At 67.3% G+C, this 56,935-nt stretch carries 49 protein-coding genes and 1 riboswitch (2 of these 50 only partly in view); of the genes, 24 read left to right on the plus strand and 25 right to left on the minus strand.

All coding sequences use genetic code 11. The annotated features are described in order from the left end of the window. Positions 1-176 carry the 3' end of a DMT family transporter gene (locus tag G7045_RS13860; RefSeq protein ID WP_240919238.1) on the plus strand. It extends 712 nt beyond the left edge of the window, so the window shows 176 of its 888 coding nt (coding positions 713-888); the start codon falls outside the window, past its left edge; it ends in the stop codon at positions 174-176. 67 nt (positions 177-243) lie between these two features. Further along, on the plus strand, positions 244-1,020 hold the full coding sequence (locus G7045_RS13865) for a M48 family metallopeptidase (protein ID WP_166160478.1): 777 nt from the start codon (positions 244-246) through the stop codon (positions 1,018-1,020). 213 nt (positions 1,021-1,233) lie between these two features. Here G7045_RS13865 and metH read toward each other — a convergent pair whose 3' ends face one another. Beyond that, positions 1,234-3,978, minus strand: coding sequence for a methionine synthase (metH, locus tag G7045_RS13870; protein WP_240919239.1), 2,745 nt, complete (start codon positions 3,976-3,978; stop codon positions 1,234-1,236). A 32-nt stretch (positions 3,979-4,010) separates the two neighbouring features. Then, positions 4,011-4,119: riboswitch (S-adenosyl-L-homocysteine riboswitch) on the minus strand. A gap of 127 nt (positions 4,120-4,246) precedes the next feature. Between metH and G7045_RS14775 the strand changes: the two genes are divergently transcribed. Together G7045_RS14775 and G7045_RS13880 are read left to right on the plus strand one after the other, a co-directional pair. Then, positions 4,247-4,597, plus strand: a complete 351-nt coding sequence (locus G7045_RS14775; RefSeq protein ID WP_166155515.1) for a hypothetical protein — start codon at positions 4,247-4,249, stop codon at positions 4,595-4,597. 136 nt (positions 4,598-4,733) lie between these two features. Continuing rightward, on the plus strand, positions 4,734-6,275 hold the full coding sequence (locus tag G7045_RS13880; protein WP_166160164.1) for a catalase: 1,542 nt from the start codon (positions 4,734-4,736) through the stop codon (positions 6,273-6,275). Between the two features lie 56 nt (positions 6,276-6,331). Here the strand turns inward: G7045_RS13880 and G7045_RS13885 are convergent, their stop codons facing one another. Further along, complete coding sequence (locus G7045_RS13885) at positions 6,332-7,609, minus strand: sigma-54-dependent Fis family transcriptional regulator (RefSeq protein WP_166160165.1); 1,278 nt, start codon at positions 7,607-7,609, stop codon at positions 6,332-6,334. A gap of 181 nt (positions 7,610-7,790) precedes the next feature. Here G7045_RS13885 and ccoG point away from each other — a divergent pair, with 181 nt between their 5' ends. Next, positions 7,791-9,203: a cytochrome c oxidase accessory protein CcoG gene (ccoG, locus tag G7045_RS13890; RefSeq protein ID WP_166160166.1), complete on the plus strand. Its 1,413-nt coding sequence runs from the start codon at positions 7,791-7,793 to the stop codon at positions 9,201-9,203. Positions 9,204-9,395: 192 nt separating this feature from the next. Here ccoG and G7045_RS13895 read toward each other — a convergent pair whose 3' ends face one another. Continuing rightward, positions 9,396-9,839 (minus strand): PACE efflux transporter, encoded by a 444-nt coding sequence (locus tag G7045_RS13895; RefSeq protein ID WP_166160167.1) that lies wholly within the window; start codon positions 9,837-9,839, stop codon positions 9,396-9,398. Positions 9,840-10,077: 238 nt separating this feature from the next. On the opposite strand from G7045_RS13895, the gene G7045_RS13900 reads away from it, so the two are divergent. From G7045_RS13900 to G7045_RS13925, 6 genes are all read left to right on the plus strand, one after another. Beyond that, positions 10,078-12,051, plus strand: coding sequence for a TonB-dependent siderophore receptor (locus tag G7045_RS13900; protein WP_166160168.1), 1,974 nt, complete (start codon positions 10,078-10,080; stop codon positions 12,049-12,051). Between the two features lie 107 nt (positions 12,052-12,158). Continuing rightward, positions 12,159-16,223, plus strand: coding sequence for a cobaltochelatase subunit CobN (cobN, locus tag G7045_RS13905; protein ID WP_166160169.1), 4,065 nt, complete (start codon positions 12,159-12,161; stop codon positions 16,221-16,223). Between the two features lie 34 nt (positions 16,224-16,257). Further along, complete coding sequence (locus G7045_RS13910) at positions 16,258-16,788, plus strand: MotA/TolQ/ExbB proton channel family protein (protein ID WP_166160170.1); 531 nt, start codon at positions 16,258-16,260, stop codon at positions 16,786-16,788. Beyond that, positions 16,785-17,156 (plus strand): DUF2149 domain-containing protein, encoded by a 372-nt coding sequence (locus tag G7045_RS13915; RefSeq protein WP_166160171.1) that lies wholly within the window; start codon positions 16,785-16,787, stop codon positions 17,154-17,156. The genes G7045_RS13910 and G7045_RS13915 overlap by 4 nt, the downstream gene beginning before the upstream one ends. Positions 17,157-17,213: 57 nt before the next feature. Continuing rightward, positions 17,214-18,944: a hemagglutinin gene (locus G7045_RS13920; protein WP_166160172.1), complete on the plus strand. Its 1,731-nt coding sequence runs from the start codon at positions 17,214-17,216 to the stop codon at positions 18,942-18,944. A 227-nt stretch (positions 18,945-19,171) separates the two neighbouring features. Beyond that, on the plus strand, positions 19,172-20,452 hold the full coding sequence (locus G7045_RS13925; protein WP_166160173.1) for a Glu/Leu/Phe/Val dehydrogenase: 1,281 nt from the start codon (positions 19,172-19,174) through the stop codon (positions 20,450-20,452). Between the two features lie 65 nt (positions 20,453-20,517). Here G7045_RS13925 and G7045_RS13930 read toward each other — a convergent pair whose 3' ends face one another. Then, complete coding sequence (locus G7045_RS13930; RefSeq protein ID WP_166160174.1) at positions 20,518-21,450, minus strand: hypothetical protein; 933 nt, start codon at positions 21,448-21,450, stop codon at positions 20,518-20,520. A gap of 90 nt (positions 21,451-21,540) precedes the next feature. Then, positions 21,541-22,575, minus strand: coding sequence for a homocysteine S-methyltransferase family protein (locus G7045_RS13935; protein WP_166160175.1), 1,035 nt, complete (start codon positions 22,573-22,575; stop codon positions 21,541-21,543). A gap of 147 nt (positions 22,576-22,722) precedes the next feature. Between G7045_RS13935 and recQ the strand changes: the two genes are divergently transcribed. Then, on the plus strand, positions 22,723-24,582 hold the full coding sequence (gene recQ / locus G7045_RS13940; RefSeq protein ID WP_166160176.1) for a DNA helicase RecQ: 1,860 nt from the start codon (positions 22,723-22,725) through the stop codon (positions 24,580-24,582). Here the strand turns inward: recQ and G7045_RS13945 are convergent, their stop codons facing one another. From G7045_RS13945 to G7045_RS13980, 8 genes are all read right to left on the minus strand, one after another. Next, positions 24,583-26,133, minus strand: a complete 1,551-nt coding sequence (locus G7045_RS13945) for an ATP-binding protein (RefSeq protein WP_166160177.1) — start codon at positions 26,131-26,133, stop codon at positions 24,583-24,585. Positions 26,134-26,142: 9 nt separating this feature from the next. Further along, entirely contained in the window at positions 26,143-27,693 is a 1,551-nt protein-coding gene (locus G7045_RS13950) for an ATP-binding protein (RefSeq protein ID WP_166160178.1), read from the minus strand. Beyond that, the gene (gene yjjJ, locus G7045_RS13955; protein ID WP_166160179.1) at positions 27,690-29,084 is read right to left on the minus strand and encodes a type II toxin-antitoxin system HipA family toxin YjjJ; all 1,395 of its coding nucleotides are present in this window, start codon (positions 29,082-29,084) and stop codon (positions 27,690-27,692) included. Before yjjJ ends, G7045_RS13950 begins: the two co-directional genes overlap by 4 nt. 81 nt (positions 29,085-29,165) lie before the next feature. Then, positions 29,166-29,906: a type 1 glutamine amidotransferase gene (locus G7045_RS13960; RefSeq protein WP_166160180.1), complete on the minus strand. Its 741-nt coding sequence runs from the start codon at positions 29,904-29,906 to the stop codon at positions 29,166-29,168. 114 nt (positions 29,907-30,020) lie between these two features. Next, the gene (locus G7045_RS13965) at positions 30,021-30,698 is read right to left on the minus strand and encodes an anaerobic ribonucleoside-triphosphate reductase activating protein (RefSeq protein ID WP_166160181.1); all 678 of its coding nucleotides are present in this window, start codon (positions 30,696-30,698) and stop codon (positions 30,021-30,023) included. Position 30,699: 1 nt separating this feature from the next. After that, positions 30,700-30,888: an anaerobic ribonucleoside-triphosphate reductase gene (nrdD, locus tag G7045_RS13970; protein ID WP_166160182.1), complete on the minus strand. Its 189-nt coding sequence runs from the start codon at positions 30,886-30,888 to the stop codon at positions 30,700-30,702. 60 nt (positions 30,889-30,948) lie between these two features. Next, complete coding sequence (locus G7045_RS13975) at positions 30,949-32,967, minus strand: ribonucleoside triphosphate reductase (protein WP_166160183.1); 2,019 nt, start codon at positions 32,965-32,967, stop codon at positions 30,949-30,951. Between the two features lie 184 nt (positions 32,968-33,151). Beyond that, on the minus strand, positions 33,152-33,586 hold the full coding sequence (locus tag G7045_RS13980; protein ID WP_166160184.1) for a hemerythrin domain-containing protein: 435 nt from the start codon (positions 33,584-33,586) through the stop codon (positions 33,152-33,154). A gap of 150 nt (positions 33,587-33,736) precedes the next feature. On the opposite strand from G7045_RS13980, the gene norR reads away from it, so the two are divergent. The 3 genes from norR to G7045_RS13995 all read left to right on the plus strand — a co-directional run bounded on the left by norR (position 33,737) and on the right by G7045_RS13995 (position 38,660). Continuing rightward, positions 33,737-35,305, plus strand: a complete 1,569-nt coding sequence (gene norR, locus G7045_RS13985) for a nitric oxide reductase transcriptional regulator NorR (protein ID WP_166160185.1) — start codon at positions 33,737-33,739, stop codon at positions 35,303-35,305. An 86-nt stretch (positions 35,306-35,391) separates the two neighbouring features. Then, positions 35,392-36,591: a threonine ammonia-lyase gene (locus tag G7045_RS13990; protein WP_166160186.1), complete on the plus strand. Its 1,200-nt coding sequence runs from the start codon at positions 35,392-35,394 to the stop codon at positions 36,589-36,591. 203 nt (positions 36,592-36,794) lie between these two features. Continuing rightward, positions 36,795-38,660, plus strand: coding sequence for a phosphoenolpyruvate carboxykinase (GTP) (locus G7045_RS13995; protein WP_166160187.1), 1,866 nt, complete (start codon positions 36,795-36,797; stop codon positions 38,658-38,660). 166 nt (positions 38,661-38,826) lie between these two features. Here G7045_RS13995 and G7045_RS14000 read toward each other — a convergent pair whose 3' ends face one another. Further along, the gene (locus G7045_RS14000; protein WP_166160188.1) at positions 38,827-39,045 is read right to left on the minus strand and encodes a hypothetical protein; all 219 of its coding nucleotides are present in this window, start codon (positions 39,043-39,045) and stop codon (positions 38,827-38,829) included. Positions 39,046-39,158: 113 nt separating this feature from the next. On the opposite strand from G7045_RS14000, the gene G7045_RS14005 reads away from it, so the two are divergent. Beyond that, positions 39,159-39,725 carry a cob(I)yrinic acid a,c-diamide adenosyltransferase gene (locus G7045_RS14005; RefSeq protein ID WP_166160189.1) on the plus strand — a complete coding sequence of 189 codons (567 nt, stop codon included), beginning with the start codon at positions 39,159-39,161 and terminating at the stop codon, positions 39,723-39,725. A gap of 82 nt (positions 39,726-39,807) precedes the next feature. On the opposite strand, the gene G7045_RS14010 is transcribed toward G7045_RS14005, so the two are convergent. Next, entirely contained in the window at positions 39,808-40,233 is a 426-nt protein-coding gene (locus tag G7045_RS14010) for a hotdog fold thioesterase (RefSeq protein WP_166160190.1), read from the minus strand. Positions 40,234-40,405: 172 nt separating this feature from the next. Between G7045_RS14010 and G7045_RS14015 the strand changes: the two genes are divergently transcribed. Further along, positions 40,406-41,527, plus strand: coding sequence for an ABC transporter substrate-binding protein (locus G7045_RS14015; RefSeq protein ID WP_166160191.1), 1,122 nt, complete (start codon positions 40,406-40,408; stop codon positions 41,525-41,527). Positions 41,528-41,540: 13 nt separating this feature from the next. Here the strand turns inward: G7045_RS14015 and G7045_RS14020 are convergent, their stop codons facing one another. The 3 genes from G7045_RS14020 to ubiM form a co-directional block, all read right to left on the minus strand. Beyond that, positions 41,541-43,055: an acetyl-CoA hydrolase/transferase family protein gene (locus tag G7045_RS14020; protein WP_166160192.1), complete on the minus strand. Its 1,515-nt coding sequence runs from the start codon at positions 43,053-43,055 to the stop codon at positions 41,541-41,543. Between the two features lie 135 nt (positions 43,056-43,190). Beyond that, positions 43,191-44,474, minus strand: a complete 1,284-nt coding sequence (locus G7045_RS14025) for a solute carrier family 23 protein (RefSeq protein WP_166160193.1) — start codon at positions 44,472-44,474, stop codon at positions 43,191-43,193. A gap of 132 nt (positions 44,475-44,606) precedes the next feature. Next, positions 44,607-45,890 carry a 5-demethoxyubiquinol-8 5-hydroxylase UbiM gene (gene ubiM, locus G7045_RS14030; protein ID WP_166160194.1) on the minus strand — a complete coding sequence of 428 codons (1,284 nt, stop codon included), beginning with the start codon at positions 45,888-45,890 and terminating at the stop codon, positions 44,607-44,609. Positions 45,891-45,992: 102 nt separating this feature from the next. On the opposite strand from ubiM, the gene pssA reads away from it, so the two are divergent. From pssA to minE, 4 genes are read left to right on the plus strand one after another with little or no spacing between them, the layout of a single operon-like run. Further along, entirely contained in the window at positions 45,993-46,619 is a 627-nt protein-coding gene (gene pssA / locus G7045_RS14035) for a CDP-diacylglycerol--serine O-phosphatidyltransferase (protein ID WP_166160195.1), read from the plus strand. Positions 46,620-46,658: 39 nt separating this feature from the next. Continuing rightward, positions 46,659-47,399, plus strand: coding sequence for a septum site-determining protein MinC (gene minC, locus G7045_RS14040; RefSeq protein ID WP_166160196.1), 741 nt, complete (start codon positions 46,659-46,661; stop codon positions 47,397-47,399). 41 nt (positions 47,400-47,440) lie between these two features. Beyond that, on the plus strand, positions 47,441-48,256 hold the full coding sequence (gene minD, locus G7045_RS14045; RefSeq protein ID WP_166160197.1) for a septum site-determining protein MinD: 816 nt from the start codon (positions 47,441-47,443) through the stop codon (positions 48,254-48,256). Between the two features lie 6 nt (positions 48,257-48,262). Then, on the plus strand, positions 48,263-48,547 hold the full coding sequence (gene minE / locus G7045_RS14050) for a cell division topological specificity factor MinE (protein ID WP_166160198.1): 285 nt from the start codon (positions 48,263-48,265) through the stop codon (positions 48,545-48,547). Here the strand turns inward: minE and G7045_RS14055 are convergent, their stop codons facing one another. Then, positions 48,548-49,030 (minus strand): flavin reductase family protein, encoded by a 483-nt coding sequence (locus G7045_RS14055; protein ID WP_240919324.1) that lies wholly within the window; start codon positions 49,028-49,030, stop codon positions 48,548-48,550. Between the two features lie 175 nt (positions 49,031-49,205). Between G7045_RS14055 and G7045_RS14060 the strand changes: the two genes are divergently transcribed. Together G7045_RS14060 and G7045_RS14065 are read left to right on the plus strand one after the other, a co-directional pair. Continuing rightward, positions 49,206-49,493 (plus strand): hypothetical protein, encoded by a 288-nt coding sequence (locus G7045_RS14060; RefSeq protein ID WP_166160200.1) that lies wholly within the window; start codon positions 49,206-49,208, stop codon positions 49,491-49,493. Positions 49,494-49,560: 67 nt separating this feature from the next. Beyond that, the gene (locus G7045_RS14065; RefSeq protein WP_166160201.1) at positions 49,561-50,472 is read left to right on the plus strand and encodes a M14 family zinc carboxypeptidase; all 912 of its coding nucleotides are present in this window, start codon (positions 49,561-49,563) and stop codon (positions 50,470-50,472) included. Positions 50,473-50,525: 53 nt separating this feature from the next. Here the strand turns inward: G7045_RS14065 and G7045_RS14070 are convergent, their stop codons facing one another. After that, a complete protein-coding gene (locus G7045_RS14070) occupies positions 50,526-51,866 on the minus strand; it encodes a D-amino acid dehydrogenase (RefSeq protein ID WP_166160202.1) in 1,341 nt (446 codons plus the stop codon). Between the two features lie 76 nt (positions 51,867-51,942). Here G7045_RS14070 and G7045_RS14075 point away from each other — a divergent pair, with 76 nt between their 5' ends. Then, on the plus strand, positions 51,943-52,857 hold the full coding sequence (locus tag G7045_RS14075; protein WP_166160203.1) for a LysR family transcriptional regulator ArgP: 915 nt from the start codon (positions 51,943-51,945) through the stop codon (positions 52,855-52,857). On the opposite strand, the gene G7045_RS14080 is transcribed toward G7045_RS14075, so the two are convergent. The 5 genes from G7045_RS14080 to G7045_RS14100 form a co-directional block, all read right to left on the minus strand. After that, positions 52,858-53,280 carry a universal stress protein gene (locus tag G7045_RS14080; protein ID WP_166160204.1) on the minus strand — a complete coding sequence of 141 codons (423 nt, stop codon included), beginning with the start codon at positions 53,278-53,280 and terminating at the stop codon, positions 52,858-52,860. A gap of 70 nt (positions 53,281-53,350) precedes the next feature. Next, positions 53,351-54,178, minus strand: a complete 828-nt coding sequence (locus G7045_RS14085; protein WP_166160205.1) for a metallophosphoesterase — start codon at positions 54,176-54,178, stop codon at positions 53,351-53,353. Next, positions 54,175-55,428, minus strand: coding sequence for an MFS transporter (locus G7045_RS14090; RefSeq protein ID WP_166160206.1), 1,254 nt, complete (start codon positions 55,426-55,428; stop codon positions 54,175-54,177). The genes G7045_RS14085 and G7045_RS14090 overlap by 4 nt, the downstream gene beginning before the upstream one ends. A gap of 103 nt (positions 55,429-55,531) precedes the next feature. Then, a complete protein-coding gene (locus tag G7045_RS14095; RefSeq protein ID WP_240919240.1) occupies positions 55,532-56,377 on the minus strand; it encodes an alpha/beta hydrolase in 846 nt (281 codons plus the stop codon). Between the two features lie 135 nt (positions 56,378-56,512). Beyond that, positions 56,513-56,935: the end of a hypothetical protein gene (locus G7045_RS14100; protein ID WP_166160208.1), read on the minus strand. Its footprint extends 534 nt past the window's final position; only the last 423 of its 957 coding nucleotides appear in the window; its start codon lies beyond the right edge, outside the window; the stop codon is at positions 56,513-56,515.

A 56,935-nucleotide genomic window follows, 5' to 3' on the forward strand; every position in this document is an offset into this window, starting at 1 on the left:
ATGTCTCGGGCGCCACCGGGGTCACGCTGGCGCTGTTTGAGCCGGTGACGGCCTTTGCCCTGGCGGTGCTGGTGGTGGGCGAGGCACCGCAGGCCCTGGCTTATGCCGGCCTGGGGGCGGTGTTGCTGGGCTTGCTGCTGGTGGTCTGGGCCGAGCTGCGCACGCAGCGGCGGTGATGGAAAAATAGCGTTTTGTCCCCAACTGGCTGCCATGAAAAAAACCCTGCCTTTGTCTTGTGTGCGAATGCTTGCCGCCGCCCTGGCGTTGGCTGCGGGCGCGGCCTGGGCGCAGGTGGATGTGGGCGCGGCGTCGAGCCTGCGCACCCTGGTGCCGGCCGAGACGCTGGAGCAGTCGGCGCAGCAGCAGTACGCGCAGCTGCTCGAACAGGCGCGGGCGCAGCGTGCCCTGGCGCCCGAGGGCAACCCACAGCTGCGCAAGCTGCGCGCCATTGCGCAGCGCCTGATTCCGTACGCGGCGCAGTGGAACCCGCGTGCGCGCCAGTGGCGCTGGGAGATCAACCTCATCGGCAGCAAGGAGGTCAACGCCTTTTGTATGCCGGGTGGAAAAATTGTTTTCTACACCGGCATCCTCAACCAGCTGCAACTGACCGACGATGAGATCGCCATGGTCATGGGCCACGAAATGGCGCACGCCCTGCGCGAGCACGCGCGCGAGCGGCTGGTCAAAACCCAGGCCACCAACATCGGCCTGCGCCTGGGCGCGCAGCTCTTGGGGCTGGGTGATGTCGGCACCCTGGCGGCCAACCTGGGCGGGCAGCTGCTGACGCTCAAGTTCAGCCGCAGCGACGAGAGCGAGTCCGATCTGGTCGGTCTGGAGCTGGCGGCGCGCGCCGGCTTCAACCCCCAGGCGAGCGTGACGCTGTGGCAAAAAATGAGCCAGGCCAGCGGCGGCGAGGGCTTCGGTTTTCTGTCCACCCATCCCACGGGGCCAGACCGCATCCACGAACTGCAGGCCAATCTGCCGAAGGTGCAAAAGCTCTACGAACAGGCGCGGCGGTAATGAGGGCAACGCTGAAAAAGTCCCTCACGCGCGCCGCATCGCAGGGACTTCTTTCGATTGCGCGATGCCCTTGCCTGCCCGAGCCGCTTAGATAAAAACCAGCGCAAACGCTTACCCAATAAGCGTAAATAGCTCATTTTTTTATAGCAAAACACCACTGCAGAGTGCCGCACGCGGCGGCACTGGCCTGGCGGGATTAAAACGGTCGCTGCCTCAACCCAGGTTGGGTGCCAGGCGCCGGCGCAGTTCTTCCACGTCCATGCCCCGGCGTGCGGCCATGTCTTGCACCTGGTCGTCGCCAATCTGGCCGACGACGAAGTAAGTCGCCTCGGGGTGCGCGAGGTAAAAACCGCTGACGCTCGACGCCGGGAACATGGCCATGCTCTCGGTCAGCTCCATGCCGATCTCGGGCGCAGCCAGGGTATCGAACAGGGCGATTTTGGCCGTGTGGTCGGGGCAGGCCGGGTAGCCGGGGGCGGGGCGGATGCCCTGGTATTTTTCGGCAATCAGCTCCGCGTTGCTGAGCGATTCGCCCGCGCCGTAGCCCCACAAGTCCTGGCGCACGCGCTGGTGCAGGCATTCGGCGAAGGCTTCGGCCAGGCGGTCGGCCAGGCCCTTGAACATGATGGCGCTGTAGTCGTCGAGCGCATCGAGGAATTCCTTTTCCTTCTTCTCGCTGCCGATGCCGGCGGTGACGGCGAACAGGCCGGCGTAGTCGGCAATGCCCGACTCCTTGGGCGCCACAAAATCCGCCAGGCAGCGGCTCGGGCGCATCCGGCCCTCGGCGTCCAGCTGTTTTTCAGTCTGCTGGCGCAGGCCGTACCAGGTCATGAGCACCTGGCTGCGGCTCTCGTCGGTGTAGAACTCGATGTCGTCGCCCACGCGGTTGGCGGGGAAGAGGCCCATGACGCCGTTGGCCGTGAGCCAGCGGCCCTCGACGATTTTTTTCAGCATCGCCTGGCCGTCGGCAAACACCTTGCGCGCTTCCTCGCCCACGATCTCGTCCTGCAGGATGGCCGGGTAAGCGCCTGCCAAGTCCCAGGTCTGGAAGAACGGCCCCCAGTCCAGGAAGGGCACCAGCTCGGCCAGGTCAAAGTTCTTGAACACGCGCCGGCCCAGGGCGCGCGGCACGACCGGGGCGTAGGTGAGTTGCGTGGCGTTGGCGCGGGCTTGCGCCAAAGGCCACAGCGGCACTTTTTTCTTCTTCGCGTGCAGCTCGCGCACGTGGTCGTAATCGGCCTGCACTTCCGCCAGGTAGGCGTCCTTGCCCTCGCCCAGCAGGCTTTGCGCCACGCTCACGCTGCGCGACGCATCGGGCACATAGACCACGGGGCCGTCGTAGTTGGGCGCGATCTTGACGGCGGTGTGCACGCGCGAGCAGGTGGCGCCGCCAATCAAGAGCGGAATTTTTTTGATGCGGAAATGGTCGTCCTTGTGCATCTCGGCGGCGACGTACTGCATCTCTTCCAGGCTGGGGGTGATGAGGCCAGAGAGGCCGACGATGTCGGCGCCCTCGGCCTTGGCGCGCGCCAAAATTTCGTGACAGGGCACCATCACGCCCATGTTGATGACCTCGAAGTTGTTGCACTGCAAAACCACGGTGACGATGTTCTTGCCGATGTCGTGCACGTCGCCCTTGACGGTGGCGATGACGATCTTGCCCTTGCTGCTCACGTCCAGGCCCGCCGCCTCCTGCTGGCGCTTTTCTTCCTCGATGTAGGGGATGAGGTGGGCCACGGCCTGCTTCATCACGCGCGCGCTTTTCACCACCTGCGGCAAAAACATCTTGCCGGCGCCGAACAGGTCGCCCACGATGTTCATGCCGTCCATCAGCGGGCCTTCGATGACGTGCAGCGGCCGCCCGCCCTTGGCAACGCAAATGTCCTGGTAGGCCTCCTCGGTGTCCTCGACGATGAAGTCGGTGATGCCGTGCACCAGCGCGTGCGACAGGCGCTCGCCCACGGTTTTGGGGTGCTCGGGCGTGCCGCGCCATTCGAGCTTTTTGCTGTCGTCCTTGGCCGCGCCCTTGGCGGCTTCGGCGATCTCCAGCAGGCGGTCGGCGGCGTCGGGGCGGCGGTTCAGCACCACGTCTTCCACGCGCTGGCGCAGCTCGGGCTCCAGGTCGTCATAGACGCCGACCATGCCGGCGTTGACGATGCCCATGTCCATGCCCGCTTGAATCGCGTGGTACAGGAACACGGTGTGGATGGCCTCGCGCACCGGCTCGTTGCCCCGGAAGGAAAAACTCACGTTGGAGACGCCGCCCGAGACCTTGGCCCCCGGCAGGTGCTGCTTGATCCAGCGCGTGGCCTCGATGAAATCGACGGCGTAGTTGGCGTGCTCCTCGATGCCGGTGGCGACGGCGAAGATGTTGGGGTCGAAGATGATGTCCTCGGGCGCAAAGCCGACTTCATCGACCAGGACGCGGTAGGCGCGCTCGCAAATCTCGATCTTGCGCTGGTAGGTGTCGGCCTGGCCGGTTTCGTCAAACGCCATGACCACGGCGGCGGCGCCGTAGCGCTGGATGAGCTTGGCCTCGTGCTTGAACTTGTCCACCCCCTCCTTCATGGAGATGGAGTTGACGATGCCCTTGCCCTGCAGGCAGCGCAGGCCGGCCTCGATCACCTCCCACTTGGAGCTGTCCACCATCACCGGCACGCGGGCGATGTCGGGCTCCGACGCAATCAGGTTCAAAAACCGCACCATGGCCGCCTTGCTGTCGAGCATGGCCTCGTCCATGTTCACGTCGATGACCTGGGCGCCGTTTTCCACCTGTTGGCGGGCGACCGACAGCGCATCCTCGTACTGTTCGTTGAGAATCATGCGCGCGAACGCCTTGGAGCCGGTGACGTTGGTGCGCTCGCCGACGTTGACGAACAGGCTGCCCTCGCCAATGAACACCGGCTCCAGGCCGGAGAGCTTCATGGGGGGGAGGGTGGGTGCGGAAACGGCAGACATGGGCTCACCTGTGAAAAACCGAGGGCAGAAAAGACAGGTGAGCGCCGTTGCATCGCGTCGGCAGGGCGCTTCCCGCCGCCACCCCAAGCCTGACAGCGCGTGCCGGACGGCACCCGCGCTGCTGCAGCGCTCCTTGGGGCGAAGCCTGCGATTTTACGGCCAGGGCCGTGCCTGTGCTTCCGGCTGTGTGCCCAGCCGCTGCACCAGGAAGTCGATCATCGCCCGCACCTTGGCCGGCGTGTGCCGCGCCGCCGGCCAGACGACGTGGATGCCGCCCAGATCGCGCGCCGGCTGCTCCAGCGCCAGCGCCTGCAAAGCACCGCGCGGCGCGGCCGCAGGCCATCGTGCTCATCACGGCGCACTGGTTGGCGCCGCCGCCCAGCCCGGCCTGCTGGCCGACTGGGCCGTGGCGAGCGGCCCCGCCGGGCGCCTGTCGCACCCGCCGCGCGCCGAGGAGCATCTGCTGCCGCTGCATGTGGTGGCCGGCGAGGGCCGGTTCACGGTGCGCCTGGAAGGCATACCCGAGGCCGACATGGACAAGTTCGAGCAGAGGTCGTGGCCGAGCACGCGCAGCGCATGGCGCGCGGGGCGCTGCACCACTGGGGCCTGCAGACGCTGACCGTGCACCGGTCTTGATATGGTTTTTGTATATCGCCGGCATTGGCTCAATTGATTTTTCTTTTGCGGCTGGTTTTCCTACCATGGGCGCAGCCGTGAACGGCCTCTTCTTTTCACCCCCGCACCAGGAGCGCCCCATGACCGACCCCCGCAAGCAATGCCCTTTCGCCCACGCTGCCACCCACCTGACCACCGACTTCGGCGCCCCCGTGCCGACGAACCGCGACAGCCTCACGGCCGGAGCGCGCGGCCCGCTGCTGGCGCAGGACGTGTGGCTCAACGAGAAGCTGGCCAACTTCGTGCGTGAGGTGATCCCCGAGCGGCGTATGCACGCCAAGGGTTCCGGCGCGTTCGGCACCTTCACCGTGACGCAGGACATCACCCGCTACACCCGCGCTGCTCTCTTCAGCCAGGTGGGCAAGCAGACCGAGATGTTCGCGCGCTTCACCACCGTGGCCGGCGAGCGCGGCGCGGCCGACGCCGAGCGCGACATTCGCGGCTTTGCCCTCAAGTTCTACACCGAGGAGGGCAACTGGGACATGGTGGGCAACAACACGCCGGTGTTCTTCATCCGCGATCCGCGCCAGTTCCCCGACCTGAACAAGGCCGTCAAGCGCGACCCGCGCACGAATCTGCGCAGCAGCACGCACAACTGGGACTACTGGACGCTCATCCCGGAGGCGCTGCACCAGATCACCATCGTCATGAGCGAGCGCGGCATCCCGGCGAGCTACCGCCACATGCACGGCTTTGGCTCGCACACCTACAGCTTCTGGAACGCGGCGGGCGAGCGCTTCTGGGTCAAATTCCACTTCAAGACGCAGCAGGGCATCCGGAACCTGAGCGACACCGAGGCCGAGGCCCTGATCGGCCGTGACCGCGAGAGCCACCAGCGCGACCTGTACGAGGCCATTGCGCGCGGCGACTTCCCGAAGTGGACGATGTACGTGCAGGTCATGCCCGAGCAGGATGCCGAGAAGGTGCCCTACCACCCCTTCGACCTGACCAAGGTCTGGCCGCACGCCGACTACCCGCTGATCGAGGTCGGCGAGTTCGCGCTCAACAAGAACCCCGAGAACTTCTTTGCCGATGTGGAGCAGAGCGCCTTTGCGCCCAGCAACCTGGTGCCCGGCATCGGCGTGTCGCCCGACAAGATGCTGCAGGCGCGCCTGTTCAACTACGCCGACGCACAGCGCTACCGCCTGGGCACGAACCACCAGCAGATCCCCGTCAACGCCGCGCGCTGCCCAGTGCACAGCAACCACCGCGACGGCCAGGGCCGGGTGGACGGCAACTACGGCAGCGCGCCGCACTACGAGCCCAACAGCTTTGGCCAGTGGCAGGCGCAGCCGCAGTTTGCCGAGCCGCCGCTGCGCCTGTCGGGCAACGCCCAGCATTGGCGCTTTGACGAGGACGACAGCAACTACTTCGAGCAGCCGCGCAAGCTCTTCCAGCGGATGAACGCGGCGCAAAAGCAGGCCCTGTTCGGCAACACCGCCCGCGCCATGGGCGACGCGCCCGAGTTCGTCAAGCACCGCCACATCCGCAACTGCCACGCCGCCGACCCGGCCTACGGCGCCGGCGTGGCCCAGGCGCTGGGGCTGGACCTGCACAAGGCGCTGGCCTCGCAGCACGACGACCCGATGTGGGGCAACCCGCTGGTGGCGCTTCCGGCATAAAAAAGGCCGCTAACGCTTACCAGACAAGCGCTAACAGCTATTAAATTAATAGCAAATTACCCCCCACCCCGCAAGCGCCGGTAGAGCGTGCGTTCGCTGATGCCCAGGGCCTGCGCCTGGGCGCGGCGCGTGCTGCCGGGGGATGGGGCTGGCGCCAGCGGCAGGGCGCTGGGCGCGCCGTCGAGCGCCAGCGCCTGGGCCACGGTGGCGGTGCTGATGTCGCTGCCGTCGCTCAGCAGCGCGGCGCGTTCGAGCACGTTGCGCAGCTCGCGCACGTTGCCGGGGAAGGGCTGCTGCGCCAGCAGCTGCAGCGCCTCGGGCGCCAGGCGCAGTGTCCGCCCGGGGGCCAGGCGCTGCAGCAGGGCGGCGGCCAGCAGGGCGATGTCCTCGCGCCGCTCGCGCAGCGCCGGCAGGCGGATGGGGAAGGTGCTCAGGCGGTAGTACAGGTCCTGGCGAAAGCGCCCGGCGCGCACCAGGGCCTGCAGGTCGTGGTGCGTGGCCGCCACCAGGCGGATGTCGGCGCGGCGCAGCTCGGTCTGACCGACGCGGCGGTAGGTGCCCGATTCGAGCAGGCGCAGCAGCTTGACCTGCATCGACAGCGGGATGTCGCCCACCTCGTCGAGGAACAGCGTGCCGCCTTGTGCCGCCTCCACCAGCCCGGCGCGGGCGGCGTGCGCGCCGGTGAAGGCGCCGCGCTCGTGGCCAAAAAGTTCGCTCTCGAACAGCGTCTCGGGCAGGCTGGCGCAATCGACGACCACCAGGGCGCGGGCGGCGCGGCTGCTGGCGTCGTGGATGGCGCGCGCCGCCAGCTCCTTGCCGGTGCCCGATTCGCCCAGCAGCAGCACGCTGGCCGCGCTCGGGCCGACGCGGGCGATCAGCCCCAGGAGCGCCTGGAAGGCGGGCGCACGCCCGATCATGCCGGGTGCGCCGTCGCCCGCGCTGCCGTGGTGCGCCAGCGGCAGGGGCTCCATTTTTTCCAGGAAAAAGGCGGGTGCACCGTCGGCCGCTTCGGCCCCGGCCAGCGGCAGCAGTTCGATCTGCACGTACTCCTCGCCGTGGCGGCTGTGGTGCAGGTGCAGCACTTTTTCGCGCGCGCGGCTGTGCAGGGCCTGCGCCAGCGGGCAGACCTCGCCGGCCTGGTCGCAGGGCACGCTCGAATGGTGCGAGACCTCGTGGCAGCGCCGCCCGAGCACGCCCTGGCCCTGGCCGTACTGGCGCCGGTAGGCGGCGTTGGCCGCCAGGATGCGGTAGCTGCGGTCGAACAGGATGTGCGGCTCGGGCAGCGCCTCCAGGTAGGCGCTCCAGCTGGGCAGGTCGGTCGAGGGTGCGGTCATGCCCCATGCTGCCACGAAATGGCAGCCTCTGCCGTCACACTGCCAGCAATGGCCGACCGTGCCATTGCGGCATCGGGCCGTAAGCCCTTGTTTTTGCACGACCATGGCTGGGGAGCGTGCCCCCTGCGGGGCTGGCACGGCTCTTGATATACGACAAGCATCCACATCCTGACTTGCTGCCATGCCGCTTGAGACTCCGCCGAAAACCAGCCCGCCGAAAAACTTCATTCCCCTGTACCAGGCGAAAACCAAGGTCTACCCGCGCGCCATCGACGGCGTCTTCAACCGCTGGCGCTGGCTGCTGGTGCTGTGCACGCAGCTGGTGTTTTATGGCCTGCCCTGGCTGCAGTGGGGCGAGCGCCAGATGGTGCTGTTCGACCTCGGGGCGCGGCGCTTTTACCTCTTTGGCCTGGTGCTGTACCCGCAGGACTTCATCTACCTGACGGGGCTGCTCATCATCTCGGCGCTGTCGCTGTTCCTGTTCACGGCGGTGGCCGGGCGGCTGTGGTGCGGCTTCTCGTGCCCGCAGACGGTTTACACCGAGATTTTCATGTGGCTGGAAAACCGCATCGAGGGCGACCGCAGCGCGCGGATGCGCCTGGACAAGGCACCCTGGACGTCCTGGGAAAAGCTCTGGAAGAAGGGCGCCAAGCAGCTCGCCTGGATCAGCGTGGCGCTGTGGACGGGGTTTACCTTCGTCGGCTTCTTCGTCCCCATCCGCGAGCTCGGCGGCGAGCTCATGGCGCTGAGTGGCACCTGGCAGCTGTTCTGGGTCGGCTTCTACGGCTTTGCCACCTACGGCTTTGCCGGCTATATGCGCGAGCAGGTGTGCAAGTACATGTGCCCCTACGCCCGCTTTCAGAGCGCGATGTTCGACAAGGACACGCTCATCGTCACCTACGACAGCGCGCGCGGCGAGCCGCGCGGCGTGCGCAGCAAAAAGGTCGATCCCAAGGCCGCCGGCCTGGGCGACTGCATCGACTGCTCGCTGTGCGTGCAGGTCTGCCCCACCGGCATCGACATCCGCCACGGCCTGCAGTACGAATGCATTGGCTGCGGCCTGTGCGTCGATGCCTGCAACTCGGTCATGGACAAGGTTGGCTACGCCCGCGGCCTGATCCGCTACACCACGCAAAACGGCATGGCGCAGGGCTGGAGCCGCCTGCAGATGCTGCGCCGCGTGCTGCGCCCCCGGGTGCTGCTCTACAGCGCCGTGCTCTGGGGCCTGTGCGGCGCCATGCTCTGGAGCCTGAGCCAGCGCGTGCCGCTGAAGGTGGATGTGGTGCGCGACCGCGCCACGCTCTCGCGCCTGGTCGCTGGCGGCCAGCTGGAGAACGTGTACCGCCTGCAGATCATGAACGCCACCGAGCAGCCGCAGCGCTACCGCATCAGCGCCAGTGGCCTGCAGGGGCTGCGCGTGGCCTCAGAGGCCGAGGTCAGCGTCGAGCCGGCGCAGTCGCGCTGGGTGCCGGTGCAGCTGCACATTCCATATGGCAGCGCCGAAGCCGGCTCGCACCCGGTGCAGTTTCACATCGACGCCGTAGGCGGGAGTGACAAGGTGACGGAAAAAGCCGTGTTCCTGGTGCCGCGCTAAGGCGACGCTGAAAAAGTCCCCGCGATGCGATGCGCCCTGGTTTGGGATGAGCTGCAAGGCGCAAAGCGCAGCAATAGCCGCAGCTATTGCGAGCATTTGCAACGCCGCAGATCGCCCAAACCGGGGATGCGGCGCGCGCGAGGAGCTTTTTCAGCGTTGCCCTAAAGCCACCGCAGGGCGGCGGCGCAGCACTTACTGCGCCGCTGCCGGCAGGCCAAAGACGCGGTCAAAGCTCCAGTTGAAGACGTAGGTGTAGGCCAGGAAGAACAGCAGCAGCCCCGCTTCGAGCACCAGCGCCTGCCACAGGCCGATGCCGAACCACCAGGCCATCAGCGGCACCAGCACCAGCGCCAGCCCGCCCTCAAAACCCAGCGCGTGGACTGCGCGCCGGCGCACCGAACGGCCTTTGACGCTTTGGCGTGCCTCCCAGCGTTCAAACAGGTGGTTAAAGCCAATATTCCAGGCCACGGCAATCGCGGACGCCACCACCGCCATGGCCCCCGAGGCGGCGGGCTGCTGGCCCAGCAGCACAAACAAGCCGCTGGCGCAGGCAATGGCCAGCAATTCATACAGGGTGACGAACACCACCCGGCGCAGCGGGCCCTGCAGCCCCTTTGGCGAAAAAACAACAAACATGGGGCGCGAGTATAGGCCGCACGCCCTCCCAATGCCGTTGAACGGTTTTTGCCATACATCGCATTGCCAATAAAAACAATTCGCATTAACATTATTGATGAAAGCCAGCTTGGCTCCATCGCGTCTATTTCTGCACGGAGTAGCCTAGCGTCAGGGGTTGCCGCCAGCCAATATTCTCAACCCCTGCCATCCGCTGCGCCTGCGTGCCCGTGCGGATGCCTGCCTTGCAAGAGCTTTCATGTTGCGACAACCCTTTCGCCTGACTCCGCTGGCCGCCTGCGTGGCTTGTTTGTTTTTGACCGCCCACGCCGCCGCACAAGATGCTGCCGCGCCATCGGCCACCGTCCTGGCCCAGGCCGACACGGCCAAGCCCCTGCCCGCCGTCACCGTCACGGCCACCATGACGGAGCAAGATGCACGCACCGCACCGGCGAGCGTGACTGTCATCACCGCCGACGAGCTGGCCAAGAAAAACGCTGCCGATCTGCTCGATGCAGTGCGCCAGGCCCCCGGCGTCACCCTCACCGGTCGCCAGGTGGGTGGCCGCAAAACCATGGCTCTGCGCGGCCTGGAAGGCAAGCACACGCTCACTCTTATCGACGGCCGGCGCATCAGCGCCAGCGACGACGTAATTGGCCACTCGGACTACCAATACGGCTGGCTGCCTATTTCGGCCATCGAACGGGTGGAGATCATCCGGGGCCCGATGTCGGCGCTGTACGGCTCCGAGGCGCTGGGCGGCGTAGTCCACCTGATCTCGAAAAAACCCAGCGACCGCTGGAGCGGCTCGCTCGGCCTGGGTGGCAGCGTGCCCCTGGAGTCGGACAGCGCTGCGCACGAGGCACGCACGTCGCTCTACGCTTCCGGCCCCCTTGGGGATCGGGTCCGCCTGTCAGTGCAGGCCGAGCGCGCCTACCGCCAGCCCGTGGCCAATCTGGACGACCCAAGCATCTCCGAGATCGAGGGCAACCGCCCTCAGAACCTGGGCGTTAACGCCCAATGGCAGCTGACCCCCGGCCACGAAATCGAAGGCGGCCTGGTCGATGGCCAGGAGGAGCGCCACGCCAATGAGCGGGGCTATACCCCCCGGCCTTACGCCAACCGTTACGACCTCGACCGCAAGCAGGCCCATATCGGCTGGAAGGCCGACTGGGGCACCTGGCGCAGCCAGCTGCGCGCCTACCGCAGCGAGATCGACATCCGCAACAGCCGCAGCAACGGCGTCACCCCCACGCGCCCGCAAAACATGCAGGACGATGTCGTAGACGGCCACGCCAGCACCCGCTGGGGCGCGCACCAAATCACCCTCGGTGGTGAGTGGCGCAAAGAAAACCTGGTCAACGCCGGGCTCAAGAATGGCGCAGACGACGCCACCCACAAAGCGCTGTTCGTGCAGGACGAGTTCGCCCTGACCCCCAACCTGCTTGCCACCCTGGGCCTGCGCACCGACCACCACGCGCTCTTTGGCTCCGAAACCAGCCCCCGCGCCTACCTGGTGTGGGAGGCCAGCCCCGCCCTGGTCGTCAAAGGCGGCTGGGGTCATGCCTTCAAGGCCCCCACGCTCAAACAAATTTCGCCCAACTACGTCGGTGCCGAAGGCCCGCACAGCTTCCTGGGCAACGCCAACATCAAGCCCGAGTCATCGAACTCGTTTGAAATCGGCGCCGACTGGCAAGCCGCCGAACGCCTATCGCTGCGCGGCACGTTCTTCCACACCGAGGTGAAGGATCTGATCACCTACAAGCTGCTGCGCCAAATCGGCTCGCGCCGGGTGTACCAGTACGACAACGTGGATGCGGCCCGCATCCAGGGTCTGGAGCTGGGAGCAACCTGGAACATTTCCTCCGCCCTGCAGTGGAGCACCGACGCCACCTTGCTGCGCACCCGCGACAAAAGCACCGGCAAAGATCTGGCCGACCGCCCCGACACCAGCCTGGCTTCGCGCCTGAACTGGCGCCTGGGCGCCTGGCAAACCCTGCTGGGCCTGGAATACACCAGCAGCCAAACCGCCACCGGCGGCGCAGCCCTGCCCAGCTACACCCTGTGGAACCTGAGCACCGGCCGCGCCTGGACACTGGGCGAGGGCCGCAGCCTGCACCTGCGCACCGGCATCGACAACCTGGCCAATGTGCGCCTGGCCGACAAAACCACCGACTTCGGCTACGCCGAGCAAGGCCGGCGCCTGTTCGTCAACGCCCGTTTGGACTTTTAAAGCGACCCCTCCCCCCACGGGGGAGGACCGGGGTGGATACCCCACCCCGGTTGCTCTTAATTTGATAGCTGCTTGCGCTTAACCAGCAAGCCCTAGAGGTTGATTTCATGCTTAAACGACTGCTGCAAGTCCTGCTCGCCCTGCTGCTGTGTGCCACAGCGCAGGCACAGCAGAACCAGCCCCCGCTGTCGCTGCTGTTCATCGCCACCGGCAACGTGCCGGCGGGCAAGTTCCGCCAGCTCCAGGCCATTGCCGAGCCGCTGGGCCTGCAGCTGCAATTGCGCTACCTGCACCAGCTGCCCAAGAACCAGGACGCCGGCCTGTGGCAAGGCCACGCCGCCGTGCTGTTCGACAGCTATCTGCAAGACGAGGTCAGCGAACACCTGACCCAGGCCCTGCCCGGCCTGAAAGCGCCCCACCTGTGGCTGTACGACCAAAACCCGCGCTGGGGCGGCTTTCCCGAACCCGTGGCGCGCCGCCTGATCGACTACTACAGCAACGGCGGCCAGCAGAACTTTGGCGGCTTCTTCGCCACCCTGGCGGCGCAGCTGCGCGGCCAGCCGCTGCCGGCAGTGGCCGCGCCCGTCATCTACCCCAAGGCGGCCTTCTACCACCCCAAGGCAGCGCAGCAGGTGTTTGCCAGCGCGCAAGCCTATTTCGCCTGGCAGGGCGTGGACGCGCGCGCGCCGCGCAGCGCACGCAAGCCCATCGTCGCCATCGCCCTGCACCAGCAGTACATCGCCTCCATGCAGACCGCCTTCATCGACGACCTGGTGGCGCGCATCGAGGCCGGCGGCGCGGTGGCGCTACCGTTCTACACCCCCATGATGGATCCGCGCAGCTTCACCAAACTGCTGCAGCCCCAGGCCGGGCAGCCACCGCTGGCCGACGTGCTCATCACGACGCAAATCATGCTCACCGGCGACGACCGGCGCAAAGAATTCGAGCAGTTCGGCATCCCCGTGCTGCAGGCCATGGCCTACCGGGGCGGCGAGGAGGCCGACTGGGAAAAAGACCCGCAAGGTATGCGCATCATGGACGTGCCGTTCTACCTCGCCCAGCCCGAGTACGCCGGCGTGACCGACATCCAGATCGCCGCCGCCACGCGCAAAAGCGACGACCAGATCCTGCCCATCGCCGCCCAGGCCCAGGCGGTGGTGAACAAAGCCCTGGCCACGGCCCGCCTGCAGCGCCTGCCCAACGCCGAGAAAAAAGTCGCCGTCATGTTCTGGAACTACCCGGCGGGCGAGAAGAACTTCAGCGCCTCCTTCATGAACGTGCCGCGCAGCCTGCAAAGCACGCTCACCGCCCTGGCCGGTGCCGGCTACCAGACCGAGACGCCGGATGAAACCCACCTCATCACCGTGCTGCAGCGCCTGCTCGCGCCCAGCTACCGCGCCGGCCAACTGCCGCAGCTGCTGCAAGACGGCCTGGCCGCGCGCCTGCCGGTGAAGGACTACCGCGCCTGGCTCACCGGCCTGCCACCGGCCACGCAGCAGGCGATGGCCAGCGCCTGGGGCGCGCCGGAAAAATCCCCCTGGGTGCTGCGCCAAGGCGGGGAGGACTTCTTCGTCATCCCGCGCCTGCAGCTCGGCCACATCACCCTGCTGCCCCAGCCCGGACGCAGCGGCGCACAACCGGGCGGCCAGGACGCCCGCGCCAAAGAGAAAGAGCTGTACCACTCCACCACCGCGCTGCCGCCGCACCACTACCTGGCAAGCTACCTGTGGATGCGCCAGCAGGCCGACGCGCTGGTGCACTTTGGCACCCACGGCACGCAGGAATGGCTGCCGGGCAAGGAGCGCGGCCTCTCGGTGTACGACGCGCCGCTGCTGGCGCTGGGCGACATTCCCGTGGCCTACCCCTACATCGCCGACAACATCGGCGAAGCCACCCAGGCCAAGCGCCGGGGCCGCGCCACAATAGTCAGCCACCAGACGCCGCCCTTTGCCCCCGGCGGCCTGCACGACGCACTCACGCAGATCCACGACCTGCTGCACCAGTGGCAAGCGCAGGACGAGGGCGCAGTCAAAGAGCGCCTGGCCGCCGACCTGCTGGCAGCGGCGCACAAGGAGCGCATCGTCGCCGACCTGGGCTGGAGCGAGGCGCGCGTGCGTGCCGAGTTCCCGGCCTTTGTGCAAACCCTGCACGACCACCTGCACGAGCTGGCGCAAACCGCCCAACCCCAGGGCCTGCACACCCTGGGCCGCGCGCCCGAGGAACTGCACCGCCTGGGCACCGTGCTGCTGGCGCTGGGCAAGCCGTTTTGGGAAGCCGCAGCGCACCAGGCTGGCGTGCCCGCGCAAGACCTGGACGAGGCCCTGGTCGGCCCCTGGGACAAGCTGGCGCAGACCGCGCCCTACCAGCTCCTGAAAAAGCATGTAATCGACGGCCAGAGCACGTCCAGCCTGCCCGAGCAGCTACAAAAAGCATTGCAACAAGCGGCCAGGATGTATGCCGACATCGGCGCCCAGGGCGAGCTGCCGGGCCTGCTGGCGGTACTCGGTGGCCAGTACCTGCCCACCTCCTACGGCGGCGACCCGATCAAGAACCCCGACGCCTACCCGACGGGGCGCAACCTCTACGGCTTCGACCCCTCGCGCATCCCCACCAAACAAGCCTGGGAAGCGGGCAAGCAGGCGGCCGAGAACATGCTGGCCGAGCACCAGAAGCTGCACGGCCAGCCGCCGAAAAAGCTCACCTTCAGCCTCTGGTCGGTCGAGACCATGCGCCACTTCGGCCTGCTCGAAGCGCAGGCGCTGTGGCTGCTGGGCGCAGAGCCCGTATGGGACGAGGGCGGGCGCGTGACGGGCGTCAGGCTCGTGCCGCGCAAAGAGCTGGGCCGCCCCCGGGTGGACGTGGTGCTCTCGGCCACCGGCCTGTACCGCGACCATTTCCCCAACGTCATGAAGCAACTGGCCCAGGCGGTGCTGCTGGCGTCGCGCGCCCGGGGCGAGGCCGACAACCCCGTGGCCGCCAACAGCACGCGCATCACCGAGCAACTCATCGCCCAGGGCGCCGATGCCCAGGCTGCTGAACTCGCTGGTGCGACGCGCATCTTTGCCTCGGCCAGCGGCAGCTACGGCACCGGGCTGGACGACGCCGCCCTGGCCACCGACACCTGGAAGGGCAAGGCCGAGGGCGACCGCAAGCTCGCCGAGCTGTACCTGGCGAAGATGCAATACGCCTACGGCCCGGACGAGAAGCAATGGGGCAGCGCCGGCGTGGCCGGGGCCAGCGGCAAGGGCGGCCAGGCCATCAACCTCTACGCCCAGCACCTGCGCGGCACCGAGGGCGCAGTGCTCTCGCGCAGCTCCAACCTCTACGGCATGTTGACCACCGACGACCCCTTCCAGTACCTCGGCGGCATCGCGCTGGCCGTGCGGCACCTGGACGGCAAGGCGCCGCAGCTCTACATCAGCAACCTGCGCGGCGCGGGCGCGGGCCGGGTCGAGGGCGCGGCGCAATTCCTGGCCAAGGAGCTGGCCACGCGCCAGTTCCACCCCGGCTACATCCAGGGCCTGATGAAGGAAGGCTACGCCGGCACGCTGCAGGTGCTGGACGCGACCAACAACTTCTGGGGCTGGACGGCGACCGCGCGCGAGATCGTGCGCGACGACCAGTGGCAGGAAATGGTCGATGTGTACGTGCGCGACAAGCACCAGCTGGGGCTGAAAAAGTGGTTCGAGTCCAAGAACCCGCACGCGCTGGCACAAACCATAGAACGCATGATCGAAGCCCAGCGCCAGGGCTACTGGCAGACCGACGCCGCCACGGTCAAAGAGCTGAAAAACCGCTGGCGCGACCTCTCGCAGCGCTTTGACGTCAAAACCGACAACGCCGCCTTTGCCGCCTACGTGGGGGCCAGCGCCAGCCCTGGCGCCGGCTTTGGCATGGACGCGCCGCGCAGCAACAGCACCGCTGCCGCTGCCGCTGCCGCCGCCGCGCCGCCGCCGCCTGCCGATGCAGCCCCCGCCCAACCCACGCCGCCCGAACCGGCCGCACCACCGCCACCGCCGCCGCCCATCAGCGGTATGCGCCTGGAATCCGTGCCGCCCACGCCCCCGGCTGATCCGCTGGATGCGCCGCTGCGCCACCTGGGCTTTGGTCTGGCGCTGGCGGCCATCACCGCCGGCGGCGCCTGGCGCCAGCGGCGGCTGGGTGCGGTTTAACCCCTTTTTTTTATTGCCCACAGGAGTCCTACCCATGAACACCCCCCTTGAAATGGCGATGTACGACATCAGCCAGTTCTTCCTCTACCCCGTGCTGCTCGCCATCTCGGCGCTGTTTGTGCACGCCTTCTACGCCCTGGGCGCTTTTGCCTGGCAGGCGCTGCAGCGCGCGCGCGGCCAGGCCAACGGCTATGAGCTGCACGCCGTCCACGCCAGCCAGCCGGGAATGACGCTGCTCGAACTCGAAACCCTGGCCGTCAAGCGCCTGGAGTTCGCGCGCATCGCCACCCGCGTCGCGCCCATGCTCGGCCTGGTAGCGACCATGATCCCCATGGGCCCGGCGCTCAAGGCGCTGGCCGATGGCCAGCTGCAGGATGTCTCGCGCAGCCTGATGATTGCGTTCTCCGCCGTCATCCTGGCGCTGCTGGCGGCGGCCATCAGCTTCACCGTGGTCAACGTGCGCAAACGCTGGTACAGCGCCGACCTGGCCGCCATCGAGGAAGGGCTCACGGCCCCCGTCGCCGCCGCGCACCAGGACGCCGCCCTGGCGGAGGCCACCGCATGAGCGCCCACCCCGCCCAAGAAGCCGCACGCGCGCGCCGGCGCAACCTGCTCGACGACAGCGACGAGGACGATCCCATCCTCTCGGTGGTCAACCTCATCGACGTGTTCCTGGTCATCATCGCCGCGCTCTTGCTGGCGGTGGCGCAAAGCCCGGCCAACCCGTTTGGCGCCGAGCAGGTCACGGTCATCAAAAACCCCGGCAAGGAGAACATGGAAATCATGATCAAGGACGGGCAGAAGATCGAGCACTACAAGGCCAGCGGCGAGATCGGCGAAGGCCAGGGCGCCAAGGCCGGCGTGGCCTACAAGATGAAGGACGGCTCCATGGTCTATGTGCCGGAGGCGGGTAGCGCAAACGATAAGCAATAACACCTATGCCAGCGATGGGCGCCGGTTATAGTCCAGCTTTTCACGCAAGAGGCACCGATGAACATGCACCACCTACCGCGCACCGCACTGGCCATGGCTCTGGGGTTGGTGTTGGCGGCTTGTGGCGGCGGCGACAGCGACAGTGCTCCGCCGCTGCCCGCCACACCAACCACACCAACAACGCCCCCCGTCACGCCACCCGTCACGCCCCCTACTCCCGTCACGCCGACCACGCCGCCCGTCACGCCCCCGCCTGCAGCCAGCACCGGCCTGCAAGCGGCTTGCAGCGGCGCCTTCTGCGGCGCTGCCAGCAACAGCAGCTACAGCGGCGCAGGCGTGGGTGTCTGGAACTACAGCAACACCTCCGCCCAGACGGTGCGCCTGCCCGTGTCCCTGAGCCAGCTCGGCCAGCGCAGCCTGACCCTGGTGTACTCCAACCCCAACGCCCCCGGCGTGCAAATGCCGACGCTGACCCTCACGCCCAAGGCCGGCACCAGCACGCGCCAGGCGCTGCAGGGCGACGATGCCCAGGAGCATGGCAACCAAATTCCGGCCGCCGTGCGCGACTTCCGCCCCGCCGAGCACCTGCGCACCGGCGCCGCTGCCGTGCAGGCCGCCCAAACCCCGCGCGCGGCAGCGGCCAGGGGCAGCGAGCGCAGCTGGTTCATCAGCCTTGACGAGGGTATGCAAGCGCGCACCGCCACGCTGCAGCGCCAGGCCACGTTTGCCGATGGCCGCGTCATCAACCTCTGGCTGGAGAACACCGAGACTGGCAGCAGCAAGGTCACCGACGCCATCCTCGACACCCTGCTCGACCGCTTTGCCCGGCCTCAGTATTCGGTCTATGGCATGGTCACCGGCCTGGCCGGCCAGCCCTGGGGCACATACGGTAACTACACCGATTTGATTACGTCCAGCCAACCGATCGACATCGTGCTCGTCAACTTCATCCCCGACGGCAAGCCTTATGGGCTGATGGGCTACTTCCATTCGCTCAACAACTTCAAGAAAAACCCTGCCCACGACCAACTCAAGTACAGCAACGAATCGCTGTCGTTTTACATCGACACCGAGACGCTGTACCTCGACAAAACCAAGGGCATGGACGCGCAGGTGGGCACGCTGGCGCACGAGTTCATCCACATGATCAACTTCTACCAGCGCAGCGTCCTCAAGGGCCCGCGCTACGCCTTCGACACCTTCCTCGATGAGATGTCGGCGGTGATGATCGAAGACATCCTGAGCGAGAAACTCACCCCCGGCAGCAACAGCGCCCGCGACGGCCTGGTGCCGCGCTGGCTCAACCGCTCGACCTTCAACTGCGACCCAACGAACTGGGGCATCGGTGACACCTGCTTTGGCTACAACGTCGTCGGCGCCTACGGCGCCTATCTGCTGCGCCAGTACGGCGTGGGCTTTTACCAGCAGCTGCTCAAAGACACCTCGTCGAGCGACTCCTGGACGGTGCTCGACCACGCCATCACCCAGGCCGGCGGCCCGGGCCTGGCCGGCACGCTGCCGCGCTGGGGCAGCAGCATCGCCTTGCTGCCGGCGGCGGCCTCGCCGCAGGGCTTTGGCTACCCGCAGCGCCAGGACGCCAGCGGCTACACCCTGGTCGGCATCGACGGCCCAGCCCTGGCCGCTGCGCGCCAGCTGCCCACCCAGGTGCCCAGCACCCTGGTCGGCCACGGCCACTTCCCGTTCACGCGCCAGAGCGACGCCCAGGGCAACTACCAGGAGCAGCTGGACGTGCCACCCGGCATCACGCTGACCGTGGTCGTGCAGTAACCCAGCCCGCCACCCCGCCCGCCCGGACGCTCCCAACGTCCGGGCTTTTTTTTGCCTCTAGCGCCCATCCCTGCTGCGCGAGCAGCTACGCAAACCATAGCAACACCCCTGAATGCGATAGGGCCTATGCCGCCCCCGCATACCAGCCAAACACAGCCGCCTTGGACAGCGGCAAAACCCAGGAGTAAGCTGCCCGGCTTGCATTGTTCGTCCCACAAGGAGACTCCATGACAAGCCATACCCTGCCCTCTTACCTCGATCCGAACCACCTCGGCCCCTGGGGCATTTACCTGCAGCAGGTCGATCGCGTCACGCCCTATCTGGGCAGCCTGGCGCGCTGGGTGGAAACCTTGAAGCGCCCCAAGCGCGCGCTCATCGTCGATATCCCGATCGAGCTCGACAACGGCACCATCGCCCACTACGAGGGCTACCGCGTGCAGCACAACCTGAGCCGTGGCCCGGGCAAGGGTGGCGTGCGCTACCACCAGGACGTGACGCTGTCCGAAGTCATGGCCCTGTCGGCCTGGATGAGCATCAAGAACGCCGCCGTCAACGTCCCCTACGGCGGCGCCAAGGGCGGCATCCGCGTCGATCCCAAGACCCTGTCCACAGCCGAGCTCGAACGCCTGACGCGCCGCTACACCAGCGAGATCGGCATCATCATCGGCCCCTCCAAAGACATTCCGGCGCCGGACGTGAACACCAACGGCCAGGTCATGGCCTGGATGATGGACACCTACTCCATGAACACCGGCGCCACGGCCACCGGCGTCGTCACCGGCAAGCCGGTCGATATCGGCGGCTCGCTCGGGCGCGTCGAGGCCACCGGGCGCGGCGTGTTCACCGTTGGCGTCGAAGCCGCCAAGCTCACCGGCCTGACGATTGCCGGCGCCCGCGTGGCGGTGCAGGGCTTTGGCAACGTCGGCGGTACGGCGGGCAAGCTGTTCGCCGAGGCCGGCGCCAAGGTCGTCGCCGTGCAAGACCACACCGGCACCATCCACAACGACCGGGGCCTGGACGTGCCGGCACTGCTCGAACACGTGCGCAAAACCGGCGGCGTGGGCGGCTTTGCCGGCGCCGACGTCATGGCCAAGGACGAGTTCTGGGGCGTGGCCTGCGACATCCTCATCCCCGCCGCGCTCGAAGGCCAGATCACCAAGGACAACGCCGGCAAGATCCAGGCCAAGCTGGTGATCGAGGGCGCCAACGGCCCCACCACGCCCGAGGCCGACGACATCCTCAACGACAAGGGCGTGCTGGTGCTGCCCGACGTCATCGCCAACGCCGGCGGCGTGACGGTGAGCTACTTCGAGTGGGTGCAGGACTTCTCCAGCTTCTTCTGGACCGAGGACGAGATCAACGCCCGCCTGGTGCGCATCATGCAAAACGCCTTTGCCGCCGTCTGGCAGGTGGCGCAAGAGAACAAGGTGAGCCTGCGCACGGCCACCTTCATCGTCTCGTGCAAGCGCATCCTGCACGCCCGCGAAGTGCGCGGCCTGTACCCCTGAGCCGCCCGCTTGCGCTCTCTGAGGAGCGCCCGCCTTCGCACCCAGCCCCGCCCAGCGGGGCTTTTTTATTGCGGCGCCACGTCCGGCGGCGGCGCCACCGGCAGCACGGTGCGCAGCGCCAGGCAAAACGGCTGCTCGCAGGGCGCGCGCCCGGCGTAGGGGCAGCCGGGCTGGGCGCACAGGCGGGCCTCGCGCTCGGCCGCCAGGGCCTCGTCGCGCGGCAGCTGGCCGCTGGCCTGCAGCGCCGCCAGCAGCAGCCAGGGGTCCGTGCGATGGGCCCCCGCCAGCAGCTCGCGCCCGTACAGCGGCGGGGCCAGGGGTGCAAATTCCAGCACCAGCAGCGCACTGCTGCGCGCCGGCGTGGAGCCCGCGCCTTGCAGCACCAGCGCCCAGGCCCCTGAGGTCAGCGCCTGCGGCCATCCGGCAAAACGCGCCTGCAGCGGCGGCTGGCCTGCCGCCGGCGGCTGCGGCTGGGCCTGCGCCCAGGCTGGCGGCGTGCGCAAGGTCACGACCACGCTGCGCAGCCCCTGCTCTGTCTGCACCAACCCCTGGCGCACCAGCCAGGTGACCAGCGGCGGCACGCCGGGCGCAGCCTGCGCGCCATCGACCTGCGGCAGCAGCGCCGCCGGCCAGGGCTGGGCCGCCAGCATCTGGGGCGCGCGCGCCGGCGCGACGAGCTGCTGCAGCAAGGCATCGACCAAGGCGCGCTGCGGCGCCGGCACCGCAGCCACCGGCCAGGCCGGCAGTGCCGCAGTCACGGTCGGTGGCACTGCCGCCTTGAGCTGGCTTTGCGCTTGCGGCGAGAGGTGCAGCAGATCGGGCGCCGCCGATAGTGGCTGCGGCAAAGGGGGGGACGCTGGCGCCTGCCCCGGTGCAGCGGGCGCTGGCGCGCTGGCGTCGAGCAGGCTCGCCTGGCGCTGCAAGGCGGCCTCCGCCAAGCGCTGCGCCAGGGCCGGTGGCGCAGGTGGCGAGGGCATCAGGGGCGGCGTACTGGGCATGGCGGCATTCTGCGCCCGGCCCTTTGTGCTCTCAAAATGCTAGCTACTGACGCTTATTCAGAGCGCGTTAGCGGCAGTTATCATCCTGCATCACGCCTTGTCGGAGTAAAACAGCGCGCGCCCCGGCACGCCGGCCACGGCGCGCGCAATGGCGCCAATGTGGTCGGGCGTGGTGCCGCAGCAGCCGCCCAGGATGTTGACCAGCCCCTCGGCGGCAAACTCGTGCACCAGGCGGCTGGTGACCTCGGGCGTTTCGTCAAAGCCGGTGTCGCTCATGGGGTTGGGCAGGCCGGCGTTGGGGTAGCAGCTGATGAAAGTGCCTTGCGCCGCCTTGGCCAGCTCCTGGATGTAGGGGCGCATGAGCGCCGCGCCCAGGGCGCAGTTCAGGCCAATCGACAGCGGCTTGGCGTGGCGCACGCTGTGCCAAAACGCCGTCACCGTCTGGCCGCTGAGGATGCGCCCGGACGCATCCGTCACCGTGCCGCTGATCATGATGGGCAGGCATTCGCCGGTTTGCTCAAACGCTTCGTCGATGGCGAACAGCGCCGCCTTGGCGTTGAGGGTGTCGAAAATGGTTTCCACCAGCAGCACGTCGGCGCCGCCGGCGATCAGGCCCAGGGTCTGCTCCAGGTAGGCCGCGCGCAGCTGCTCGAAGGTGACGTTGCGCGCGCCGGGGTCGTTCACGTCGGGGCTGATGCTGGCCGTCTTGGGCGTGGGGCCCAGGGCACCGGCGACGAAGCGCGGGTGCGCGGGCGTGCTGAACTGGTCGCAGGCGGCGCGGGCGATTTTTGCGCTCTCCACGTTCATCTCGTAGGCCAGAGAGCCCATGCCGTAGTCGTCCTGCGCCACGCTGGTGGCGCCGAAGGTGTTGGTCTCGACCAGATCGGCACCGGCGGCCAGGTAGCCGGCGTGGATGTCGCGGATCACGTCCGGGCGCGTGAGCGAGAGCAGCTCGTTGTTGCCCTTGACGTCGCGGGCAAAGTCCTTGAACCGCTCGCCCCGGTACTGCGCCTCGGTGAGCTTGAAGCGCTGGATCATGGTGCCCATGGCGCCGTCGAGGATGGCGATGCGCTGGGCAAGGATGGCGGGCAGTTGCTGGGCGCGGGTGTAGGTCGGCAAGGTCATGGGGCGATTGTAGGAAGGAGACGCTGGCCCTGCGCGCACAATACGCCCCGGCGTCGGCACACCGGGCCCGCCCCCAGTTTATGAGCCAAATCGGCCTCCAGCGCTTATCCATCAAGCGCTAGAAGCTATCAAATTAAGAGCATTCCCTTGTCCCCCGCGCATTCCGTTTTGCACGCCGTCTTTGGCTACGCGCAATTTCGTGGCCCGCAAGAGGCCATCATCGAGCACGTGGCCGCCGGCGGCGATGCGCTGGTGCTCATGCCCACGGGCGGCGGCAAGAGCCTGTGCTACCAGGTGCCGGCCATCGTGCGCCAGCGCGCGGGCCAGGGTGTGGCCATCGTGGTCTCGCCGCTGATCGCGCTGATGCACGACCAGGTGGGCGCGCTGCACGAGGCGGGGGTGGAGGCGGCGTTTCTCAATTCCACGCTCGATTGGCAGCAGACGCTCGACGTGGAGCGGCGCCTCGCGCGCGGCGACATCACCCTGCTCTACGCCGCGCCCGAGCGCGTGGTGACCGAGCGCTTTCTGGGCCTTTTGGACGACCTGCACGCGCGCGGACAGCTCTCCTTGTTCGCCATCGACGAGGCGCACTGCGTGAGCCAATGGGGCCACGATTTTCGGCCCGAATACCGCCAGCTCACCGTGCTGCACCAGCGCTACGCGGGCGTGCCGCGCATCGCCCTCACGGCCACAGCCGACGGCCTGACGCGCGCCGACATCGCCACCGGCCTGCAGCTGCAGGACGCGCGCCAGTTCGTCAGCAGCTTTGACCGGCCCAACATCCGCTACCGCATCGAAGAAAAAAAGCAGCCGCTGGAGCAGCTTTTGCGCTTCATCGAGCGCGAGCACGCCGGGGATGCGGGCGTGGTGTACTGCCAATCCAGAAAGCGCGTGGAAGAACTGGCCCAGGGCCTGCAGGACGCGGGCGTGAACGCCCTGCCCTACCACGCCGGCCTGCCCGCCGACATGCGCCAGCAGCACCAGGACCGCTTTTTGCGCGAGGACGGCGTGGTGATGGTGGCGACCATTGCCTTCGGCATGGGCATCGACAAGCCGGACGTGCGCTTTGTTGCCCACGTGGACATGCCCAAAAACATCGAGGGCTACTACCAGGAAACAGGCCGCGCCGGGCGCGACGGGCTGCCGGCCGACGCCTGGATGGTCTATGGCCTGCAGGATGTGGTGAACCAGCGCCGCATGATCGAGGGCGGCGACGCCGCCGAGGAATTCAAGGCCGTGCTGCGCGGCAAGCTCGACGCCCTGCTGGCCCTGGCCGAAGCCACGGACTGCCGCCGCGTGCGGCTGCTGCGCTACTTTGGCGAGGAATCCAAGCCCTGCGGGAATTGCGACAACTGTCTGAATCCCCCCGCCGTGTGGGACGGCACGGACGCGGCGCGCAAGCTCCTCTCGACCATCTACCGCATCCAGCAGCAGGACGCGGGCCTGACTTTCGGCCTGGGGCATTTGATGGACGTGGTGCGCGGCCAGGAGACGGACAAGGTGCGCCAGTTCGGCCACCAGCAGCTCTCCACCTTCGGCCTGGGTGCGCCGTACAGCGAAGCGCAGCTGCGCGCCGTGGCACGCCAGCTGCTGGCGCTGGGCGCCATCGGCGTGCAGCGCGTGACCACCGAGGCCGGCCACGCGTTCGACACGCTGACGCTGACGGCCGCCTCACGCCCCGTGCTGCGCGGCGAACAGGCCGTGCTGCTGCGCGAAGCCACGGCGCAGGCGCGCGGCAAGAAGACGCGCCGCGCCGGCGCCCTGCCGGTGGCCGCCGCCGACCTGGGGCCGGACGCGCAGGTGCGCTTCATCAACCTCAAAGCCTGGCGCGCCGAAGTGGCGCGCGCGCACAACCTGCCGGCCTATGTGATCTTCCACGACGCCACGCTGGCGGCGATTGCGCAGCAGCACCCCCAGTCCATCGCCGAACTGGAGGGCATCAACGGCATGGGGACGAAAAAGCTCGAAGCCTATGGAGCCGACGTGCTGCGGGTGGTGGGCCTGTAGTTATGCGGGCAAATGCTGCACATCAAACGCGACGATGTTGCGGCTTTCCCGGCTGAACTCCACGCCCACCAGGTGGATGGGCTCGCCCCGGGCGCGGTATTTGTCGGCATAGTTGCGCGCTTGCAGCTGCGCCAGCGCCTTGCCTTCGGGCACCAGCTCCACCACTTTGAATTCAAACAGGTACACATGGCCACCAAAGCGCACCGCCATGTCGATGCGGCCTTGGTTGGTCACGTCTTCGAGCACGATGTCCAAGCCCAGCGAGGCAAAGTAGCTGTAGAAAATGCTGGCCCAGTAGCCTTCGTATTGGGCGATGGGGTTGTTGCGGTACCAGTCGTGCGGGATGGTGGCAAAGAAGGCGTGGAACAGTTCGCGCATGGCCGGTACGTCGGCAGCGACGAGCAGGTCGTACAGGCGGCTGATGTTGCGGTCGGGAATGCTGGGGCTGCCGCACAGCGTGCCCAGCAGGCTGCTGTTGAGGCTGGCTTTGACTTCCAGATTCGGGTAGCGCAGCTGAAATTCCAGCCGCCCCGGAATGGCACGCCAGCTATCGACCGTGAGGTAGCCCGCCTGGAACATCAGCGCTTCGCTGGGGATGGTGTCCACGTCGAAGGTGGAGAGCAGTTGCTCCGAAGCAAAGGTTTGCCCCAGCAGCGGGGTGAACTGGCGCCGCTCGGTCAGCAGTTTGATGAGGAAGGTGGGCGTGCCGGTTTCAAACCACCAGGGGCGGAAGATGCGTTTTTGGAACAGCAGCAGCAAATCAAACGGGTTGTACACCGAGGTGCCGCACCAGTTGTAGCCGTTGTACCAGGCGCGGATTTCTGCACGATCGAGGCCCGGCAGTTCGGGGGCAAAGACGGTGTCCACGTCTTCATCCGTATAGCCGCAAATGGCTGAATAGTCGGCATCGACGGTGATGTCGTTGAGGTTGTTCAGGCCCGAGAACAGGCTCACCTTGCTGAATTTGGACACGCCCGTGAGAAAGACGAAGCGCAGATAGGGGTCGCTGTCTTTGATGACGGAATAAAAGTCTTTGAGCGCATCACGGATCTCGGCGGCTTTGGTTCGGTCTTCGATGCGGTCGAGGATGGGCTTGTCGTATTCGTCGATCAGCACCACCACCGTGCGCCCTGTTGTTTCTGCCAAACGCAAAATCAGCCGCTTGAATCGGCTGCGCGCATCGGGGTATTCGGCCGGCAGTTGAAAGCGCGCCTCCAGGGTTCCAAGCTGCTCATTCAAGCTGTCTTGCAGGTCTGCCACCGAGCCGAGCACCCCGCCGCCAAAGCTAAAGCGCAGCACGGGGTGCTGGCGCGACCAGTCCCAATTTTTTTCTGCGTGCAGCCCGGTGAACAGCGCCTGATTGCCTTCGAACAACTCCTTGAGCGTGTCGAGAAACAGGCTTTTGCCAAAGCGCCTCGGGCGCGAGAGGAAGAAGTATTTCCCCTGCGCTATCAGCTGCAGCGCCAGCGGCGTTTTATCGACGTAGTAATGCCCGTCCTCACGGATTTCACGCAGGGACTGGATGCCGATGGGGAGTTTTTTGCGTTGCATGGCCTTGGCTTACTCCAGCGTCTGCACGTCAAACGCGACGATGTTGCGGCTTTCCCGGCTGAACTCCACGCCCACCAGGTGGATGGGCTCGCCCCGGGCGCGGTATTTGTCGGCATAGTTGCGCGCTTGCAGCTGCGCCAGCGCCTTGCCTTCGGGCACCAGCTCCACCACTTTGAATTCGAACAGGTACACATGGCCGCCAAAGCGCACCGCCATGTCGATGCGGCCTTGGTTGGTCACGTCTTCGAGCACGATGTCCAGCCCCAGCGAGGCAAAGTAGCTGTAGAAAATACTGGCCCAGTAGCCTTCGTATTGGGCAATGGGGTTGTTGCGGTACCAGTCGTGCGGGATGGTGGCGAAGAAGGCGTGGAACAAGTCCTTCATCCCTGGCACATCGGCAGCGACGAGCAGGTCGTACAGGCGGCTGATGTGGCGGTCGGGAATGCTGGGGCTGCCGCACAGCGTGCCCAGCAGGCTGCTGTTGAGGCTGGCTTTGACTTCCAGATTCGGGTAGCGCAGCTGAAATTCCAGCCGCCCCGGAATGGCACGCCAGCTATCGACCGTGAGGTAGCCCGCCTGGAACATCAGCGCTTCGCTGGGGATGGTGTCCACGTCGAAGGTGGAGAGCAGTTGCTCCGAAGCAAAGGTTTGCCCCAGCAGCGGGGTGAACTGGCGCCGCTCGGTCAGCAGTTTGATGAGGAAGGTGGGCGTGCCGGTTTCAAACCACCAGGGGCGGAAGATGCGTTTTTGGAACAGCAGCAGCAAATCAAACGGGTTGTACACCGAGGTGCCGCACCAGTTGTAGCCGTTGTACCAGGCGCGGATTTCTGCACGATCGAGGCCCGGCAGTTCGGGGGCAAAGACGGTGTCCACGTCTTCATCCGTATAGCCGCAAATGGCTGAATAGTCGGCATCGACGGTGATGTCGTTGAGGTTGTTCAGGCCCGAGAACAGGCTCACCTTGCTGAATTTGGACACGCCGGTGAGGAAGACAAAGCGCAGATAGGGGTCGCTGTCTTTGATGACGGAATAGAAGTCTTTGAGCGCATCACGGATCTCGGCGGCTTTGGTTCGGTCTTCGATGCGGTCGAGGATGGGCTTGTCGTATTCGTCGATCAGTACCACCACGCGCTGGCCGGTTTGGGTGGCCAGGTGTTGGATCAGGCTGCGAAAGCGCTCGGGGTGGCTTTGGTCAACCGGCTGGAGCTGCCACTGGGTTTCGTAGCGCTGCAGGTGCGAATCCAGGCGCGATTGCAAATCAGGTACGTCTTGCACCACGCCGCCGCCAAAGCTAAAGCGCAAAACGGGATGTTTGGCCGACCAGTCCCAATTTTTTTCTGCGTGCAGCCCGGTGAACAGCGCCTGATTGCCTTCGAACAACTCCTTGAGCGTGTCGAGAAACAGGCTTTTGCCAAAGCGCCTCGGGCGCGAGAGGAAGAAGTATTTCCCCTGCGCTATCAGCTGCAGCGCCAGCGGCGTTTTATCGACGTAGTAATGCCCGTCCTCACGGATTTCACGCAGGGACTGGATGCCGATGGGGAGTTTTTTGCGCGCGCTCATGGTGGGTCATTGTAGGAAACGGTCTCCCCAGAAACCACCCCAGCAAGCGCCTGCGCGTGCCCGGTCGCCAGCTGCCGAAACGGTGCCGAAATCCGCGCCTCCTGCGCCGCCGCCTGCCAAAACGCCTGCGCCAGGGCCTGCGCCTGCAACCAAACATCGGCCGTGGCCGCCGTGGGCTGCAGCTGCGCCGGGGCAAAGTCCTGCGCCACCACCTCGCCGGCGATGGGCATGTAGCGCATGGGCAGCATGTCGTAGCTGGGCGAGAGTCGCCAGTCGTCGTTTTCGAGCACCAGCGAGATGTTGCCGTAGTGCCGGTCGGTGTTGCCGATGAGCTGGCCATAGGCTTCGAGCAGGCGCAAGGTCATGGCGTCGGCCCCTGTCAGCAGCGGCGGCTGGTGGGCGCGCATACGCAGCGCGGTGGCGGCCCAGTTGTCGGTCTCGCCGATGTACTGCGCGTCGTACACCAGCAGCGACACCATGCCGATACGCCCCGGCGGCGGGCCGTCCACCAGGCCGGGCCAGGGACTGCGGCGGTCAAAGCGCTCCGACTGCAAAAACACCCGCCCGGCACGCTCGAACACCTGCGTAGGCGCTGCCGGCAGCCCCGCCTGGGCCAGGGTGTGCAGCGCCAGATGCTCGCAGTGCAGCAGGTCGCGCAGGCGCTGTTCGGCCAGGCTGTCGCCTGCCGGGGAGAACTTGACGATCACGCTGCGCCCAGCCGTAACGCAGCAAAACTTGGGCTGCTCGCCCCCGGCAGACGAGCCTGGCCACTGCCCCTGCAGCGCACTGCGCGCCAGGGCGGGGTAGTCAGCGGCACTCTGGGCCTGCACCAGCTGCGGCGCCAGCGCGGCAAAGCGCGCCAGCGAGGCCGCGCCCACCAGCAGGTTGCCCGGCAGGTCTTCACCACACAGGGCGAGAGCGCGCAGCGCATCGTCGTCTGACCAGTGGTGCGGGTCTTGCGGCAGGGCCAGATCGGGGTGGCGCTGCGCAAAATGCCGCCCCATGAAGCCCTGCGGCCGCATATCGGCCAGGAACCAGGGCAGGCCATCGTGGCGCTCGCGCACGCCGTCGGCCTCCTCCACCCAAAAGGCGCCGCCGGCCAGCGCCCACATCTGCGCAAACGGCGCCGGGCGGCCCTGGGTGTCGATGCGCCACAGCGGCACCTGCGTGCCCACGCCGCGCACGCTGCGCAGCAGCAGGTAGCGCTGCGAACGCGCCGCCCCCACCTTGCCCACCCGGCCCGCGTCCAGCAGCGGCGCCAGCGCGCGCGAAACCGTCGGCTGGCTGGCCTGCAGCGCGGCCTGCAGCTGGGCGCTGGTAGCAACGCTGCCGAGCTGGCGCAGGGCAGCCAGCAGGCGTTCAGAGCCCGGGGGGGGCGGGGAGGTTGTCATGGCCTAAATGAATAGATATTTCACGCTATTTTTGAACCAAACAAAGCAACGCATGAATAGATAAAGTGAATTGTCCTGCATCTACCCAAAACACCCCGCCATGAAGCCCTCAGATGCCTGGACGGGCCGGCGCAGCTGCGCCGTCCAGGCCGCATAGGTGCGCAGCGCCACCGCGTGCAGGCGCTCCAGGTGCAGCGGCAGCTGCGCCAGGATCTGCGTCTGGCTCTGCACCGCCGGGCCCTGGGCCTGCAGCAGCTCGCCATGGCCTTCGTCGCACCAGTCCCGGATGCTTTGCGCCGTCACTTCCAGGTGCCCCTGGAAGGCCCAGTGGGGGCCATGGACAAAGCCCTTGTTCAGGCAATGCGCGCCGTACATGGTGCGCATGGCGCCGCGTGGAATCTCAAAGGTGTCGTAATGCCAGTGAAAGAGGGTGGCCTGTGCGGGCAGGGCCATCTGCTGCTGCGCACTGCGGGTTACCCACACCCGGCTCCAGCCGATATTGGGGCAGGGGTTGCGCCACACGCGCGCGCCCATGGCGCGGGCCAGCATTTGCGCGCCAAAGCAGTGGCCCAGCACGGGCACGTCGCACGCCAGGGCGTTTTGCAGCAGGCAGCGTTCCTGCTCCATCCAGCGCAGCTGCTCGTTGGCGCAGTGGTTGCTGCCCAGCACGACGATGCCGCTGTAGTCGCGTGCGCGCACCGGCGCCGCGCCCTGGGTGCACGGATCGATCACCACATAGGCCATGCCCTGCTGCTGCAGATGGTCGAGGAGTACCCCGGGGCCTTGCGCCGCTTCGTGCTGGAGGATGACAACAGGCTTCATACAAAACGGGCCCGTTGGCGGGCCGGTAGTCAAGACAGCCTGAATGTAGAAACGCCGGCATCAAGTCCTTACAAGGATTGCGCGGGCCGCCATCAAGAGTGCATCAAGGGCGATTCAGCCCCGCACACGCAGCGCCGGCCAGCCGCCCTGCCCGGGCGTGATGCCTGCCAGCGCCTGGCGTGCCGCCGCTGCACTGCCCGGCGCGCGCGGGTCGTCACAGGGCTGCAGTACCCAGTCGCACAGGCCCAGCGCGGCCAGCTCCTGGCCCAGGGCCTGCAGGTCTGCCAACGGATAGAGGCCGGGGTGCCAGGTGCTGCGCACCTCGTGCGCCACGCCGCTTTCCAGCAGCAGCGCCAGCGATGCGCGCACCTTGGCGCCGCTGCCGGCCACGCCGGTGATGGCGGGAATCTGCGCCCAGGGGGCTTTCACGTCCAACCCCACCCAATCGAGCAGCGGCAGCGCCGCGGCCAGGCGCTCGGGGTACATGCCGCCGGTGTGCAGCGCGGTGGCAAAGCCCATGTCCCGCATCTGCTGCAGGGCCGCAGGCAGGGCGGACTGCGCCAGGGGCTCGCCGCCGGAGAAAACCACGCCGTCGAGCAGGCCCCGGCGCTGGTGCAGAAAGCCGAGCACATCCGCCCAGGCCAGGGTGCCTGGCTGGGATGCATCGAGCAGTTCAGGGTTGTGGCAGTAGCCGCAGCGCCAGGGGCAGCCCTGGCAAAAAACAACGGCCGCCAGGCGGCCGGGGAAGTCGATGGTGGTGAGCCGGGTCAGCCCACCGACGCGCAGGGTCATTTCAGCAGGTGGCTTCGCTGAAAAACTGGCGCTCGTTGTGCTCGCCCTGCTTGCCGGTGTTGAAGCTGGCGACCGGGCGGTGGTAGCCCATGACGCGGGTCCAGACTTCACAGGGCTGGCGCTCGCTGTCTTGCAGCTGCACGTCGGCAGCGGCCAGGGCGGTGGTTTCAACGGTGCTCAGGGCGTTCATGGTGTTTCCTTCAAAAATGATAGCTATTGACGCTTGATACATAAGCCTTACAGGCTGTTTTTATGCCGCAATCTTGCGGCGCTTTTCTGCCAGGCGCTCCTCGTCGCACTTCGGGCAGAACTTGTGCTCGCCTTCCAGGTAGCCGTGCGTGGGGCAGATGGAGAAGGTGGGCGTGATGGTGATGTAGGGCAGACGGAAGTTGCTCAAGGCGCGCTTGACCAGCTCGCGGCAGGCGGCGCCGCTGCTGATGCGCTCGCCCATGTACAGGTGCAGCACGGTGCCGCCGGTGTACTTGGACTGCAGCTGCTCCTGGCGCTGCAGCGCCTCGAAGGGGTCGTCGGTAAAGCCCACGGGCAGCTGCGAACTGTTGGTGTAGTAGGGCTGGGCCTCGCTGCCGGCCTGCAGGATGGCGGGCCAGCGCTTTTTGTCCTCTTTGGCAAAGCGGTAGGTCGTGCCCTCGGCGGGCGTGGCCTCCAGGTTGTAGAGGTGGCCGGTTTCTTCCTGAAAGGTGACGATGCGCGCGCGCACATGGTCCAGCAGGCGCAGGGCAAACTGGTGGCCCCAGTCGCTGGTGATGTCCTGCTCGCCCTTGGTGAAGTTGCGCACCATCTCGTTGATGCCGTTCACGCCCAGGGTGCTGAAGTGGTTGCGCAGCGTGCCCAGATACCGTTTGGTGTAGGGGAACAATCCCTGGTCCATCAGGCCCTGGATGAGCTTGCGCTTGACCTCCAGGCTTTGCTTGCCCAGTTCGAGCAGGCGGTCGAGCGCGGCCAGCAGCGCGGCCTCGTCGCCCGCGTGCAAAAACCCCAGGCGCGCGCAGTTGACGGTGACCACGCCCAGGCTGCCGGTCTGCTCGGCGCTGCCGAACAGGCCGTTGCCGCGCTTCAAGAGCTCGCGCAAATCGAGCTGCAGGCGGCAGCACATGGAGCGCACCATGTTGGGCGACAGCTCCGAGTTGATGAAGTTCTGGAAGTAGGGCAGGCCGTACTTGGCCGTCATCTCGAACAGCGCGGCGGCGTTCTCGCTCTCCCACGGGAAGTCGGGCGTGATGTTGTAGGTGGGGATGGGGAAGGTGAACACCCGGCCCTTGGCGTCGCCCGTGGTCATCACGTCGATGTAGGCACGGTTGATGAGGTCCATCTCGGCCTGCAGCTCGCCGTAGCAAAACGGCATTTCCACGCCGCCAATCACCGGCACCTGCTCGCGCAGGTCCTCGGGGCAGGTCCAGTCGAAGGTCAGGTTGGTGAACGGCGTCTGCGTGCCCCAGCGCGAGGGCACGTTCAGGTTGTAGATCAACTCCTGCATACATTGGCGCACGGCGGCGTAGTCCATGCCGTCCTTGCGCACAAAGGGCGCCATGTAGGTGTCGAACGAGGAGAACGCCTGTGCGCCCGCCCACTCGTTTTGCAGCGTGCCGAGAAAGTTCACGATCTGCCCCACGGCCGAGCTCATGTGCTTGGCCGGGCCGGCTTCCACCTTGCCGGGTACGCCGTTGAGCCCCTCGTGCAACAGCGTGCGCAGCGACCAGCCGGCGCAGTAGCCGCTGAGCATGTCCAGGTCGTGGATGTGGATGTCGCCGCTTCGGTGCGCCTCGCCGATCTCGGGCGCGTACACATGCGACAGCCAGTAGTTGGCCGTGACCTTGCCGGCCACGTTCAGGATCAGGCCGCCCAGCGAATAGCCCTGGTTGGCGTTGGCGTTCACACGCCAGTCGGCACGCGAGAGGTATTCATTGATGGAGGACTCCACATGCACCAGCGTCTGCCGGTCGGCGCGCAAGGTGGCGTGGCGCTCGCGGTAGGCGATGTAGGCGCGGGCGGTTTGCAGGTGGTTGGCGGCGATCAGCGTCTGCTCGACCACGTCCTGGATCTGCTCGATGGTCGGCGCCTGGCCGTGAAAACGGTGGCCCAGCACCTTGGTGACCTGGGCGGTGAGCAGCTGCGCCTCGTCCACGCCAAACTCGCCGGTGGCCGCGCCGGCGCGGGCGATGGCCGAGGCGATGCGCTCGGCATCGAACGCGGCGCGCGCGCCATCGCGGTCAATGACGTCACGGGGCAAGGTGGCGACGGGGGTGGACATGCGGCAGCTCCAGGCAAATTAAACACTACATGTAGTGTGCAACCACAGCTCAAAACACCATAGGTAGTTGTTTGCCGCATTTGATTTAACGCAAAAACCTGAGCAATTACGTCGGACAAAAAAAGGGCCGCCCCAAGGGCGGCCCAAGCAAGAAGCGTCTAAAGACGCGAGAGGATCAGGGTTTTTAGGGCTGGGCGGCGGCGGTTTCCTGTGCCGCTTCAATGCGGGGGTAAAAGTCCCGGTCTTCGTGCTTCATGCGCTCGTACACGCGGCGCAGCACGTCGTTGGCGTCGCGGCGAAAGCCTGCCTCGTCGGCACACAGGCGCGCGGCCGTGTTCCAGCGCCGGGCAAAGGCATCAAAGGCAGCGGCAATCGGCCCCATATCGTGCTGAAAACGCTGGCCCAGGCGCGCCAGGCCCGCGTCGTCGCTGCGCTGCAGCGCCGGGTACAGCGCCTGGTCTTCCACCGAGAGGTGCAGCTTGATGACAGCACTGATGGCCACGATGCCCTGTGCCAACGCCCCGGCGTTGGCAATCACGCCCGCGCGGGTGAGGGTGCGCAAATGGTCGATGCGCGCGAGGATGTCCAGGTGTTGGTGCTTGAATTTGTCGATGTTCATCACAGTTCCTATGGGTTCATGTCACCACAAGTAACGCAAACCCCATGCCAGCCCAAAAAACACCATAAAACAATGACTTAGCAAGGCATTGGCAAGATAACGGTCATTTCAACCCCAGCCAAAAACGGTTGTTTAAACCATAATCGGGTAATGAATACCCTTGTCGATCCCGACCTGCTGGCCGAGCTGTCCCAAGACCTGGCCCCGGCTGAGCGCCTGCAGCGCCTGGTGGGCCAGCTGCGCACGCGTTTTCACTGCGGCGCGGTGGTGCTGCTGCGGCTGGAAGAATCGTTTTTGCGCCCCGTGGCCATCGACGGCCTGGTGGGCGAGGCCCTGGGGCGGCGCTTTGCCGTGCACCAGCACCCACGCCTGGCGGCCCTGCTGGCGCAGCGCGAGGTGCTGTGCTTTGACAAGGACAGCCAGCTGCCCGACCCCTACGACGGCCTGCTCGACGCCCTGCCCGGCGCGCCGCTGCCGGTGCACGACTGCATGGGCGTGGCGCTGTGGCTGGACGCGCGCCCCTGGGGCGTGCTCACGCTCGACGCCCTGCGCACCGGCACCTTCGGCCCGGCCGAGCGCCGCGCGCTGGCGCACTGCGCCCTGCTGGTGCAGGCGGCGGTGCGCATGGCGCAGCGCGATGGCGAGATCAGCCAGCTGCGCCTGGCGCCGAGCGCGCGCGCCAGCAGCGCCGACACGCCCCTGCCGCTGGCGGGCGACGCCGAGATCGTCGGCCAAAGCCCGGCCCTCACGCAGCTGCTGCACGAGCTGCGCGTGGTCGCCGGCTCCGAACTGCCGGTGCTGCTGCTGGGCGAGACCGGCGTGGGCAAGGAGCTGTTTGCGCGCTGGCTGCACCGCCATTCGCCGCGCTCAGACAAGCCCCTGGTGCACGTCAACTGCGCCGCCCTGCCCGAGTCGCTGGCCGAGAGCGAGCTCTTTGGCCACGCACGCGGCGCTTTTTCTGGCGCGCTGGCCGAGCGCCCGGGGCGCTTCGAGGCCGCCGATGGCGGCACTTTGTTCCTCGACGAAGTCGGCGAGCTGCCGCTGGCGGTGCAGGCCAAGCTGCTGCGCACGCTGCAAAACGGCGAAATCCAGCGCCTGGGCGCCGACCAGCCCCGGCATGTGGACGTGCGCATCCTCGCCGCCACCAACCGGCGCCTGCGCGAGCAGGTGGCCGCCGGCAGCTTTCGCGCCGACTTGTACCACCGCCTCTCGGTCTACCCGGTGCCGATCCCGCCGCTGCGCGAGCGCGGCAGCGACGTGCTGCTGCTCGCCGGGCGCTTTCTGGAGCTCAACCGCGCCCGCCTGGGCCTGCGCAGCCTGCGCCTGGCGCCGGCGGCGCAGGAGGCGCTGGCGCGCTACCGCTGGCCGGGCAATGTGCGCGAGCTCGAACACGTCATCAGCCGCGCCGCGCTCAAGGCCCTGAGCCAGGGCGCACACCCGGGCGACATCGTCACCCTCGAGTCCGCCTTGCTCGATCTCGACACCGGGCCCAGCCCCCCCAGCAGCCCGATCAACCCCAGCCACCGCGCCAGCCCCACCGCTGCCGCCCCCAGCCTGCACCAGGCCGTGCAAGCCTGTCAGCGCCAGCACATCCACGCCGCCCTGGCGCAGCACCAGGGCAACTGGGCGCAGGCCGCGCGCAGCCTGGGGCTGGACGCGAGCAATCTGCACAAGCTCGCCAAGCGCCTGGGGCTGAAAGAAACACTATCAAAACAATAGCTGCTAGCGCTTGTTTTATAAGCGCTAGCAGCATTTTTGACCATGAAACCAACGCAGCCACAGGGCTGCGCCACAATGGCCCGACCATGCTCACCCTCCAGACCATCCAGGACGCCGCCGCCCGCCTGTGCGGCCAAGTGCTCGAAACCCCCTGCGTCGAATCGCAGACGCTGTCGCAGATCGTCGGCGCGCAGGTGTTTTTGAAGTTCGAGAACCTGCAGTTCACCGCCTCCTTCAAGGAGCGCGGCGCCTGCAACAAGCTCAGCCAACTCTCGCCCGAGGAGCGCGCGCGCGGCGTCGTCGCCATGAGCGCGGGCAACCACGCCCAGGGCGTGGCCTACCACGCGCAGCGCCTGGGGCTGCGCGCCGTCATCGTCATGCCGCGCTTTACGCCCGGGGTCAAGGTCGAGCGCACGCGCGGCTTTGGCGCCGAGGTGGTGCTGCACGGCGACACCCTCGAAGCCGCCCGCGCCCACGCCTACCAGCTGGCGCAGGAGCAGGGCCTGGTGTTTGTCCACCCCTACGACGACGAGGCCATCGCCGCCGGCCAGGGCACGCTGGCGCTGGAGATGCTGCGCCAGCAGCCCGACCTCGATTGCCTGGTGGTGGCCGTCGGCGGCGGCGGGCTGATTGCCGGCGTGGCCACCGCCGCCAAGGCGCTGCAGCCGGGCATCGAGGTCATCGGCGTGCAGACCGAGCGCTTTCCCTCCATGCTCAACGCCGTGCAGGGGCGCGCGCTGCCCATGGGGCAATCGACGATTGCCGAGGGCATTGCCGTCGGCACGCCCGGCGCCATCACGCAAGAGGTAGTCAAGCGCCTGGTGGACGACCTGCTGCTGGTCGATGAGGGCGACGTCGAGCAGGCCGTGCTGATGCTGCTGGAGATTGAAAAAACCCTGGTCGAAGGCGCGGGCGCCGTCGGCCTGGCGGCGCTTGCGCGCTACCGCGAGCGCTTTGCCGGCAAGAAAGTCGGCCTGGTGCTCTCGGGCGGCAACATCGACCCGCTGCTGCTCGCCGCCATCATCGAGCGCGGCCTGGTGCGCTCGGGCCGCCTGGCGCGCATCCAGGTGAGCGCGCGCGACGTGCCCGGCGTGCTGGCGCAGATCACCGCCACCGTCGCCGCCGCCGGCGCCAACATCGAGGAGGTGCACCACCAGCGCGCCTTCACCATGCTGGCGGCGCAGAACGTCGAGATCGAACTGGTGCTGCAAACGCGCGGCCAGGCGCACGTGCAGCAGGTGCTGGCGCAGCTGCGCGCCGCCGGAATGCAGGCCGAGCACCATTGAGCGGCGCCGCCGCCGCGCAAACGATGCATAACCACATGCATCGTTTGCATAGATTTACCAGCATACGGCAACACAGTTTCAGCGTGGTTTCATAGAATCATCGGTTCTGTCGGCGTGACAGTGAGCCGTTTTTTCAAAAGCCACCTCCTCTCGTGCGGTGCGCGGCCTTTGAAAAAATGGTTTTTCAACTTGAGGACGCTCCGATGAACGCACCCGCCGCCGGCCTGGCCATCCAGGCCCCCGCCTACGTCAAAAACCCCAAGATCGTTGCCTGGGTGGCCGAGATGGCCGCGCTGTGCAAGCCCGCCGCCATCCACTGGTGCGACGGCAGCCAAGAGGAATACGACCGCCTGTGCCAGCTGCTGGTCGATGCCGGCACTTTCAAAAAGCTCAACCCCGCCAAGCGCCCGGGCAGCTTCCTGGCCTGCTCCGACCCCTCGGACGTGGCGCGCGTGGAAGACCGCACCTTCATCTGCAGCGCCAAGAAAGAAGACGCCGGCCCGACCAACAACTGGGCCGATCCGGCCGAGATGCGCGCCACCCTGGCCCCCCTGTTTGACGGCTGCATGGCCGGGCGCACGATGTACGTCGTGCCCTTCTCCATGGGCCCGCTGGGCAGCGACATTGCCCACATCGGCATCGAGCTGACCGACAGCGCCTACGTCGCCGTCAACCAAAAGCTGATGACGCGCATGGGCCGCGCCGTGTACGACGTGCTGGGCGTGGATGGCGAATTTGTGCCCTGTATGCACACCGTGGGCGCGCCCCTGGCCGCTGGTGAAAAAGACAGCACCAGCTGGCCTTGCAACCCCAAGGTCAAGTACATCGTGCACTACCCGGAAACGCGCGAAATCTGGAGCTACGGCTCGGGCTACGGCGGCAACGCCCTGCTGGGCAAGAAGTGCCTGGCGCTGCGCATCGCCTCCACCATGGGCCGTGACCAGGGCTGGCTGGCCGAGCACATGCTGATCCTGGGCGTGACCAGCCCCGAGGGCAAGAAGTACCACGTCGGCGGCGCCTTCCCCAGCGCCTGCGGCAAGACCAACTTCTCCATGCTGGTGCCGCCCGAGGCCGGTTTTGCCGGCTGGAAGGTCACCACCATTGGCGACGACATCGCCTGGGTCAAGCCCCAGGCCGACGGCACGCTGCGCGCCATCAACCCCGAGGCCGGCTACTTCGGCGTCGCCCCGGGCACGAACACGCTGACCAACCCCAACTGCATGGCCAGCCTGAACAAGGACGTGATCTTCACCAACGTCGCCCTGACCGACGACGGCGACGTCTGGTGGGAAGGCATGGAAAAAGACCAGGGCAAGCTGCCCGACCATTTGATCGACTGGCAGGGCCGCGACTGGACGCCGCAAATCGCCAAGGAAACCGGCGCCAAGGCCGCGCACCCGAACGCCCGCTTCACCGTCGCCGCCACCAACAACCCGGCGCTCGACCCCGCCTGGGACGACCCGGCGGGCGTGCAGATCGACGCCTTCATCTTCGGCGGCCGCCGCTCCACCACCATTCCGCTGGTGACCGAGGCGCGCTCCTGGACCGAGGGCGTGTACATGGCCGCCACCATGGGCTCTGAAACCACCGCCGCCGCCTTTGGCGCGCAAGGCGTGGTGCGCCGCGACCCCTTCGCCATGCTGCCCTTCATGGGCTACAACATGAGCGACTACTTCCAGCACTGGCTCAGCCTGGGCGCCAAGCTGCAGGCGCAGGGCGCCACGCTGCCGCGCATCTACTGCGTCAACTGGTTCCGCAAGGGCGAGGACGGCAAGTTCGTCTGGCCCGGCTACGGCGAGAACATGCGCGTGCTCAAGTGGATGATCGACCGCATCGAAGGCAAGGCGCAGGGCCAGGACACCATGTTCGGCATCGCCCCGCAGTACGCCGAGATCAACTGGACCGGCCTGGACTTCTCTGCCGCGCAGTTCAACACCGTCACCAGCATCGACAAAGCGGCCTGGCAGGAAGAGTTCAAGCTGCACGCCGAACACTTCGACAAGCTCGCCTACCGCCTGCCGCAAGCGCTGCTGGCCACCAAGGCCGCGCTGGAAAAACGCCTGGGCTAACCCCCTGGCAACGCCTGCCCCTGTGGGGGCAGGCATAAAAAAACGATAGCTGCCAGCGCTTGCTCCGCCTTGGTTTCAGATGGAAAACACCATCAAAACCAGACAGGGCAAGCGCTGGCAGCTATCGTTTTTATTAACGCCCATGCGGGCGTCAGTCCGGTCGGCTTCAGTCGTAGCGGCGGATATTGCTGACCGCAATGCCCAGCGTGGCGCGGGCCAGGGCGGCCTCGGCGCGCTCTTGCTGCAGCAGGGTATTGACCACCGGGGCCGGGGCCGCAGCGGCGCGGCGCGCTGGCAGCAGGCTGCGCAGGGCAGCGGCGATGCGCTCCACACCGGCCACGCCTGCCGGAAGCTGCAGGGAATGGGGATGGGCAATGCTGGTCATGGTGAAATTCCTCGTTACGGCGCCCCGACATGGGGCATGGGCGCAATCCTAGGGTTTACCCCTGGTTGCGTCCAATGCCGAAGTGCAATACCTCCATGCATAAGGAGCTTCTCATGGGTAATCGCCTCTCTCAAATTGCCACCCGCACCGGCGACGACGGCAGCACCGGCCTGGGCAACAACACCCGGGTATCCAAGAACAGCGGCCGCCCGCACGCCATGGGCGACGTGGACGAGCTCAACTCGCACCTGGGCCTGCTGCTGTGCGAGCCGCTGCCGCCCGAGGTGCGCGAGCTGCTGATCGACATCCAGCACCAGCTCTTCAACCTCGGCGGCGAGCTCGCCATGCCGGGCTTTGCGCTGCTGCAGGACAGCGCCCTGCAGCAGCTCGACCAGGCGCTGGCGCACTACAACGCGCAGCTGCCGCGCCTGCAGGAATTCATCCTGCCAGCGGGCACGCGCGCCGCCGCCCAAGCCCATGTCTGCCGCACGGTGGCGCGCCGCGCCGAGCGCGCCGTGGTCGCGCTGCAAGCGCGCGAGGATATGCGAGCCGGCCCGCGCCAGTACCTCAACCGCCTCTCGGACCTGCTGTTCGTGCTCGCGCGCGTGCTCAACCGCATGGACGGCGGCGCCGAGGTGTACTGGCACAGCGAACGGCTCAAGCGGTTGGAGGAAGAATAAATTGGGGTCAGATTCCAATTAGTCAGGGATTAATTGGAATCTGACCCCAATTTTTGACCGCAATTTGTTTGCGCGCCCCGCCCTACCCCTTGGGCGCGAGGATGGCCATGGTGATGCGCGAGACGCAGGTCATCTCGCCGGCGTCGTTCACCATGTCGATCTGCCACACCTGGGTGCTCTTGCCGATGTGCACCGGCCGCGCCGTGCCCGTGACCCAGCCGCTGGTGGCTGCGCGCAGGTGGTTGGCGTTGATATCGAGCCCCACCGCCTTGTGCCCCGGCGGGCAGGCGCAGGCGGCGCCGACCGAGCCCAGCGTCTCGGCCAGCACCACACTCACGCCGCCGTGCAGCAGGCCGTAGGGCTGCTTGGTGCGCGCATCCACCGGCACACGCGCGCGCAGGTAGTCGGCGCCGATCTCGGTGAACTCGATGCCCAGGTGCGAGACGGCGCAGCCCTGGTTCCAGGCGTTGAGCTGCTCCAGGGTCAGGTCGTGGTTCCAAATCGTCATGGGGGTGTCTCCTTCAAAAAAGGCGGTAACTTGCGGGACAGTTTGGCGTAATGCCCGCTTTTTAGAATGACCGTTCGCATTCATATTATTCGGATGCAGGAGGGGCCTCGGCTGTTGCGCAGGCGACAGCGCGGGGTCTTATTTTTTTTGCGCTTTTGAATCGGGTTCACGTATGCAACGCCGCCAATTCGTCTCTTTTGCCGCCTGCTCCGCCGCCGCCTTGTGCGCACCGGCCTGGGCTCAGGAAAAACCCCTGCTCATCGGCTGCAGTGCCCCCACCACCGGCCCTCTGGCCAGCTCGGGACTGGACATCCAGCGCGGCACCGAAGCCGCCATGGCGCAGATCAACGCCCGGGGTGGCATCCATGGCCGGCAGCTGCAGCTGCAGCTGCTCGACGACGCCTACCTGCCCGAGCGCGCCGCCGCCAACGTGAAAAAACTCCTGGCGCAAGACGACATGCTGGCCCTGCTCTCGTGCTTTGGCACGCCCACCAACCAGGCCCTGCTGCCGCTGGTGCAGGAGGCGGGCATCCCCTACGTCGCGCCGGTCTCGGGCGCACTCTCGCTGCGCAAGGGCCAACGCAACGTCTTTCACGTGCGCGCCAGCTACAGCGACGAAATCGTGCGCCTGGTGCAGCGCCTGGCAGAGATGGGGCTGAAAAACATCGCCATCGTTTACCAGGACAACAGCTACGGCCAGGAAATGCTGGCCGACGCCAGCCGCGCCCTGGATGCCCTGGGCCAAAAACCAGCCTTGCAGGCGAGCGTGGCCACCGATGGCCAGAACCTGGCCAGCGTAGTCGCCCAGGTGGCAGCCGCGCGCCCCACCGCCGTGCTGCTGGCCACCGCCGGCACCGTCTCCGTCGGCCTGGTGCGCGGCCTGCGCAAGAGCGCAGCGGGCGTGCTGCTCGCCGGCATCAGCCCCACCCTGCCCAGCGACAGCTTGAAGCCCCTGGGCGAGGACGCCAGCGGCATTGCCCTGTCGATGGTCGTGCCCGACCCGCACCGTGCCAAGCTGCAGTTGGTGCGCGACTACCAAAGCGCCATGCGCGCCAAAGGGCAGGAAGAATTCAGCCAGGGCAGCCTGGAGGCCTACGTCAACACCCGCGTGCTCGCCGAGGGCCTGGAGCGCGCTGGCCGCGACCCGAACGCGCAGCGCCTGAACGCCGCCCTGGCCGGCATCAAAAAGCTCAACCTCGGCGGCTTTGCCATTGACTACGCCAGCCAGCCGCCCTACGTCGGCTCGCGCTTTCTCGACCTGGGCGTGCTCGGCAGCAGCGGGCGCTTTGTGTAGGGCGTGCTGGTAGTTACGCCTTCATGCTGCCCGTTTCCAGGTAGCGCTGGTGCCAGGACAGCGCCTCGCCCAGCAGGTGCGGGGTGTGCTGCGCGCCTTGTTGCCGCGCGCGGTCAAAGTAGTCCTGCAGCAGCGGGCGCCAGTCGGGGTGGGCACAGTTGGCGATGAGGGCCTGCGCGCGCTGGCGCGGCGACAGGCCGCGCAGGTCCGCCAGGCCCTGCTCGGTGACGATGATCTGCGTGTCGTGCTCGGTGTGGTCCACGTGCGAGACCATGGGCACGAGACAGCTGATGGCGCCGTCCTTGGCGACCGAGGGCGTGACGAAGAACGACAGGTAGCCGTTGCGCGCAAAGTCGCCCGAGCCGCCGATGCCGTTCATCATGCTGCTGCCCATGAGGTGGGTGGAGTTGACGTTGCCGTAGATGTCCACCTCGATCATGGCGTTCATGGCGATGATGCCCAGGCGGCGCACCAGCTCGGGGTGGTTGCTGATCTCCTGCGGGCGCAAGATGATGCGCTCGCGGTAGAAGTCCAGGTTGTCCACAAAATCGGCATAGGCAGCGCGCGAGAGCGAGATCGCCGTCGCCGAGGCGCGCACCATCTTGCCGCTTTTGAGCAGCGCCAGCATCCCGTCCTGCAGCACCTCGGTAAAGCCCAAGAGCTTCTCGAACGGGCTGTCCTGCAGGCCGGCAAGCACGGCGTTGGCGACGTTGCCCACACCCGACTGGATGGGCAACATCTGGCGCGGCAGGCGGCCGTGGCGCGTCTCGTGCGCCAGAAAATCAATGATGTGCGCCGCAATGCGCTGCGAGGTGGCATCGGGCTCGGAAAAACGGTTGTCCCTGTCGAGGCTGTGCGTCTGCACAATCGCCACCACCTTGGCCGGATCGACCTTGAGGTAGGGCTCGCCGATGCGGTTGTCGGCGTGCGTCAGGCTGATGGGCACGCGCCGGGGCGGCAGGGCGGTGCCGTAGTAGATGTCGTGCATCCCTTCGAGCTGCGCCGGCAGCGCCGTGTTCACTTCCAGGATGACCTTGTCGGCAATCTCCAGCCAGGTCTTGTTGTTGCCCACCGCGGTGGAGGGAATCAGCAGGCCGTCGGCGGTGATGCCCGCGACCTCGACGATGGCCACGTCCATCTTGCCCAGAAAGCCGAACCAGGCCTGCTGCGCGACGTGCGACAGGTGCATGTCGATGTAGTCGATGCTGCCGGCGTTGATTTGCGCACGCGCCTTGGGGTCGGAGTTGAACGGCAGGCGCTGCGCCATGGCGCCGGCCTCGGCGAGCGCGCCATCGACCTCGGGCGCGGTCGAGGCGCCCGTCCAGACCTTGATCTGGTAGGGCCGGCCGGCGGCGTGCTCGGCGCGTGCGCGCGCCGCAATCGCCTGCGGCAACACCTTGGGGTAGCCGGCCCCGGTAAAACCGCTCAGGCCCACGGTGGCACCAGGGGCCACCAGCTGCGCCGCCTGCTCGGCGCTCATGCAGCGGGACAAGAAATCTGCGTAGCGCACGCGCTCTGCCAGGGCCATGGTTGTCTCCAATCGCTCTCGAAAAAACGTGATGCTACTGCGGCTTGGTGGTATCTCCAGGGTTAACCCGTAATGACCGAGGCCGCCGTATTTTGTCAGCCCGGCGTAATGTGCATTTGCTTTGTATGCATAGCATTATTCACGGTCGAGCAAGGCGTAGAGCGCAATCGCGCCAAAGGTGGCGGTGCCGATGCCGCCGAGCGCAAAGTCGCCAAACTTGAGGGTGAACTCGCCCGTGCCCAGGATGAGGGTGATGGCAGCGACGATCAGGTTCTTGTTCTGCGAAAAATCGACCCGGTTGTCCACCCAAATTTTGGCGCCGGCAATGGCGATCAGACCGAAGACGACGATGGAGACGCCGCCCATCACCGGCAGCGGAATGGCCTGGATGAGGGCGCCAAACTTGGGGCTAAAACCCAGCGCAACCGCCAACACGCCAGCCACCAGGAACACCGCCGTGGAGTAGATGCGCGTGGCCGCCATGACGCCGATGTTCTCGGCGTACGTCGTCACGCCGGTGCCGCCAGCGGCGCCGCTGACCATGGTGGCGATGCCATCGCCAATGAAGGCGCGGCCCATGTAGGGATCGAGGTTCTTGCCCGTCATGGCCGTCACGGCCTTGATGTGGCCCAGGTTCTCGGCCACCAGGATGATGACCACCGGCACGATCAGCAGCATGGCATTGGCGCTGAACTGCGGCGCGTGGAACTGCGGCACGCCCAGCCAGGCAGCGGCGGCCACGCCCGACAGATCCACCGGCTTGCCCCACCCCAGGCCGTTGGTGAACACGGCGTACAGCACGCTCGCGAGCAGCAGGCCGACGAGGATCAGCAGGCGCTGCACCATGCCGCGCGTGAACACCGCCACCAGGGCGACGCAGACGAAGGTCAGCGCCTGCATCCAGCTCTCAAAATTATTGGCCGCCATGTTCTTGATGGGGATGGCCGCCAGGTTCAGGCCAATCACCGCCACCACCGCCCCGGTGACCACCGGCGGCATGAAGCGCTCGATCCAGCCTGTGCCCACCAGGTGCACCACCAGGCCGACGCCGGCGTACACCGCGCCGCAGGCCATGATGGCGCCCAGCGCCAGGCCGATGTTCGAATTCGGCCCCTGGCCGGCGTAGCCGGTGGCGGCAATCACCACGCCAATGAAGGCGAACGACGAGCCCAGGTAGCTCGGCACCTTGCCGCCGGTGATGAGAAAGAAGATGAGCGTGCCGATGCCGCTCATGAACACCGCCAGGTTGGGGTCGAACCCCATGAGGATGGGCGCGAGCACCGTCGAGCCGAACATGGCGATGACGTGCTGCACCCCCATCAACCCCGTCTGCCCCCAGGGCAGGCGCTCATCGGGGCCGATGACCCCGCCATTTGCCAGCGCCTGCGCCGGGCGTTCGTTCCACTGCATCAAGGCCATCGCCACTCCTCAAAAATTTAGTGCGGCGATGGTAGAGGCTTTGTTGGCTGTGCGTCAGGTTTGAGACAAAAAAAGCCGATAACGCTTACCAGATAAGCGCGAGCAGCTATCAAAATAGGAGTTAAACAGGAGTTATCCACCCACACGCGGCCAGGCCGGGCGCCGGCCCGTGAGCTGGCTGACGATGAGCGCCTGCAGCGGCGGCAGGCGGCGCGAGCCCGCCAGCACCGCCTGGCGCAGCAGGCGCGGCAGGGGCCGGGTGTCGGTGTACAGGCGCACGATGGCGTTCGTGCCCTGGTACAGCGGCCAGGCGTGGCGGTGGTGCGCGTTGGCGTAGGGCTGCAGCACGCTGGCGGCGCCAATGTCCTGGCCGTGGCTCCAGGCGGCGTACAGCACCTCGCTCAGGCTTTGCACGCCCGCCAGGCCCAGGTTGTAGCCATGCGCCGTCACCGGGTGCATACCGACGGCGGCGTCGCCCAGCAGGGCGCAGCGCGCGCCGCTGAAACGGTGCGCGTACACCGCCACCAGCGGGTAGGCGTGGCGCTCGCCGGTGAGCGCCATGGCACCCAGGCGGTGGCCGAACTGCGCCTGCACGCTGGCGGCAAAGTCTTCGGGCGCGAGCGCCAGCAGCGCCTGCGCCTGCTCGGCGCTGGCGGTAATCACCGCCGAGCACTGCGGCTGGCCGTCGATCCAGTCGTTGGGCAGCGGCAGGATGGCCAGGGTGCGCTCGTAGCCAAAGCATTCGTGCGCCGTCTCGTGGTGCGGCAGTTCGTGGTGCATCCGGCAGACGATGACGGTGCGGCCAAAGTCGGTCATGGCCGCGCCTATGCCCAGCTGGCGCCGCACGCCGGAGAAACGGCTGTCCGCCGCCACCAGCAGCGGCGCCTGCAGCACCTGCGGCGGCAGGCCGGGGGCGCTGGCGTCCTGGTATTCCACCTCGGCGTGGGTGGCGTAGGTGCTCGCGCGCAGCACTTTGGCCTCTGTGATGATGCGCACGCCAGCGGTGCGCGCGGCGGTTTCGTAGGCACTGCGGCGCAGGGCGCTGTTGGGCACGATAAAGCCCAGCTGCGCCACGCCGGTGCCGCCCGCGTGCAGCGCCATGCTCGGGCTGTGGCCGACCGGGCCGTCGTGCACCTCGGCCTGGCGCAGCACACCCACCTCGTGCTCGGCCAGGCGCTGCCAGCTGCCCAGGCGCTGCAAGAGCGCCACGCTGGGGTGGGTCAGGGCGATCTCGCGGCCATCGGGCGCCGGGTCGGCCAGCTGGGCTGCCGTTTGCAGCTCCAGCACCGTGGCCTGCAGGCCAAACTGTGCCAGCGAGGTGGCCAGCGACAGCCCGGCCGGGCCGCCGCCGACGATGAGCACGTCGCTGTGCAGGGGGCTGTCGTGGCGGGTCAGGGGCAATGATGTCTCGGGCATGGTGGATCGTTTCGTCGTAAGGGGCCAATAGTAAGGTGTTGCACGGCGTTGTAAGGCGCTGCCCCCAACAAGAGGCACATCCCTGGTTTCATAATGCGCGCCATGCTAGCGCCGACACCGAAACGCTTTTCCATGATCCGCGAGTTCCACCTCGCCGACTGGTTCACCCTGGGCAACGCCGTCTGCGGCGTCGGGGCCCTGTTTTCCACCCTGAGCTACATCGAGACGCACGACGCGCGCCACGTGCTCTACGCCTGCGCCCTGGTGCTGGCGGCGCTGGTGTTTGACGTGCTCGACGGGCGCATTGCGCGCTGGCGCCAAAAAAGCTCGGCCATGGGGCGCGAGCTCGATTCGCTCGCCGACGTGATCTCGTTTGGCGTCGCGCCCGCGCTGCTGGCCTACGGCTGCGGGATGCAGGGGCTGTACGACCGCGTGGTGCTGGCCTTCTTCGTCGCCTGCGGCGTCTCGCGCCTGGCGCGCTACAACGTCACGGCCGAGGCCCTGGCCGGCAGCCCGGGGGGCAAGGTCAAGTACTTTGAGGGCACGCCCATTCCCACCTCCATCGCCCTCGTCGGCCTGCTCGCGCTCGCCGCCTGGCAGGGCGCGCTGCGCGAGCAGCTGTGGGGCGGCGCCTGGGAGCTGGGCGGCTTTACGCTGCACCCGCTGGTGCTGCTGTTTGCGCTCTCGGGCTCGCTCATGATCAGCCGCATCCGCATTCCCAAATTGTGACCGTTACACTGCGGCCATTGCCACCCACGCCCCCAGCTTATGGCCACCACTGCCCGCACCAGCCTGGAGTTCAAAACCACCCACGTGACCGTGGTTGCCGTGGTTTTACGCAGTACCGACGTGGCCATTTTGGCCACCGACCTGGCCGCCAAGCTGGGCGAGCACCCCGATTTTTTTGACGACGACCCGGTGCTCATCGACCTCGCCGCCGTGCGCGAGGCCAGCAGCCCCATCGACTTCCCCGCCCTGCTGACCGTGCTGCGCCACTACAAGACGCGCCCGGTGGCCGTGCGCGGCGGCAACAGCGCACAAATGGCCGCCGCCCTGGATGCGGGCCTGATGCCCGCGCCCGAGGCCCCGCACGGCCCGGCGAGCGCGCCCGCGCCGGCAGCGGTGCGCGAGGTGGAGGTGGTGCGCGAGGTCGAAGTGATCCGCGAAGTCGCCGTGCACGCGCCCACGGTGGTGGTCGATAAGCCGCTGCGCTCGGGCCAGCAGGTGTACGCGCGCGGCGGCGACCTGGTGGTGCTGGCCATGGTCAGCTTTGGCGCCGAAGTGATTGCCGACGGCGACATCCACGTCTACGCCCCACTGCGCGGGCGCGCCCTGGCCGGCGCACGCGGCAACCCGCACGCCCGCATTTTCAGCACCTGTCTGGAGCCGCAGCTGGTGTCCATCAACGGCATTTACCGCACCACCGAGACCGAGCTGCCCGAGAACGTGCGCGGCAAGCCGGCGCAGGTGCGCCTGGACGGCGAGAAGCTGCTGATCGAACCCTTGTAATTTTTCAGTACCGACCTTCAATCCCTAAGGAAACCGCATTCATGGCAAAAATCGTCGTCGTCACCTCCGGCAAAGGGGGCGTGGGCAAGACCACCACCAGCGCGGCCTTCGCCTCCGGCCTGGCGCTGGCGGGGCACAAAACCGCCGTTATCGACTTTGACGTCGGCCTGCGCAACCTCGATCTCATCATGGGCTGCGAGCGGCGCGTGGTGTACGACCTCATCAACGTCATCCAGGGCGAGGCCAACCTGCACCAGGCGCTCATCAAAGACAAGCAGTGCGACAACCTGTTCGTGCTCGCCGCCAGCCAGACGCGTGACAAGGACGCGCTGGTGCTCGAAGGCGTGGAAAAAGTCCTCAAAGACCTGGCCGAAATGGGCTTTGAGTACATCGTCTGCGACTCGCCCGCCGGCATCGAGAGCGGCGCCCTCATGGCCATGCACTTTGCCGACGAGGCCCTGGTGGTGACCAACCCGGAAGTCTCCTCGGTGCGCGACTCCGACCGCATCCTGGGCATGTTGGCGAGCAAGACCCGCCGCGCCATCGAGGGCGGCGAGCCCATCAAGGAACGCCTCTTGATCACGCGCTACAACCCCAGTCGCGTACAGGAGGGGCAGATGCTGAGCATCGAGGACATTCAGGACATTCTGCGCATCCCGCTGATCGGTGTCATCCCCGAATCCGAAGCCGTGCTCCAAGCCTCCAACCAGGGCCTGCCCGCCATCCACCTCGCCGGCACCGACGTGGCGGATGCCTACAAGGACGTGGTGGCGCGCTTTTTCGGCGAGGAGCGCCCGCTGCGCTTCATCGACGCCGTGAAGCCCGGTTTTTTCAAACGCATGTTCGGCGGGAGGTAAGCGGCCATGTCTTTGCTGTCGATGTTCATGGGCGAGAAGAAAAAATCGGCCCATGTCGCCAAGGAGCGGCTGCAGATCATCCTCGCGCACGAGCGCAGCGGCCGTGGCCCGAGCCAGCCGGACTACCTGCCAGCGCTGCAGCGCGAGCTGATGGCGGTGATCTCCAAGTACGTCAAGATCGATTCGAGCGACCTCAAGGTGCACTTCGAGCGCCAGGACAACCTGGAAGTGCTCGAAGTCAAGATCGAGCTGCCCGAGCAGGGCAGCAGCGCACCCGCGCCGCTGCGCTGATCACTTATGCGCCGGACGCAACGCCTGCGGCGAGATGCTCCCCAGCGGATGCTCGGTGTAGAACATGCCGCCGTGGTACAGCAGCGGGCTGCTGCCGCCCTGGTGCGTGCAGTGCAGCACCTCGCCGACGAAGATGGTGTGATCGCCCTCGACGTACTGGCTGCGATTGGCGCATTCAAACACCGCTGCCGCCCCTTGCAGCAGCGGCGCGCCCGATGCGCCCTCGCTGTAAGCCACGCCTGCCCAGCGGTCGATGCCGCGTGTGGCAAAGCGCTCGGCCAGCGGGCGCTGCGCCACCGTCAGCACGTTGATGGCGTAATGCGTGGCGCCCTGGAACACCGCCAGCGCCGACGTGTGGTGCGCCAGGCTCCACAGCACCAGGGGCGGTGTGAGCGAGACGGAGTTGAACGAGCTGGCGGTCAGCCCCACCGGCTCGCCCTGCGGCCCGCGCGCGGTGACGATGGTCACCCCAGTGGCAAACATGCCCAGCGCATCACGGAACTGGCGGGCAGAAAAAACGGCGGGGGCGGCGGCAGGCTTCAAGGCAGAAAAACCCAAGACGGTGACGAAAGGGGGGGCACAAGGCGCCCAATTATCGCCCTGCCCCACCCCACGCCCCCAGCCCATGTTTTTTAACCAGAGAGTGAAGGAGGTAAGTATGAAAGGTAAGCGTATCGGCCACCTGCTGGCCCTCACCGCCGTGCTGGCCCTGGCCGCTTGCGGCGCCAAGGTCAGCGGCACCTACACCGGCCCCGGCATGGATCTTGAATTCAAATCTGGCGGCAAGGTGGTGCAGACCGTCATGGGCATGGAGGTGGAGATGAAGTACGAGGTCGAGGACAACAAGGTCAAGCTCATCACCCCCAGCGGCAACCTGGTGCTGACGCTGCAGGAAGACGGCTCGATCAAAGGCCCCATGGGCATTCGCCTGGAAAAGAAAAAATAAGCCCGCTGCCACTTCGGTGGTATGTTCAGCGCCCGCCCTGGCCTTGCTGCCGGGCGGGTGTTTTTTTATGACCGAGCCGTTTTCCCTTCTCTGGCGCCGCGCCGGCGCCGCACTCACCTGCAGCCTGCCGCTGTGGGCCGCCGCCAACACCCCCGCCACCCCGCCCCGCCCCTCGTCCCGCCCCCTGGCCGAGCCCTGCACCCGCGCCTGGCTGGCACGCCTGCCGGGCATCAACCAGGCGCAATGCCAGGCGCTGCAGCTCGTGCCCAGCGGCGCACGCTCGCGCCTGGGGCGGCCACTGCTGCTGCGCGATTTGCCAGCCCCAGCGGGCAGCACCACACCGCTGCGCGTGCTGGTGGTGGGCGCCATCCACGGTGATGAACTCACGGCTGCCGCCCTGGCACTGCAATGGCTGGCGCTGGCCGAAAAAAGCCCGCGCTCGGTGCACTGGCGCTTTATCCCGCTGCTCAACCCCGACGGCCTGCTGGCCAAGCGCCCCACGCGGGTGAACGCGCGCGGCGTCGATCTCAACCGCAACTTCGCCACCCCGGGCTGGGAGCGCGACGCACCGCTGTACTGGGAAAAGCGCACCCGCAAAGACCCGCGCCGCTGGCCCGGGCCGGCGCCACTGTCCGAGCCCGAGACGCAGTTCCTGCAAGCGCAGCTGCAGGAATTTTCCCCGCAGCTGGTCGTGAGCATCCACGCGCCGTACGGCGTGCTCGACTTCGACGGCCCGCACACACCGCCGCAGCGCCTGGGCCGCCTGCACCTCGAACGCGTCGGCCTGTTCCCCGGCTCCCTGGGCCACTACGGCAGCGTGCAGCAAGGGCTGCCGGTGGTCACCATCGAGCTCGAACACGCCCAAAAAATGCCCCGCCCCACCGACGTCCAAGCCATGTGGCACGACCTGCTGCGCTGGATGGACCAGCGCCTGCAGCCCGCCCTGGCGCACAGCGACGAAAAGCCACAAAAAAGATAGCTGCTCACGCTTATCTGGTGCAGCTTTCACCCCCTTTTGCGCCAGATATCAGCCTATGTACCCACCGCTGCCCGGCGGTGCTGGCGCTGGCGGCCTTCGCCCAGGAAGTCGAACGCCATCGCCGGGCGCTCGCCGCTGATGAGCTCAGCGAGCGCCTTGCCCGAGCCGGCGCCGTGCGTCCAGCCCAGGGTGCCGTGGCCGGCGTTGACCCACAGGCCGGCGACGCGGGTCTGGCCGATGAAGGGGATGTTGGTCGGCGTTGCCGGGCGCAGGCCCATCCAGTACTGAGGGTCGCCGCCCTCCTCGGGCGTGCGCGTGTCGCACACGCCGGGCAGGATGGTTTCGATGCGCCGCGACAGCATGTGGCAGCGCGCGCGCCCGAGGTGGCTGTTCAAATCCATGCCCCAGCCGTTGAGCTCGATGGTGCCGGCCACGCGCAGGAAGTTGCCCAGGCGGCTCATGGCAATCTTCTTGCCGTCGTCAATCGCCGAAACCACGGGCGCCGCCTCCGGGCGCAGGATGGGGAAGGTGGCGCTGTAGCCCTTGCCGGGGTAGATCGGCAAATCAACCCCCACGCCGCGCAGCAGCGGCGCGCTGTAGCTGCCGCAGGCGACGACCACGGCGTCCGCCTGCAATATCTGCTCTTTTTGGCCTCTAGCGCTTTCTGAGACTGCGCGAATAGCTACAGATTTAATAGCATTACCGTCTTTGTGCAACCGCTGCACGGCCTGGCCGTAGAGAAACTCCACGCCCTGCGCGGCGCAGTGGCGCGCCAGCTGCTGGGTGAACTCGCGCGCGTCGCCGCTCTCGTCGCTGCGGGTGTAGGTGCCGCCGGTGATGTGCGCGCCGTAGGCTTGGAAGGCGGGCTCGATCTGGAACAGCTCCTCGCGCGAGACGACGCGCCGCTGCACGCCGTAGCGGCGCATCACTTCGACGGCCTGCGCGGCGTCCTCGAACGATTGCTGGTCGGTGTAGAAATGCGCAATGCCGCGCTCGAGGCGGTGGTAGTCGATGCCCAGCTGCTGCACCAGCGCCTTGTGCGCCTGGTGGCTGTAGGCGCCCAGGGCGACAATTTGCGCCACGTTGCGCTCAAAAGCGCGGTCGTTGCACTGGCCCAGGAACTGCAGGCACCAGCGCCACTGCTGCGCGTCGAGCTGCGGGCGCCACAGCAGCGGTGCCTCGGGGTCGAACATCCACTTGAGCGCTTTCCACGGCGCCTGGCGGTTCGCCCAGGGCTCGCAGTAGCTGACCGAGATCTGCGCCGCGTTGGCAAAACTCGTCTCCAGCGCCGCGTCCGGCTGGCGGTCGATGACGGTGACCTCGTGGCCGCGCTCGCGCAAATGCCAGGCGGTGCTGATGCCGATGATGCCGGCGCCCAGGACAATGGTTTTCATGGCGCGCAGTGTGCGCCGAGATGGTTTTTTTAAAAAGAGAAATTAAACTCTTTGCCATCTCATCAGAATGACTAATATGAGCAGCTACGACCCCGCCGCCCTCGAATGCCTGGCCGCCATCGTCGAAGAAGGCGGTTTTGAGCGCGCCGCGCAGCGCCTGCACATCACGCAGTCGGCCGTCTCGCAGCGCCTGCGCGCGCTCGAATCACAGGTGGGTTCGGTGCTCATCGTGCGCAGCCGCCCGCTCAAGGCAACGCCGGCGGGGCAGCTGCTGCTCAAGCACTGCCAGCAACTGCGCCTGCTGCGCGCCGACCTCGAACGCGACCTGCGCGACCTGACCCCGGGCAGTGCCGGCGGCCTGCGCGAGGACGAGCGCATTGCCTTGGCCATCAACGCCGACAGCATCGCCACCTGGGCGCCCGACGCCCTGCAGCCGCTGGTGCAGGACGGCCTGCCGCTGGAGGTGATTGCCGACGACCAGGACTTCACGCCCGAATGGCTGCGCTCGGGCCAGGTGCTCGGCTGCGTGACGACGCTGGCGCAGGCGCTGCGCGGCTGCAAGGTGCTGCCGCTGGGCGCCATGCGCTACGTCGCCGTGGCCGCGCCCGACTACGCCCAGGCGCATCTGCCGCAGGGGCTGACGGCGCACAACTTTCACCGTGTGCCGTTTCTCTCCTACAACCGCAAAGACGACATGCAGGCGGAGTTTGTCGCCCGCTGCTTTGGCCTGCCGCGCGTGGCGCTGGGCCACATCTACCTGCCCAGCTCCGAAGGCCAGGTGCGCGCCGTGCGCGCCGGCTGGGGCGTGGGCGTGGTGCCCGAGCTGCTGGCGCGCAGCGCGCTGGCGCAGGGCGAATTGGTCAACCTGGCACCCGCTTTTGCGCTGCCGATTGCGCTTTACTGGCATTGCTGGAACCTGCAATCGGCGCTGCTCGACGCCCTCACCGGCGCCCTCACCGCGCACGCCGCGCAGGTGCTGGACGCGGCCTGATCAGCGCACCAGCAGCACCGGCACCTGGCAGCTGGCCAACACCTGGGTGCTGACCGAGCCCATGACCAGCTTGCCGAGCGCGCCGTGGCCTTGCGTGCCCATGACGATGAGGTCGAACTCGCCCTCGGTGGCCACCTTGGCAATGGTCTCGCCAGCGGCGCCGACCTTGATCTGCGGCGTGAACTGCACCTTGTGGCGCTCCAGGTACTTGGACACCGGCGCCAGCACCTTCTCGCCCTGCTCGGCGTAGTACTGCTCCACCACCGCCTTGCCCAGGGCGGCGCGCGCGCGCGGAGGCAGGGGCGACTGCACCGTCAGGGCGGTGAACTGGTGCGTGCCAGCGATCAGCTCCTCGTGCGTACTCAGGTAGGCGAGCATTTTTTTGGTGTACGGGCTGCCGTCGATGGCCAGAAGGATTTTCATGCGTCAACTCCTCGGATGGTGATGACGCCATGGTAGCCGCACCCATACCGCCCTCGCGCCAGAGCCGGGGTCAGATGCTCAGGCATTGCGTGGCATCAAAGCCCGCCTGTTCGCCCTTGCGCGCATAGCCCAGCGGGTTGGCCACCACACGGCAACCCTGGGCCTGGTAGTCGATGGCGGTGTGGAGATGGCCGTGCAGCCACAGCTGCGCCTGCGCCAGCAGCGCATCGAGGGCGTTGCAAAAGCCGGCCGTGCCCGGCACCAGGCCGTAGCGCGGGTCGGCGCTGGCCAGGCTGGGGGCAAAGTGCGTCACCACCACCGTCGGCCCGGCAAAGGGCTGGGCCAGGGCGGCGCGCAGCCAGTCCTGGCACTGCAGCGCCTGGGCGCGCACCTCGGGCGCCAAAAAAGGCAGGCCGTTGCGCGTGCCGCCGGTTTTGCGCAGGTAGTAGTTGGCGGCGCGAAAGGCTTTCTCGCGCTGCGCCTGCTGCTGCTCGGGGCGCTGCAGGCCCCGGTGCTGCGCCAGGGCGTCAAAGTCGCTCCACAGCGTGGTGCCGATGAAGCGCACGCCCTGCAGCACCAGCTCCTGCCGCTCCAGCCAGTGGATGCCCAGGCGCTGGCACACGGCCTGCAGGCGTGCGTGCGCGGCGTCGAAGTCCTGCGCGTCGTACTCGTGGTTGCCGGGCACGAACAGCACCGGCGTCGGCCAGCCGGCACCGCCGGCGCCCGGCGGCAGCGGCGAGAAGCGCGCCAGGCCAAAGTCCTCATCGGCCAGGAGCGAGCCGGCCTGGTAGGAGCCGATGTCGCCGGCCAGCACCAGCACGTCGGCGCCCGGCGCCGGCTGGGGTTGGAACTGCGGGTGCACCTCCAGGTGCAGATCGGACAGGAGCTGTATCTTCATGCCGCCGCCCCGGTTGCGCGGCGCGCGGCCACGCCCAGGCCCACCAGGGCCGCGCTGGCCACGCTCAACACCAGCGCCAGCGCCGCGCCGTAGAACACGCCGGCGGTCGCACCGGCATCGAGCAGGGCGCCAAACACCGGCGCGGCCACGCTAAAGCCCAAATCCAGCCCCGAATACACCGTGCCATACACGCGCCCGGTGGCCCCGGGTGGCGCCGCGCGCTTGATGAGCATGTCGCGCGAGGGCCCGGCAATGCCGATGCCGGCGCCGGCGAGCACCGTCAGCCCCAGGACCAGCGGCCCCGGCAGCCCTCCCAGGCCCACGAGCAGCAGCAGCGCCGCCGAGGCCAGCAGGCACAGGGCAATGATTTTTTCCAGCCGCTGCACACGCACCACCAAAAACCCACCCAGCACCATGCCCGCCGCGCCGCACAGCATGTAGCCGGTGACGACCAGCGCCGTCTGCGCCAGCGGCACGGCGTACAGCTGGTGCAGCGCCGGGCCGGCAAAACTCTGGATGGCGCTGAGCGAGCAGGTGCTCCAGAAGAAAAACGAAAAGCACAGCCAGACCGAGGGCAGGCGCAAAAACGCCAGCGGGTGCTCGGGCCGGCCATCCTGCTGGGCCGGCTGCGCGGCGGCCTGCGCCGCTGGCAGGCCCTGGCGGTCGTCGAGCGCCGCACGCTGCCACCACAGCAGCAGCAGCACGGCCAGCGCCAGCAGCGCCCCGCCCAGGCAGGCCAGGCGCCAGGAGCCGGTGGCGGCAGTGAGCCCGGCCATGAACACCGGCGCCAGCGCCCAGCCCAGGTTGCCCGAGATGCCGTGCACGGAAAAGCCATGGCCCAGGCGCTGCGGGGCGATGCGGTGGTTCAAGATGGTGAAGTCCGCCGGGTGGAACGGCGCGTTGCCCAGCCCCGCCAGCGCCGCCGCCAGCACCAGACCGGTGTAGCCGCTGGCGCTGCTGGCGGCCAGGCCGGCGAGCACGAAGCAGCCCAGGGCACCCAGCAGCACCGGGCGCGCACCGACGCGATCGACGATGAAGCCCGCCAGCATCTGGCCGACGCCGGAGATGACGAAGAACACCGTCAGCAGCAGCCCCAGCTCGGCGTAGCTGTAGCCAAACTCGGCGATCAAAAACGGGAACAGCGGCGGCAGCAGCAGGTGAAAGAAGTGCGAGGAGCCATGGGCCAGGCCGACGAGGGCGATGGTGCGTGCGTCCTCACGCCAACGGGCATCGGGGGTGGGGGAATTCATTGGTGTGCATGGTATCTGCAACGCCGCCGCCGGGCTGCAATCATGGTCAGAACAGGCTCTAGGGCATGTCTATCAAGCGCTAGTAGCTATTTTTTTGATAGCATCAAGGGCAGTCGATCTGCCCCTGTGTGCGCGCTGCCTGCTCCAGCAGGGCCCAGACCTGGGGCAAGCCGTCCTGCCCTGGCGCCGGGCCTTGCAGGCCGTGGTCGGCGCCGGCCAGGCGCAGGGCGCAGTACGGCGCGCTGCGCTGGCGGGTGCGGGCGGCAAAACGTTGGTAGGCGGCCTCGGGCACCAGGGCGTCGGCCCCGCCCCACACCTGCAGCAGCGGCCAGGGGCCATCGCGCAGCGGCTGCGCCAGGCGCCACTGCCACAGGTCGCGCCAGTAGCGCAGGCTGCGCCCTTGCACGACGGTGTGGTCCGGCGCCTCCCCGGCCTGGGCCCGCGCCAGCGCCTGCCAGGCCGCCTGCTGGCCCAGGCGCGCGGCCTGCAGGGCGCCGGCTTCTTGCGGATCGAGGCCGCTGGCGCCAATCAACACCAGCCCGGCCAGGTGCGGCAGCTGCGGCGCCAGGTCAGCGAGCAGCTCCGCGCCTTCGGAAATGCCCAGCAGCCAGGTCGGCAGCGCTGGCTGCTGCGCCAGCCAGGCGGTGAGCGCCTGCTGCGCCGCCGCCCGCCAGGCCGAGAGCGCATCGCGCTGCACGAAGTCCGGCGGGCAGTCGGCCGCTGGCGTGCGCGCCCAGGGATCGACGCCGGGCTTGTGCAGCACCAGCAGCTGCGCGTGCTGCAGGCCGGCAAAGTAGCGCGGCGCAAAAGTGCCCATGCCGGCGCAGCCCGAGCCGGGGATGGCAATGACGCGGTAGCGCAGCGGCGCCAGCACCGGCGCGCGTTCAAGGGCCAGCAGCTGCGCGCCGCCGGGCGCGGGCAGCGGCTGCAGCATCCAGCCCGGCGCCATGGCCGGCTGCGCCTGCGCCGCCGGGCCCCATAAGGCCCCCCAACAGGCGCAAAAAAAAGCGCAAAAAAAGGCCAGCACGCGGCTGGCCTGGTGCCATCGGCAATGGCGCATCAACAAGATCACCGGGTCATGCGATCACTTGAGGATCAGCACCTGCTCGGGCTGCGGCTGGGGCTGCTGCACCGGCATGGGCTGGCCGTGGATGTGGCCGCCCGCGCCCTCGGGGCGCACGCCCCGGGCCAGGTTGGGGTCGCTCAGGCCGAGCTGCTGCGTCAGCTGCTGGTACACGTCTTGCGCCAGCGAGAGCGAGGTCTCGCGCATGACCTTGGCGCGGTTGGGCGGCGCGATGTCGCCGCGCACCGACAGGATCTTGGTGTCGTTGCCCTGGCCCTGGGCCGAGAACGCTGCCTTGATCTCAAAGGTCTTGGTGTTGATGAGCGAGAAGTCGGCCAGCAGCTGCAGGCCGTACTGGCGCGTGGCGCTGCTGCTGCCTTGCAGCGGCGAGAGCGCATCGGTGAAGTCGATGGAGCTGACGGAGCCAAAGAGCACGTAGTCGGC

The sequence above is a fragment of the Acidovorax sp. HDW3 genome, from assembly GCF_011303755.1.
Classification (GTDB): Bacteria; Pseudomonadota; Gammaproteobacteria; order Burkholderiales; family Burkholderiaceae_C; genus Paenacidovorax.

Coding starts and splice junctions, on each gene's coding strand:
- G7045_RS13865 (WP_166160478.1), top strand. CDS start 244: ATGCTTGCCGCCGCCCTGGCGTTGGCTGCGGGCGCGGCCTGGGCGCAG.
- metH (WP_240919239.1), bottom strand. CDS start 3,978: ATGTCTGCCGTTTCCGCACCCACCCTCCCCCCCATGAAGCTCTCCGGC.
- G7045_RS14775 (WP_166155515.1), top strand. CDS start 4,247: ATGCCGCCCAGATCGCGCGCCGGCTGCTCCAGCGCCAGCGCCTGCAAA.
- G7045_RS13880 (WP_166160164.1), top strand. CDS start 4,734: ATGACCGACCCCCGCAAGCAATGCCCTTTCGCCCACGCTGCCACCCAC.
- G7045_RS13885 (WP_166160165.1), bottom strand. CDS start 7,609: ATGACCGCACCCTCGACCGACCTGCCCAGCTGGAGCGCCTACCTGGAG.
- ccoG (WP_166160166.1), top strand. CDS start 7,791: ATGCCGCTTGAGACTCCGCCGAAAACCAGCCCGCCGAAAAACTTCATT.
- G7045_RS13895 (WP_166160167.1), bottom strand. CDS start 9,839: ATGTTTGTTGTTTTTTCGCCAAAGGGGCTGCAGGGCCCGCTGCGCCGG.
- G7045_RS13900 (WP_166160168.1), top strand. CDS start 10,078: ATGTTGCGACAACCCTTTCGCCTGACTCCGCTGGCCGCCTGCGTGGCT.
- cobN (WP_166160169.1), top strand. CDS start 12,159: ATGCTTAAACGACTGCTGCAAGTCCTGCTCGCCCTGCTGCTGTGTGCC.
- G7045_RS13910 (WP_166160170.1), top strand. CDS start 16,258: ATGAACACCCCCCTTGAAATGGCGATGTACGACATCAGCCAGTTCTTC.
- G7045_RS13915 (WP_166160171.1), top strand. CDS start 16,785: ATGAGCGCCCACCCCGCCCAAGAAGCCGCACGCGCGCGCCGGCGCAAC.
- G7045_RS13920 (WP_166160172.1), top strand. CDS start 17,214: ATGAACATGCACCACCTACCGCGCACCGCACTGGCCATGGCTCTGGGG.
- G7045_RS13925 (WP_166160173.1), top strand. CDS start 19,172: ATGACAAGCCATACCCTGCCCTCTTACCTCGATCCGAACCACCTCGGC.
- G7045_RS13930 (WP_166160174.1), bottom strand. CDS start 21,450: ATGCCCAGTACGCCGCCCCTGATGCCCTCGCCACCTGCGCCACCGGCC.
- G7045_RS13935 (WP_166160175.1), bottom strand. CDS start 22,575: ATGACCTTGCCGACCTACACCCGCGCCCAGCAACTGCCCGCCATCCTT.
- G7045_RS13945 (WP_166160177.1), bottom strand. CDS start 26,133: ATGCAACGCAAAAAACTCCCCATCGGCATCCAGTCCCTGCGTGAAATC.
- G7045_RS13950 (WP_166160178.1), bottom strand. CDS start 27,693: ATGAGCGCGCGCAAAAAACTCCCCATCGGCATCCAGTCCCTGCGTGAA.
- yjjJ (WP_166160179.1), bottom strand. CDS start 29,084: ATGACAACCTCCCCGCCCCCCCCGGGCTCTGAACGCCTGCTGGCTGCC.
- G7045_RS13960 (WP_166160180.1), bottom strand. CDS start 29,906: ATGAAGCCTGTTGTCATCCTCCAGCACGAAGCGGCGCAAGGCCCCGGG.
- G7045_RS13965 (WP_166160181.1), bottom strand. CDS start 30,698: ATGACCCTGCGCGTCGGTGGGCTGACCCGGCTCACCACCATCGACTTC.
- nrdD (WP_166160182.1), bottom strand. CDS start 30,888: ATGAACGCCCTGAGCACCGTTGAAACCACCGCCCTGGCCGCTGCCGAC.
- G7045_RS13975 (WP_166160183.1), bottom strand. CDS start 32,967: ATGTCCACCCCCGTCGCCACCTTGCCCCGTGACGTCATTGACCGCGAT.
- G7045_RS13980 (WP_166160184.1), bottom strand. CDS start 33,586: ATGAACATCGACAAATTCAAGCACCAACACCTGGACATCCTCGCGCGC.
- norR (WP_166160185.1), top strand. CDS start 33,737: ATGAATACCCTTGTCGATCCCGACCTGCTGGCCGAGCTGTCCCAAGAC.
- G7045_RS13990 (WP_166160186.1), top strand. CDS start 35,392: ATGCTCACCCTCCAGACCATCCAGGACGCCGCCGCCCGCCTGTGCGGC.
- G7045_RS13995 (WP_166160187.1), top strand. CDS start 36,795: ATGAACGCACCCGCCGCCGGCCTGGCCATCCAGGCCCCCGCCTACGTC.
- G7045_RS14000 (WP_166160188.1), bottom strand. CDS start 39,045: ATGACCAGCATTGCCCATCCCCATTCCCTGCAGCTTCCGGCAGGCGTG.
- G7045_RS14005 (WP_166160189.1), top strand. CDS start 39,159: ATGGGTAATCGCCTCTCTCAAATTGCCACCCGCACCGGCGACGACGGC.
- G7045_RS14010 (WP_166160190.1), bottom strand. CDS start 40,233: ATGACGATTTGGAACCACGACCTGACCCTGGAGCAGCTCAACGCCTGG.
- G7045_RS14015 (WP_166160191.1), top strand. CDS start 40,406: ATGCAACGCCGCCAATTCGTCTCTTTTGCCGCCTGCTCCGCCGCCGCC.
- G7045_RS14020 (WP_166160192.1), bottom strand. CDS start 43,055: ATGGCCCTGGCAGAGCGCGTGCGCTACGCAGATTTCTTGTCCCGCTGC.
- G7045_RS14025 (WP_166160193.1), bottom strand. CDS start 44,474: ATGGCCTTGATGCAGTGGAACGAACGCCCGGCGCAGGCGCTGGCAAAT.
- ubiM (WP_166160194.1), bottom strand. CDS start 45,890: ATGCCCGAGACATCATTGCCCCTGACCCGCCACGACAGCCCCCTGCAC.
- pssA (WP_166160195.1), top strand. CDS start 45,993: ATGCTAGCGCCGACACCGAAACGCTTTTCCATGATCCGCGAGTTCCAC.
- minC (WP_166160196.1), top strand. CDS start 46,659: ATGGCCACCACTGCCCGCACCAGCCTGGAGTTCAAAACCACCCACGTG.
- minD (WP_166160197.1), top strand. CDS start 47,441: ATGGCAAAAATCGTCGTCGTCACCTCCGGCAAAGGGGGCGTGGGCAAG.
- minE (WP_166160198.1), top strand. CDS start 48,263: ATGTCTTTGCTGTCGATGTTCATGGGCGAGAAGAAAAAATCGGCCCAT.
- G7045_RS14055 (WP_240919324.1), bottom strand. CDS start 49,030: ATGTTTGCCACTGGGGTGACCATCGTCACCGCGCGCGGGCCGCAGGGC.
- G7045_RS14060 (WP_166160200.1), top strand. CDS start 49,206: ATGAAAGGTAAGCGTATCGGCCACCTGCTGGCCCTCACCGCCGTGCTG.
- G7045_RS14065 (WP_166160201.1), top strand. CDS start 49,561: ATGACCGAGCCGTTTTCCCTTCTCTGGCGCCGCGCCGGCGCCGCACTC.
- G7045_RS14070 (WP_166160202.1), bottom strand. CDS start 51,866: ATGAAAACCATTGTCCTGGGCGCCGGCATCATCGGCATCAGCACCGCC.
- G7045_RS14075 (WP_166160203.1), top strand. CDS start 51,943: ATGAGCAGCTACGACCCCGCCGCCCTCGAATGCCTGGCCGCCATCGTC.
- G7045_RS14080 (WP_166160204.1), bottom strand. CDS start 53,280: ATGAAAATCCTTCTGGCCATCGACGGCAGCCCGTACACCAAAAAAATG.
- G7045_RS14085 (WP_166160205.1), bottom strand. CDS start 54,178: ATGAAGATACAGCTCCTGTCCGATCTGCACCTGGAGGTGCACCCGCAG.
- G7045_RS14090 (WP_166160206.1), bottom strand. CDS start 55,428: ATGAATTCCCCCACCCCCGATGCCCGTTGGCGTGAGGACGCACGCACC.
- G7045_RS14095 (WP_240919240.1), bottom strand. CDS start 56,377: ATGGCGCCGGGCTGGATGCTGCAGCCGCTGCCCGCGCCCGGCGGCGCG.